We start from the raw sequence: 57671 nt of genomic DNA on the forward strand, positions 1-57671 counted from the left end.
TCCCGCGAATGCCGAACCACGCCATCAGCCGCCGCTGCGCATGCGTCGCACGCGAGCCGGTCAGCGTGACCAGCACCGCGAGCGGGCGCACCGCGACGAACAGCACGGCGGCCAGCGCGACGGCGCCCCACGTGAGCAGCGGGCCGGGCAGCGTCGCGAGCACGCTGCCGACCATCGTCATCACGATCGCCTCGGCGATCCGTTCGAGCTCGATCGTGAAGCCGAGCACCGATTCGGCCATGAACGCATGCGCTTTCTCCGGATGCTTTTCGGTCGCGACGACGTCTTCCGAATCGATCTGGCCGATCACTTCGCGCGGCGGGCGGTCGCCGCTCGCGCGATGCTCGACGCGCCGCATCGCGACGCCGGCCGCGAACGTCGCGATGAAGCCGAACGTATGCGCGAGCTGCGCGGCGCCGAACGACAGCACGATCAGCGCGAGCGCGAAGAAACCTTCGAGGCCGAGCGCCTGCGCGTGCCGCGTGCGCAGCCAGCCGATCGTCTTCGTCGTGACCCAGCCGAGTCCGCCGCCGATCGCGGCCGCGCCCGCGATGCCCCACAGCGCGACCAGCGCGAACGTGCCGGACAGCGGCGGGATACCGTGCGTCGCGCCCGGTGCGCCGCACAGCGCGAGCCCCGCGAGCGCGAACGGCAGCGCGATGCCGTCGTTCATCCCGCCTTCGCCGGACAGCGCGAAGCGCACCAGGTCGCGATCGCCCGGATCGTGCACCTGCACGTCGTGCGCGAGCACGGGGTCGGTCGGCGCGAGGATCGCCGCGAGCAGCAGCGCGGGGCCCCAGCCCAGGCCCAGCGCGAGCACCGCGCAGACGGCGAGCAGCGGCACGGTGACGACCATCGCGAGCAGCCCGAGACGGCACGGCACGAGCCACAGCTTGTCGGACAGCGGCACGCGCAACCGCAGCCCGATCGCGAACAGCGACACGAGCAGCGCGACTTCGACGATCTCGCGCAGCAGGCGCCCGTCGCGTTCGAGGTCGAGATGCAGCAGGTCGGCGCCGGTCGGACCGAGCGCGACGCCGAGCACCAGATAGATCATGGCCGAGCTGCAGGGCAGGTGGCGCAGCGTGGACGTCACGACGCCCATGCCAAGCAGCACCGCGCCGATGATCAGATACCAGAGCGTTTCATGCATGCGTGTGATCGCAGCAGGGGGAGAGAGGCGGCGCGCCAGCCGTCAGGGCTTGCGGCCGAATGCCTCGCGCAGCTTCCGCTTCGCGCGTTCGAGCGTCGCGCGGCGTGTTTTCGGCAGGTTGCGGCCCGCGCGGTTCACGTAGAAGTTCAGCATCGACATCGCCGACTGGAACGGCGACGCCTTGCGGCGGCGGCTGTGTTCGGCCGAGCGCTTCAGCGACGCGGCGATCGCGGCCGGATCGTCGGATTTGAAGATGTCGGGCTCGATGTCGAGTGCATCGCTTTTTTGCGTGACTTCGCCGGACCAGCGCTTGCGGTGGGTCGGGTCGGCGCTGCGCGCGCGGCCGGGTCGGCGCGTGTGGCGTTTGCCGTGCGACTTGACGTGCGCGTGGGAAGCAGAAGCGGAAGGCATAAGGCAAGGGGCTCCGTATGGAATCACAGGACGGTCGTGCGAACACGGCGGACGCAAACCGCGTGCCGGGTCGCGAACGTGCCGACGACGGCATGGGCCTTGCTGAAAGACCGGAGCAGGAATTTCCATCAAGCGATCACCCACAGGGAGAAAACGCCATGAAATCAGCATTCGAATCGAAGTGTGTCGCGCGGCACGTGCTGGCGTGCGCAGCCGTCGCGATCGTCGCGGCCGCGCCGGCCGCATGGGCGCAGAACTCGCAGCGCTCGGACGAGGGCACCGGCGCGCCGAATCCGTCGATGGACATGTCGACGCCGGGCACCAACGGCAATACGACCGCGCCGCCTCCGCCGGCCGGCACGCAGCGGCATGGCGCGAAGCACGGCATGCGTTCGCACAGCGGGTCGGCCGGCCATGTGAAGCCGGGCGGTGGCCCGAACGGTGCGGGCGAAGGCGGTAGCGGCGCCACCGGCGGCGGGGTCGGCGGCGGGTCGGGCGGGGCCGGCGGCTCGGGCGGCACCGGCGCCGGCAACGGCGGTTCGGCCGGCTCGACGGGCACGGGCGGCGGCGGGGCCGGCGGCACGGGCGGCGGTTCCAGCGGTTATTGACGGTGTCGTGCCGGCGCGGCCGGCATGGCGCGATGGCGGCGCGGTTTCCCCGGGGCGGGCGCGCCGCCGCCACGCAGGAGGACATCATGCAATCGAATTCCCGGATTTTTGTGGACAACGACGAGATCGACGGCGATGCGAGCGACACGGACGATCTCGACACGACGGTCCACGTGGACGTCGAAACGGGCAGGGTCATGTTCCATGCGGCGTGGGCGAACGCCGTCGAAGCGCCGCCCGAGGCGGCCCGCCATTCGGTCGTGCTCGCGCTCGAATGCTCGACGATGGAACGCTACGCGGATCTCGACGAAGGCGCGCGGATGCGTGTCCACGCGATGCTGCATGACGCCGTGCAGCAGACGCTGGAACAGTTGCCCGATACCGACGAGAACCTGACGCTGACGGTCGAGCTGACCGACGCGATGCTCGACGCCGTGCGTCATCTGCAGTAATCGCACGGGATCGGCGCACGGCGTCGCGTTACATCCCGTTGAAATCTTTGCAGTAGCACAGGGCCCGGCGGCCGGGCAGCCCGCCGATCGCATTCGATTGCGGGTCGTTCCCCGGTGGCCGGAACGCATGCATCCGCGCCGGCACGTCCGCGCCGGCGGCTGCAGTCTGCGCGGCCGGAACGGCGCTTGCTGGGCGACCGACACGGCACGACGCGTGCCTTGTTCCTATTCCTTTCCACGGACCTTTCCACGGAGGCATCCATGAGCGGCAGGCTGGATCATTGCAAGGTAGCGATTCTCGCGGTCGACGGTTTCGAGGAAGCCGAGCTCGTCGAACCGCAGCGCGCGCTCGCGGCCGAAGGCGCGCAGGTGGACGTGATCTCGCAGAAGCAGGGCGAGATCCAGGGTTTCCGGCACGTCGACAAGGGCGAGCGCGTGAAGGTCGACCGCACGTTCGACGACGCGCGTGAAGGCGACTACGACGCGGTCGTGCTGCCGGGCGGTGTCATCAACGGCGACGCGATCCGGATGGTGCCGGCCGCGCGCGAATTCGTGACGGCGGCCGTCGGCGCCGGCAAGCCGATCGCGGCGATCTGCCACGGCGGCTGGCTGCTCGTGTCGGCCGGGCTGGTGGAGGGCAAGACGATGACGAGCTGGCCGAGCCTGCAGGACGACATCCGTCATGCGGGCGGCAAGTGGGTGGACGAGGAAGTCGTGCGCGACGGCAACCTGATCACGAGCCGCAAGCCGGCCGACCTGCCCGCGTTCAACGGTGCGCTGGTCGAGCGCCTCGCGTCGCGGGGGGCATGAGTCGATGTCGTCCGATTCCCCGCGCCCCGTGACGCTGACCGACGAACCGCCGACCTTCGACGGCGCGGCGCTGCAGTTGCGCTTCGTCGTCGAGGCCGACGGGGTGCCGCACACCTGCGCGATCACGGTCGAGGCGCTGGAAGATCATTTCGGTGCGAAGTCCGCGCTGGAGGCCGATCTGCGCGACGCGTTCGAAAACGGCCGCGCGCGTATCGAAGCCGCGTGCGCCGACGTGCTGGCGAGCGGCAATCACGACGTGGTGCTGCACAGCGGGTATTTCCGTGCGCCGGCCGGGCGGGCGCGGGCCGGGTTGTTTCGCTCGCGGCGGACGTGAGCGGAGAGCGTTTTCCGACACGTTCCTCGCACCTGGCGCCGGCCGTCGCCCGCCCTTACATGCCGTTGAAAACTTTGCAGCGGTTCACCCGCACCCCACGGTGCCACATCGCGCGGCGCGCGCACCGTACGGACACCGGCCGCATGGCGTCCCTTGGCACGGTCCCTGCATGCTCATACCGTCGCCGGCGCACGATTCGCGCCGCATGCCGATGCGACGCCGGTGTCGCATCGCGCGCAGCCGCCAACGGGGAAACGAGCATGCTGACCGCCCATGAATTCGCCGCGCTGTTCCTGGCGCATCACGCACCCGAACAGATCCAGATCGACCGCGACGACGTTCTCGCGCTCGTCGAACAACACCTGATCGTGCTGCAGCACGACGACGCGTCGGGCGCGCACCGACCCGCGTTGACCGCCGACGGACTGTCGGTCCTGCGGTGCGTGCAACGTCACGACGCCGCCGAATCCCATGGGATCGGCGTAAGCGACGCGGCCGACGCGTGACGCGCCGGCCCGCGCGCGCCGCTTACCGCGCGATCGCGACGGATGCGTTGACCTGCACGACCGGCGGCTCGCCGTCGAACGGCGGCGCGTACAGGAAGCGGTCGATCACGCCGGCCTCGAACAGCAGGCAGTAGGTCGAGCCGCCGAACTGGAAATAGCCGATCTCGTCGCCCTTGTCGACGCGCTGGCCCGGCACGACCTCGATCACGCACGACGACACGTCGCCCATCCCGACGAACACGGCCGCGACCGTCCCGATGCCGGGATCGTCGCAGGCGATCGCGACCACCGCGCGCGCGGCGACCGCCGTCATGTAGCCCTGCGAGTCGTTGAGGCCGGCTGGGTCGGGGCCTTCCGCTTCGGCGACCGAATAGTAGGCGCCGTCGACCCGATACGCATGCGTGACGACGCCGCGCACCGGCGCATGCCAGCGGTGATAGTTGTACGCACTGAGGTAGGCCTGGTAGACGTCGCCGCCGACGAAGCGCTCGGCGAGCGACAGCCATGCGGGCGTGAAGAGGTCGCGCAGCGAGTACGGCTGCGCCTTGATCCAGAACGTGTCGCGCAGCTTCACGTTGGTTTCGGTGTGATAGGGCGCGGCCTCGCACGCGCTGACGATCACGTGCGGATCGTCGGGCGCCGCCACCGGCCGCGCGCCGTCGCGAAAGCGCCGCGTGAAGAAGTCGTTCCACGAATCGAAGCCCCAGTGCGGCTGGTCCTCGCGATACTGGAACTGCGACAGCCCCAGGCGCTTGCGTGCCGCGTCGCAGAACCAGCCGTCGGGCGCGGCCGTGTCGAGATGCGCGCGCGAATGCGGGCCGCCGAGGAAATCGCACCATACGTTCAGCACGCGCTTCAACTGCGCGTTGACGGCCGCGTCGCGAAACACCGCGTGGCCCGACGGCATGCACATCGGCCAGTCGAAGAACGCGTTCAGCGGACACACGATCAGGCTTTCCTCGCTGAACGGCGGCGTGTAGGTCATCAGATGGTCGAGCACGGTCATCAGCTCGCCGATCGACGCATAGCCGAGCCGGTATCCCGCTTCGCGCGCCTCGTCGATCGCGCGGGTCAGGTTCATGCGCAGCACGGCGTTGTCGTCGAACAGCTGCGCGAGTTCCTGCACGGCGGGCGTACGCAGCCGGTCGCCGGCCTGCGCGCGCGCTTCGCTCGCGATTTTTTCGCGGAACGCGGCCATGTGCGCTTCCTCGCTGGCCATCCATCCGCCGAGGCGGCGGCGTGTGGCGGGCGGCGTGTTGCGATTCGTCGGCATCGTCACCTCCGGAACGGTTTCGGTCGAATCGGTGTAGCAAGACGCTTGCCCGGCGCCCGGCACCGAAATTGCTGCATGCGGGCGACCGGTTACTTTCGATGACACAGGAGAAAAGCATGGCTACAGCTTCGAACGCACGACAGACGAACGACGCGGGATCGACGGACGAAGGCCGCCGCAGCGGCCAGCGAACCGTGACGCCGACGCGCACGCGGAAACGCCCGCAGGCTGCGGGGCCGCGCGACGACGCGCGGCGAGTTGGGCGCGGTGATGGTCGCGCGAGCGGAAACGGGCCGGTAACGCCGAGCCGCGGGGAAGAGGCGGGGAAACCGCTGTGGGAGGACGACCGCGGCGAGATGCCGCCGGAAGAGTGGTCGTGAGTTGCCGACGCCCATCGTCGGGTGGCGCGAAATCGCTTGCGAGCAGGTGTTTCGGTTGTAATTCGATTGCGCGTGCGCATAATCGATTTCAGTGACTCGGGGCTGGCACGCAACGGGCGTCGGCTTCAATGTCCAGTCCGCGCAGCAACGAGCACCGCAACAGGCAGCTCGGCCAGACAGCGATCGAGCGCCAGCGTGCCGCCCGGCGCATCGATTGCTTGCGCCGCATTCAATCCGTCCGTCCACGGTCCTGCCGCGCCGCGCGGCAGCACGACCGCCGTATCGCGCCATTGCGCGGGCTCCACGCGCGGCAACCCCGGCGCTTCCCCCAGCAACCGGCACGCGAGCCGGGTCGCGACCACCACCACGGTCGCCGCCTCATCACATCGCGCGAACGCGACCGCGTGTCGCGCGAGCGGGCCGCGCACCCGCAGCGGAACGTACGCGCCGTCCGCGAACGTCGCCGGCCAGCGCGCGCGCAGCGCCAGCATCCGCTCGATCAGCGCGCGCTTCACGCGCGCATCGGGCCACGTCGGCAGATACGACGCGACGGGGCCGTCGACCGGTTCGGCCGCCAGCGTCGCAAATGGCACGTCGCGCCGGTTGTCCGGATCGACGAGCGAGTGATCCCATCGCTCGGTACCTTGATACAGATCGGGCACGCCGGGCGACGCGTTGCGCAGCGCCGTCTGCGTGAGGCTGTTGACGACGCCGGCCGGCGCGATCCGCGCGACGAACGCATGCAGTCGATGCGGAAAATCGCCGGCGCCGCGCGGCGTCAGGATCGCGCGGACGAACGCTTCGCAGTTGCGCTCGTAATCCGGCTCGGGCGCGAGCCAGTCGGTGTCCTGCTTCGCTTCGCGCAGCGCCTTCGTCTGCCATTGCACGACGCGCGTCGCGAGCGCGTCGAGGCCTGCCGCATCGTCGGGCGCGAGCGTCGGTGGCCAGCAGCCGACCAGCGTCTGGTACAGCATCGCCTCGGCGGCCGGCCCGGGCGTCCACGCGAGGTCGCGGTGCGCGCCGCCGCGATGACGGAGATTCAGCGCCGACCAGTCGAGCGACACCGCGCGCCACGCATCCGGCACCTCGCTCAGCACCGCGAGCCGTGCACGCGCATCCTCGCCGCGCTTGTGATCGTGCGTGGCCGTCGCGACGAGCCCATGCGGGACGGTGCGCGCGCGGAGCCGGTTGCGCGCATGGAAGGCGCCGCGCGACAGGCTGAAGTCGCCGGCATCGGCGCCGACTTCGTTGCGCGACAGCAGCCGGCCGTAGCGATAGTTGGCGGTATCCTCGACGCCCTTCGCGGCCAGCGGCGCGGTGAGCTGTGCGAACGCGACGCGTGCCGCGACGAGCGCAGCGGCGTCCGCGCGCGGCACGCGCACGACCGGCAAGCCGAGCCACGCGGCGACGCGCTCGAGCGCGAACCGGTCGGTCGGATCGACCGCCGCGTATGCATCTTCATACGCGCGGGCGAGTACGCGCCGGTCTGCGTCGGCCGGCTCGTCGCCTGGCGCCGGATACATCCGGTACACCGGCAATCGCACCGCGAGTTCGCCGAGCACGCGCTGGATCGCGATCCGGCTCACGTCGCGCGTCGCGGGCGATGCTCGTGCGATCTCGTGCAGCAACCGCGCGACCCGCGCATGCTCGACGGCGAGCTGGCGCATCAGCACGCGCCGCTTGCCGTCGAGCGCTTCCTGCGCGAACGTGCGCGCCGAACCCGACACGGCCGCCCAGTGCGCGGCGAGCGGCTCGGCGCCGGCCGGGTCATGCAGCAGCGCGCCGACGTCGTTCATGAAGTCGTAGCCGGTCGTGCCGGCGACGGCCCAGTCGGCGCGCAGCGTCTCGCCCGGCGCGAGGATCTTCTCGACCACGACGTACGGCCGCGCGTCGCGCTGCGCGGCGAGCCGCGCATGCAGCCTGCGGCAATATGCGCGCGGATCGGCGAGGCCGTCGACGTGATCGACGCGCACGCCATCGACGAGCCCGGCGGCATGCAGGCGCAGCGGCAGCGCATGCACGGCGTCGAACACCGCGCCGTCTTCGACGCGCACGGCCGCGAGCGTCGCGATGTCGAAGAAGCGCCGCCAGTTCAGCTCGTCGGCGGCCGTGCGCCACCACGCGAGCCGGTAGTGCTGGCGTTCGAGCAACCGGTGCAGGCACGCGCGCGAGCGCGCGCGGCGCGGGTCGGCGCCGCGCAATACCGCGTCGAGCGCGTGCGGGCCGTGCGCGGCCGCATGATCGCGCAGCGCCGCATGGGCGGCGGCGAGCCGCGCGCTGTCGCGTGCCGGCGCGGCGTCGAAACGCTCGGCCAGCGCGTTCAGGTCCGCGCGGTTCGCGATGCGCAGGATCTCCGCGTAGGTGGCGACCGCGACCGGCAACCGCCGGCCGGGGCATGCGATGTAGAAGCGGCCGGCGGCCGGATCGGCGCGCAGCGTGATGTCGCCGGCCGCGAGCGCGTCGCCGTACGGCGCGCCGAGGCAGGGCAGCAGCACCTTGCCGTCGAGCGCGGGGTCGGGCGGATGCCAGTCGATGTCGAAATAGCGTGCGTACGGGCTCGCCGGCCCCCATTCGAGCACGTCGTTCCACCAGCCGTTCGACGACCCGCCGACGCCCATGTGGTTCGGTACGATGTCGACGATCACGCCGAGGCCGCGCGCGCGCAGCGCGTCGACGAGCCGCATGAAGCCGGCTTCGCCGCCGAGTGCCGCGCCGAGCGCGCCGTAGTCGACGGTGTCGTAGCCGTGCAGCGAACCCGGCTCGGCCGTCGAGACCGGCGACAGGTACAGGTGGCTGACGCCGAGCCGCGCGAAGTAGTCGGCGTGCGCGGCCGCGTCGTCGAACGTGAAGCCCGCATGCAGCTGCAGTCGCAGCGTCGCGCGCGGGATCATCGGCGGCGCCCCTGCGCGCGGCGCGCATGCACGACGGCGGCGATGCGCGTGCGCACGTCGGCGTCGAACAGCGCGTCGATCGTGCGCGGCAGCCGCTGCCGCCAGTTCGGATGGCCGCACGGCGGCCCCGGCAGGTTCGGCTGCGCGTCGAGCGCGAGCAGATCCTCGAGCGGCAGCAGCGCGAGCGGCGCCGGGCCGCTCGCGACGTAGCCGAGGATCGCGTTCACCGGCGGCATGTCGGCGGGCGGCGTCGCGGCGTCGGCCGGCACGCACCCGGCCTGCTGCAGCGCGTGCCACAGCGCGGCGCGCTCGGTCGCGCGTTCCGCGTGAGCGGCGAGCAGCTCGGGCGGCGACGCCGGCGGCGGCGTCGGATTGCCGGGTTCGGGGCGCTGCACGGTGTCGTGTCCGAACGCCATGCTTTGCACGATCTCATCCGAATCGTGCGCGCTCGCATCGTCCGGCGCCGGGGCGGCGACGTCGCGCGGTTGCGATTCGTCGCGTCGCTTCGCGGCTGCGGCGTCGGCCGCGACGCGCCGCCATCCGAGATCGACGCCGCGCCACCAGCCGGCCACGGTCGGCAAATCGTGCGTCGAGGTCGTCGCGATCGCGTCGCGATCCCACGCGGACGGCGGCCGGAACGCACCCTGCGCGTCGCGCTCGAACCACAGCACGCGCATGCCCGCGACACCCTGCGCGCCGAGCCGTTCGCGCAACCCGGCCGGCACGGTGCCGAGATCCTCGCCGATCGCGATCGCGCGATGGCGCGCCGCCTCGAGCGCGACGATCCGCACCAGATCGTCGAGCGGATAGCGCAGGTACGCGCCGCTGCGCGGCGAGCCGCCGTCCGGCACGATCCACATCCGCGCGAAGCCGAGCACGTGATCGATGCGGATGCCGCCCGCGTGCGCGAACGCGGCGCGCAGCAGCTCGATGAACGGCGCGAAGCCATCCGCGCGCAACGCGGCGGGCGTCCACGTCGTCACGCCCCACGCCTGGCCGGCGGCGTTGAACAGGTCGGGCGGCGCGCCGAGCGACACGCCGCGCAGCAAGGTCGTGCCGTGCGCCCACGCGTCGCTGCCGGCGCGATCCGAGCCGACCGCGAGATCGGCGATCAGCCCGGTCGCCATGCCCGCGCCGCGCGCCGCGTGCTGCGCGTCGCCGAGCGCGCGCGACGCGCACCATTGCAGGAACGTGTGGAACGCGATCGTGTCGGTATGCGCATGCGCGAACGCGTCGACTTCCGCCGATCCCGGCGTGCGCCACGGCGCCGGCCACTGCCGCCAGTCCGCGCCGATCCCGTGCTCGATGCAGAACGCCTGCAGCGCATCGAAGCGCGCATGCGCGTCGAGCGCCGCACCGCCCGCCGCGCGAAACCGCTGGTAGGTATCGCGCGACGGGTCGTCGCTCGCGCGCCACGCGTCGAAGCATGCGCGCAAACGGCGCAGCTTCATCGGCAGCACGCGAGGCCAGTCGATCAGCGCGGCGTCGGCCGTGGCGGCCGCCGCGGGATGCGACGCGGCGCCCGCGCCCGGCACCGCGTCGCCGTCGAGATACGCGACGTTGTGCCAGCGTCGCGACGACGGCGAATACGGGCTGTCGTGCGCGGGCAGCGCCGGATAGCCGGCATGCGTCGGGCTGATCGCCACCGCCTGCGCGCCGTGTCGCGCGGCCTGCGCGGCCAGCCGCGCGAGCGCCGTGTAGTCGCCCGCGCCGTCGTCGCCGGTGCGGCGCAGGCTGTAGAGCTGCGCCGCGATGCCCCAGCGGCGGCCCGCGTCATGGGTGCGGGCGAACGCGTCGAACGGGCGCGTGCGCGGCGGCGCGATCGCGAGCCCGATGCGCTGCTCGCCGATGTCGAGCGCGTGATAGCCGGGCATCGCGAGCGGCGGCAGCGTGCCGTGTTCGCCCGCGCCGCCCACGCGTCCGTCCACGTGCCCGCCGGTCTCGATCGAGATCCGGAAGCGCGCGCCCGGCGGCGCGACGGTCGCGGGCAGCGTCAATGGCAGGCCGGCGTCGCCCGTCACGACGCGCGGCGGCGACGCGTTCGCGTCCGCGAGCGCCGCCGCGCTGTCGACCCGCTGGATCGCGGTGCCGCACGGCCAGCCGAGCGCATCGACGAGCGCGACGAGCGCGTCGTCGTCCACCCGTTGCGCGACGCCGCCCGCGTCGGTCCAGTCGGGTTCGAGGCCGGCCGCGCGGGCGAGCGCCGCGATCGGGACGTCGGTCGTCATGACGGGCTCCGTCCGTTCGCGCGGTGATGCCGCGCATCCTGGTTGACCGCGCCGTCGCGCCACGCGAGGCACGCGCGCGGCGGCACGTGTCCGCCCGGCAGCCGGTCGCGCGCGCGCGGCGGCGTCTCGAACACGATCTTGCCGACCGGCAGATCGGGCAGCGTCGCGTCGTGCGAGCCGAGATTCAGCGCGATCGTCAGCGTGCTGCCGTCGCCGAGGCGCCAGCGCGCGACGAGCGCGGGCGGGTCGTCGTCGCCCGCGAGCAGTTCGACGCCGAGCGACTGCGCGCCGGCCAGGTGTGGCGTCACGAGCGCCGCGCGCACGGCCAGTGCGCTGCGATAGAAGCGCCGCCACGCGGCCGCGTCGGGCCACGATTCGTCGGGCGGATGGTGCGACGACGAGCGCACGAAGGTCGCGATGTCGTTCGGGTCGGGAATCGCGTCGCGATGCGCGGCGTCGGCGAACGCGGGAAACGCGGCGAATTCGCGACGCCGGCCGTCGCGCACCGCGTCGGCGAGCGCACCGCGATAGTCGGTGAAGAACTGGAACGGCTGCGTGCTGCCGTCTTCCTCGCCCATGAACAGCAGCGGGATCGACGGCGCGAGCAGCATCAGCGCGGTGGCCGCGCGCACCGCGTCGTCGTTCGCGAGCGCGCGCAGCCGCTCGCCGAACGCGCGGTTGCCGATCTGGTCGTGGTTCTGCAGGAACGCGACGAACGCGGTCGGCGGCAGGTGCGCGCTCGGCTCGCCGCGCGCGGCACCGTCGTGCAGCGGCGACGGTTCGCCCTGGTACGCGAAGCCTTCGCCGAGCGTGCGCGCGAAATGGCGCAGCGGCGCGTCGGCGTACGCGCGGTAGTAGCCGTCGCGCTCGCCGGTCAGCAGGACGTGCGCGCTGTTGTGGAAGTCGTCGTTCCATTGCGCATCGAAACCGCCCGGGCCCAGCAGGCTCGCGGTATTGCGTTCGTTCTCCAGCACGAGATGAACGTGGCGCGCGTCGCCCGCATGCGCGCGCACGCGACGCGCGAGTTCGCGCAGCCACGCATCGTCGTCGATCGCGTGCGCGGCGTCGATGCGCAGCCCGTCGAAACGGTATTCGTCGAGCCAGTACAGCGCGTTGTCGATGAAGAACGTACTCGTCTGCGGGCGCGAGAAATCGATCGCCGGCCCCCACGCGGTCTGCCGGTCCGCGCGGAAGAACTCGGGCGCGTAGCGCGGCAGCAGGTTGCCTTCGGGGCCGAAGTGGTTGTACACGACGTCGAGGAACACCTGCAGCCCGAGCCCGTGCGCGGTATCGACCAGCGATTTCAGCTCCTCGGGCCGCCCGTACGACGCGTCGGGCGCGAACGGCAGCACGCCGTCGTAGCCCCAGTTGCGCGCGCCGGGGAACGCATTGACCGGCATCAGTTCGACCGCGGTCACGCCCAGTTCGGCGATCGCCGGCAGCCGCCGCTCGACGGCCGCGTAGCCACCGCAGGCGCCGACATGCAGCTCGTACAGCACCGTCTCGTGCCACGGGCGGCCGCGCCATGCGTCGTGGCGCCAGCGGTACGCGGCCGGATCGACGACCTGGCTCGGGCCGTGCACGTCGTACGGCTGGAAGCGCGACGCGGGATCGGGCACCGCGAGCGCGTCGTCGAGCAGGTAGCGGTACAGCGTGCCGGGGCCGCACGGCGCGACCGTCTCGAACCAGCCGTCGCCGGCCGGCGTCATCGGCAGCGCGCGACCGCCTTCGTCCTGCAGCTCGACGGCGGCGGTGCGGCTCGCGGGCGCCCATAGCCGGAAGCGTGTGTGCTCGGCATCGATGCAGGTCGCGCCGAACGACGCTTCGAATGCATGCGTGCCGGTGGGGCGGGCGGAACGGGAAGTCATGGTGGTCCTCAGGAAGACTGGTCGGGCGGCACGGCGGCGACCGCGATTACGGCTGCATGGGCGGCGACGTCGAGCCCCGCTTCCGGCCACGAGCGCGGGCCCGAGTCGGGCGTCGCGGTGTCGAGCAGGATGCGGTAATCGAGCACGGGTGCGGGCGGCATGAACGTGATGGTGTCGGCCGATGCGTTCAGCATCACGAGCAACGCCTCGGTGCGTCCGGTGCGGCCGGTGCCGACGCGCCGCATGGTCAGCGCGCGGCGTTCGCCGTCCTCCCAGGCGGGCACGGTGAGCGCGTCGCCGCGTTCGTCGAACCAGTCGATCTCGCGCATGCCCGGCGCGCCGTCGCGGTCGCCCGACGGGTAGCGCGGTGCCGACATCACCGGATACATGCGCCGCAGCGCGGCGAGCCGCGACACGAAGCGCGTCATCTGCACGCCGTCCTCGCTGTGCGCCAGGTCCCAGTCGAGCCACGACAGTTCGTTATCCTGGCAATACGCGTTGTTGTTGCCGTGCTGCGTGCGGCCGAATTCGTCGCCCGCCACGATCATCGGCGTGCCGAGCGCGGTAAACAGCGTCGCGAGCATCGAGCGCGCGACGCGCTGGCGCACGTCGCGGATCGCCGCGTCGTCGGTCGGCCCTTCGGTGCCCCAGTTCGCGCTGCAGTTGTCGTCGCGGCCGTCGCGGTTGTCCTCGCCGTTCGCGTCGTTGTGCTTGCCCGCATACGACACGAGGTCGGCGAGCGTGAAGCCGTCGTGCGCGGTGACGAAATTGACCGATGCCCACGTGCGGCGGCGCCCGTGATTGAACAGGTCGGCCGAGCCCGACAGCCGCGCGGCCAGTTCCGGGCGCTGCCCCGCGTCGCCACGCCAGAAGCGCCGCACGGTATCGCGAAACCGGTCGTTCCATTCGGCGAAGCCGGGCGGGTGGCGGCCGAGCTGATAGCCGCCGGGGCCGAGATCCCACGGCTCGGTGATCAGCTTGCGCTGCGCGAGCACCGGGTCCTGCCGCAGCGCATCGAAGAATCCGGCGCCGGGCTCGAAGCCGTGATCCTCGCGGCCGAGCGTCACGCCGAGATCGAAGCGAAAGCCGTCGATGTTGAACGCGGTCGCCCAGTAGCGCAGCGAATCCATCACCATCTGCACGACGCGCGGATGCGACAGGTTCAGCGTGTTGCCGCAGCCGGTTTCGTCGACGTGGTAGCGCGGATCGTCGGGCCGCAGCCGGTAATAGCTCGCGTTGTCGAGGCCGCGCCACGACAGCGTGGGCCCGAGCTGGTTGCCTTCGCACGTGTGGTTGTAGACCACGTCGAGCACGACCTCGATGCCGGCCGCATGCAGCTGGCGGACCGCGATGCGCATTTCGTCGAGCCGTCGCGTCGTGAGATACGACGGCTCTGGTGCGAAGAACGCGGCCGTGTCGTAGCCCCAGTAGTTGCGCAGTCCACGTTTCACGAGCTCGCGCTGCTGCAGGAACGCGTGGATCGGCAGCAGCTCGACCGTCGTCACGCCGATCGACAGCAGGTGATCGATGAACGCCGGATGCGCGAGCGACGCGAACGTGCCGCGCTCCGGCGGGCGCAGCCCCGCGCGGCGCATCGACGCGCCGCGCACGTGGGTCTCGTAGATCACGGTGCTGCGCCACGGCACGTTCGGGCGGCGGTCGTTGCTCCAGTCGAATGCTTCGTCGACGACCACGGCCTTCGGCATCGCGGGCGCCGAATCGCGGCGGTCCATCGACAGGTCGGCCCGGTTCGAATGCACGCGATAGCCGAACAGCGCGTCCGACCAGCGGAACTGGCCCACCAGCTTGCGCGCGTACGGGTCGAGCAGCAGCTTGGTCGGGTTGAAGCGATGGCCGTGCTGCGGCTGGTACGGGCCGTCTGCACGGAACCCGTACACGGTGCCCGGATGCGCGTTGGGCAGGTAGCCGTGCCACACCTCGTCGGTGCATTCGGGCAGGTCGAGGCGCGCGAGTTCCTTGCGGCCGGTCGGATCGAACACGCACAGCTGGATGCGATGCGCGTGCGCGGAAAACACCGCGAAGTTGGTCCCGAGGCCGTCCCAGGTCGCGCCGAGCGGATAGCTGCGGCCGGATTCGAGACGGGTGGGCAGGGCGGTCGGCATGGGGCGGATCTCCGTGTCGAGGGCGCGAGGAGTCAAGCGGGCGTCAACCACAGTGTCGCGAGCGGTGGCAGGCGCAAGGTCGCCGACCACGCCTCGCCGTGCGCGGGCACGGCTTCGGCCCACACGGCGCCGTCGTTGCCGGCGTTGGTGCCGCCGTACGACGCGGCATCGGTGTTCATCAGTTCGCGCCACTGGCCGGGCGCGGGCAGCCCGAGGCGGTAGCCACTGCGCGGCACGGGCGTGAAGTTGCAGACGGCGACGACCAGGCGCCCAGCATCGTCGCGGCGCGCGAACGCGAACACGCTGTTGTCGCGATCGTCGCCGATCAGCCAGGAGAAGCCGGCCGCGTGACAGTCGAGCGCATGCAGCGCCGGCTCGGCCGCGTACGCGCGGTTGAGATCGCGCACGAGCCGCTGCACGCCGCGATGCGCGGGCGCGTCGAGCAAGTCCCAGTGCGGCGTCGCATCGTGCGCGAACTCGCTCCACTGCGCGAATTCGCTGCCCATGAACAGCAGCTTCTTGCCGGGGTGGGCCCACATGAAGCCGAAATACGCGCGCAGCGTCGCGAGCCGCTGCCACGCGTCGCCCGGCATCTTCGCGACGAGCGAGCCCTTGCCGTGCACGACCTCGTCGTGCGACAGCGGCAGCACGAAGCGTTCGGAGAACGCGTACACGAGCCCGAACGTCATCCGGTCGTGGTGGTAGCGGCGATGGATCGGGTCTTCGTGCAGGTACGTGAGCGTGTCGTGCATCCAGCCCATGTTCCACTTGAAGTCGAAGCCGAGCCCGCCGTCGCCGGTCGACGCGGTGACGCCCGGCCACGCGGTCGATTCCTCCGCGACGGTGACGACGCCGGCCGGCGCGGCGTCACCGTGCAGCGTGTCGTTCAGCCGGCGCAGGAACGCGACCGATTCGAGGTTCTCGCGGCCGCCGTACACGTTCGGCACCCATTCGCCTTCCTTGCGCGAATAGTCGCGATACAGCATCGACGCGACCGCATCGACGCGGATGCCGTCGACGTGATAGCGGCGCGCCCACGCGAGCGCGGAGGCGACGAGAAACGCGCTGACCTCGGTGCGCCCGACGTTGAACACGCAGGTGTTCCAGTCGGGATGCATGCCCTCGCGCGGATCGGCGTGCTCGTACAGCGCGCTGCCGTCGAATTGCGCGAGCCCGTGCGCGTCGTTCGGAAAATGCGCGGGCACCCAGTCGACGAGCACGCCGATGCCGGCCGCGTGCGCGCGGTCGACGAACCGCGCGAAGCCGTCGACCGGCCCGAAGCGCGCGGACGGCGCGAACTGCGCGAGCGGCTGGTAGCCCCACGAGCCGCCGAACGGGTATTCCGCGATCGGCATGAACTCGACGTGCGTGAAGCCCATCCCCTTCACGTACGGAATCAGCCGCTCGGCGAGTTCGTCCCACGTCGCGCTGCGGTCCATCTGCTCGGGAATGCGCTGCCACGACTCCGGATGGACCTCGTAGATCGACCACGGCACGCGGCAGCGGTCGACGCGCGGCCGCGCATGCATCCAGCCGTCGTCGTGCCAGGCGAACGCGTGAAGCGCCGCGACGTCGGCGACCACCGACGCCGTGCGCGGCGGCGCCTCGGTCGCCCGTGCGCACGGATCGGCCTTGTGCGGCAGCACGCGCCCGTCGGCCGCGCACAGCTCGTACTTGTAGCGCTCGCCCGCGCCGATACCCGGCACGAACAGCTCCCACACGCCGGACGGCCGCCGCAGCCGCATCGGATGGCGGCGGCCGTCCCATGCGTTGAAATCGCCGACCACCGACACGCGCTGCGCGTTCGGCGCCCACACCGCGAACCGCACGCCGTCGGTATCGTCGATGCGCACCGGCGTCGCGCCGAGGCAGTCGAGCACGGCTTCGGGATCGCCGGCCGAAAAACGCGCCAGCGCTGCTTCGTCGAGCAGCGTGCCGAACGCGTACGCATCGTCGGTCACCTGATGCGCATCCGGCCAGTCGATCGAGAGCAGATAGTGCGGCGTGCCGCCATTGTGCGCAATGGTTCCCGCGAAGCAGCCGGCGCGATCGACGCACGCGAGCGTGCCGAGTTCGGCGCCGTCCGGCGACAGCGCGCGCACGCGCTCGGCGCCGGGCAGCAGCGCCCGCACGACGATCCGGTCATCCTGTTCGTGCGGGCCGAGGCACGCGAACGGGTCGGGATGGCGGCCGGCGAGCAGCGCGTCGATGTCGGCGCGCGCGAACAGCGTGTCGGTCATGGGTTTCCTCCGTCGTCGGGCAGCACGCCCTCGCCGAGCAGGCGGTCGACCAGCGCCGCGAGCCCGCCGACCGGCACGCTCAGCCAGTCGGGCCGGTTCGCGGCTTCGTAGCACAGCTCGTACGACGCCTTGTCGATCAGGAACAGCGCGAGCAGGCGGTCCGCATAGTGCGGATCGACGAAGCGCGCGGGCGCGAGGTCGGCCGCCGCGCGATAGCATTCGACGAAGCGGTCGGCGGCTGCCTGCCCGAAGCGGTCGAACAGCGCGCGCTTGCGGCCGGCGGCCTGCGGCGGCGCTTTTTCGATCGCGAACTGCGCGGTCGCGCTCACGTACGACAGCGAGCGCAGCAAGCCGGCCACGTCGCGCAGCGGATGCGATTTCGCGCGCCGCCGCTCGAGCGGGCGCGCCGGTTCGCCTTCGAAGTCGATCAGCAGCGCGTCGCCCTGCACGTCGAGCACCTGGCCCAGATGAAAATCGCCGTGAATCCGTGTGCATTGCGCATCGAGCGTGCGCGGCACGAGTTCACCGAGCGCCTGGACGGCCGCGTCGCGCGACGCGAGCAGCGCATCGGCCGACGCGCGGGTGGTCGGATCGAGCGCGTCGAGCCGCGTGCGCAGCACGTCGAGCGCGCGCTCGAACGACGCGATCGCATCGACGCACCAGCTGTCGACGTGTTCGGGCGTCGCGCGCTCCGGCGCGAACGCGGGATCGTCGGACGGCTGCGCGAGCGCGACGTGCAACTGGCCGAGCCGCGTACCGATGATGCCCGCGAACGCCGCATAGCCGAGCAGCGCATCGGGTTCCTCGCCCGTTTCGGCCGCCTCGCCTTCGTCCGCAGCGGGCAGCGCCAGTTCGTCGATCGCGCGCCGCAGGAAATCGAACGAACGCGTCCATGCGTCGCCCTGGTTGTCGACATAGCGCTGCAGGATCGCGACCGTGTGCGGCGTGCCGTCCGGATCGACGTGCACGACCTCGCCGGCCAGCGTCGCGGTGTTCGCATAGCCGATGCGCGTCAGGTGCCGGCTCATTTCCGCTTCCGGGTGAATGCCGTGCGCGACCTTGCGCACCAGTTTCAGCACGATCGTGTCGCCGATCACGAGCGAGCTGTTGCTCTGCTCGGCCGCGAGCCAGCGCACTTCCGCGTCGTCGCCCGGGTCGAGCCCGGCGAGCGCGTCTTCCGGCAGAAAGGTGAGCCGGCCGCCGTCGGACGTGAGCACCGTCGCGCCGACGCGCAGCTTGCGCAGCATCCCGCGCGCGAACGCCGGCAGCGCGAACGCGTCGGTCAGGTAGCCGACCGTATGGCCGCGCCGCACGCGTGCCAGCGCGAGCTGCGTGAACAGCGGATTGGACGTCTCGCCGCCCCACGCGGCCGCGAGCGGCACGACGTAGCGTTCTGCGCCGCCGTCGCTCGCCGACACCCACGCCTCCGCGTACTGGAACGGCTCGTCCGGAATCGGCGTGACGACGTTCAGCCACGCGTCGCCGATCTTGCGATCCTTCGACGCGAACCAGCGCCGCCGCGCGAGCCACGACGCGAGCGCGTCGTGCGCGAGCGCGTGCAGCTGCGAGACGTCCGGCCGCGTATCGCCGCGTCGCATCACCAGCGTCACGTATTCGGGCAGCGGCTCCGCATGCGGCTGCCGCCACGACGGCTCGCGGCCGTGCTCGGCGAGCACGAACCACAGGAACCCGTACGGCGGGAAGGTGAGGAGATACGGGAGCTGGCCGATCGGCGGAAACGGCGAATCGGACGTCATCTCGATCGGCACGCGGCCCGCGAATTCGGACAGGTCGAGTTCCACCGCCTGCGACGCGCGCGACAGGTTCGCGACGCACAGCACCGGCTCGTGGCCGTCGAGTTCGCGCAGGTACGCGAGTACCTTGCGGTTTTCCGGGCGCAGGAAGCGGATCGTGCCGCGCCCGAACGCCTGCGACGCGCGGCGCGTCGCGAGAATGCGGCGCGTCCAGTTCAGCAGCGAATGCGGATCGCGCGTCTGCGCCTCGACGTTGATCGCGTCATAGCCGTACAGCGAGCCCATCACCGGCGGCAGCACGAGCAGTTCGGGGTCGGCGCGCGAGAAGCCGCCGTTGCGGTCCGACGACCACTGCATCGGCGTGCGCACGCCGTCGCGGTCGCCGAGGTGGATGTTGTCGCCCATCCCGAGCTCGTCGCCGTAATAGATCACCGGCGTGCCCGGCATCGACAGCAGCAGCGAATTGATCAGCTCGATGCGGCGCCGGTCGCGCTCCATCAGCGGCGCGAGCCGGCGCCGGATCCCGAGGTTCAGCCGCGCGCGCCGGTCGCTCGCGTAGGTCTGCCACAGCAGGTCGCGCTCCGAATCGGTGACCATCTCGAGCGTCAGCTCGTCGTGATTGCGCAGGAACACGGCCCACTGGTTGCTCGGCGCGAGCGCCGGGGTCTGCCGCATGATGTCGACGATCGGGAAGCGATCCTCGCTCGCGATCGACATGTAGATGCGCGGCATCAGCGGGAAGTGGAACGCCATGTGGCATTCGTCCTCGTTGCCGAAGTATTCCTGCACGTCTTCCGGCCACTGGTTCGCCTCCGCGAGCAGCATCCGGTTCGGGTACTCGGCGTCGATCGTCGCGCGGATCCGCTTCAGGATCGCGTGCGTCTCCGGCAGGTTCTCGTTGTTGGTGCCTTCGCGCTCGACCAGGTACGGCACCGCGTCGAGCCGCAGCCCGTCGATGCCGAGGTCGAGCCAGAAGCGCATCACCTGGATCACTTCGCGCACGACGGCCGGGTTGTCGAAGTTCAGGTCGGGCTGGTGCGAATAGAAGCGGTGCCAGTAATACTGGCCGGCCACCGGGTCGTGGGTCCAGTTCGACGTTTCGGTATCCAGAAAGATGATCCGCGTGCCCGCGTATTTCGTGTCGGTGTCGGACCACACGTAGTAGTCGCGATGCGTGGAGCCCGGCTTCGCGCGGCGCGCGCGCTGGAACCACGGATGCTGGTCCGACGTGTGGTTGATCACGAGTTCGGCGATCACGCGGATGCCGCGCGCATGCGCTTCGCGGATGAAGCGCCGCACGTCGGCCAGCGTGCCGTAGTCGGGATGCACGTCGCGATAGTCGGCGATGTCGTAGCCGTCGTCGCGGCGCGGCGACGGATAGAACGGCAGCAGCCAGATCGTGTCGACGCCGAGTTCCGCGATGTAGTCGAGTTTCGCGATCAGGCCGGGGAAATCGCCGATGCCGTCGTTGTTCGAGTCGTAGAACGACTTCACGTGCACCTGGTAGATGATCGCGTCCTTGTACCACAGCGGATCGTCCGCACAGAGCGCGGGTTCGCGGCGGCGCGCGCGGCGCCGGCGCGGCGTGCCGGCCGGCGCGAGCGACGGAAACTGCGCGCGCCGCACGTCGTCGAGGGAATCTTCGCGTTTCATCATGCATGCGCTCCCGAAGGGCCGCGGGCGGGATCCGGTTCGGGCGTCGCCGCCCGCGCGGCGCCCGGAGACGGCGCGAGCCGCCAGATTGCGTACGGCCGCACGTGCGGATCGAGCGAGACGTACTGGCGATGGCCGCGCCAGGTTTCCGCGTGCGCGGCGTCCTGTTCGAGCGCATCGAGCGGTTCGCCGTCGACCAGCCCGAGGCCGCGCCACAGCGCCGCGTCGAGCGTGAAGTTCGCGGCCTGCGGATGCCACGGGTCGAGGCTGATCGCGACGACCACCACGCTGTCGAACGCGGGCGTCGCCTTCATGAACACGAGCACCGAATCGTTGTCCGCCTCGACGAACGTGAGCCCGAGATGCGTCTGCAGCGCCGGGTGATCGCGCCGCGCGCGGTTCAGCCGCGCGATTTCCGCGCCGATGTGCGCGGCCTTGCTCCAGTCGCGCGCGCGCAGCTCGTATTTCTCGGCATCCGCGTATTCCTCGCTGTCCGGCAGCGGCGCCGATTCGCCGAGCTCGAAACCCGAGTACAGGCCCCACGAGCCGGCCAGCGTCGCCGCGAGCGCCGCGCGGATCACGAACTGCGAGCGCGGCGCGTTCTGCAGGTGGCGCGGATTGATGTCGGGCGTGTTGACGAAGAAGTTCGGCCGGAAGAATTCGCGTGGCGGGCCGGCCGTCAGCTCGGTCAGGTAGTCGATGAAGTCGCGTTTCGACTCGCGCCACGTGAAGTACGTGTACGACTGCGAGAAGCCGACTTTCGCGAGGCGATACATCATCGCCGGCCGCGTAAACGCCTCGGACAGGAACACGACGTCCGGATGCCGGCCGCGCACGTCGGCGATCATCCACGCCCAGAACGGCAGCGGCTTCGTGTGCGGGTTGTCGACGCGGAAGATCCGCACGCCGGCGTCGACCCAGAACAGCACCGCGTCGCGCAGCGCGAGCCACAGGTCGGGCAGCGCGTCCGGCGCGTAGAAATCGGGGTTCACGATGTCCTGGTAGCGCTTCGGCGGATTCTCCGCGAAGCGCAGCGAGCCATCGGGCCGCCACGCGAACCAGCCCGGATGCGCGGCGAGCCACGGATGGTCGGGCGAGCACTGGATCGCGAAATCGAGCGCGATCTCGAGCCCGTGCCCGCGCGCGGCGTCGACCAGCGCGCGGAACGACTCGAGCGTGCCGAGCTGCGGATGCACGGCCGTGTGGCCGCCGTCGGGTGAGCCGATCGCGTACGGGCTGCCGACATCGTCGGGGCCGGCGGTCAGGCTGTTGTTGCGGCCCTTGCGCGCGGACGTGCCGATCGGGTGGATCGGCGGGAAATACAGCACGTCGAAACCCATGTCGCGGATGCGCGGCAAATGCGCGATCACGTCGTCGAACGTGCCGTGCCGGTGCGGATCGTCGCTCGCCGAGCGCGGAAACATCTCGTACCAGCTCGAGAAGCGCGCCTTGCGGCGCTCGACGTCGACCGGGTAGGTCGTCGCGTCGTGCGTGACGAACGGGCGGTAGCGCAGCGCCGCGAACGCGTCGGCGAGTGCGGGCGCGCCGATCAGCGCGAGGCGGTCGTCGGGCGACGCGTCCTTGAGCTCGGCGGCGAGCCGCTCCATCTGCTTGAGCGCGCGCGGATCGGCGGGATCGGCGAGCTTCAGCGCGGTCGCGAGCAGCAGTTGCGCTTCGCGCACCTCCAGCGTCACGTCCTGGCCGGCCGCGCGCTTTTTCGCGATGTCGGTGACGAGCGACGCCCAGTCGTCGCGCCATGCGATCACGCGGAATTCATGGCGGCCGAGCTGGTCGAGCATGACGCGCGCGTGCCAGCGATCGTTCGGCTCGGCTTCGAACGGCACTTCGCGCCAGGTGTCGTCGCCGTCGCCGCGCCACTGGAGCACGGCTGCCAGGTGCGCGTGCCCGTCTGTGAAGATCGAGGCGCTCACGACGAGCGGCTCGCCGATCACGCGCTTGATCGCGAAACGGCCGCCGTCGACCGATGGCTCGACGCGCTCGATCGCGATCCGGTCGGCCGCGAGCGCCGCGGACAGCACGGTGCGCTCGCGTGCAGCGTCCGCGCGCGTCATGACGGGCGGCGCCCGCCATGCGTGCAGCAGCGCATACGCGCCGGGCGCGAGCGTGAACGGCTCGAGCGCGGCCGGCGGATGCGTGTGCGCGCCGTCCTGCGTGACGACGCGCGTGAAGCCGCCCGGCACGCCGGGCAGGATCGTCGCGGGGTCGACGGTCGCCGGCGCGTCGAGATCGGGATTCAACGCGATCAGCAACGCCGCGTCGTCGTGGTCGAGCAACGGCCCGGTGCCGCGCAGCAGCGCGGTTGCCGGCGCGCCGGGCGCGCTCAGTTGCACGATTTCGCCGCGTGCCGCCGCGACGGGCGTGGCGCGGCGCCATGCGTTCGCATCGGCGAGCGCGCCCGACAGATCGAAACGGGCGTGCTCGAATGCGGCGCGGTAGCGCGCGGCATCCGCGTCGCGCGCCATCAGCGGGACCGTCACGCCGCGCTCGAAGCCCATCGGCACGAGCCAGCCGGTGCCGACGGCCGCGGCCGTCCACAGCGCGCGGCGATACGCGCGGGCGACGGTGTCGTCCGGCGCGTCGGGCCAGTCGTCGGCCAGACGCGGGCCGTCGGGCGCATCGGGAAACGCGATCGGCGCGCCGATGCGCCGCAGCAGCCGGTGCTCGTCCGCGAACCACGGCGCGCGCAGGTCCCACCAGCGCACCGATGAAAACACCGCGTCGAATCCGGCGGCTTCGAGCTGCGCGAGCGCGTCGCGCGCATGGCCGGGCACCCCGGCGAGCACCGCGACGTCCGGGCGCGCACGGCGCAGCGCCGCGCGCCAGCCCGGCCACCAGTCGGCCGGCAGATGATGCGGTGCGTCGATCAGGAAGCCGGCCGCGCCCGCATCGGCGAACGTCGCGAGATGCGTGCACCACCACGCGGACAGCGCGTCGCGCACCGCTTCGTCGCCGGCGTTTGCATGCGCGATGTCCAGCGCGTGCGCGGTGCCGCGCGGATCGATCAGCGCGTCGTCGTGCGTGCGCTCGACGTACCAGTCAGGATGCTCGGCGCGCAGCGGGTTGTCGCGCGCGATGCGATCGGGCACGACTTCGAGCAGCAGGCGCAGCCCGTGGCCTTTCGCGAGCTGCGCGAGCCGCGAGAAGGTTTCGAGCGCGCTTGCGCGCGTGTCGAACGACTGGGCCGGCCGCCGGAAATCGGCCACGTGGCGCGGGAAGCCGGCGACGCTCGCGGCCCAGAACGCGCCGACCAGCACGTGATCGAAGCCCATCCCGGCGATATGCGCGAAGGTTTGCGGCCATGCGTCGAGCGGCCCGACGAGGCGGGCGTCGCAGAAGTAGAGGTGCGGAGCGAACGGTGGTGTGGAGTCCATGGCGTGGCGCGGGCGGGTGGCGGCGAGCGGTAACCGTCGGTGCGTCGCAACGTACGTGCCTGCTGCGGCCCATCCGTTGCGGCAAGCCCCTGTTGGTGCTTTCGACGGCTCCGGGCTGTCGTTTTTGCATGCCGAATGAACGGTCGCGGCGTTTTTACGCGTATGTGCGTGGCGGCAGCGTGGCCCGGCCTTGTGAAATTTTTGCCAATGACGCAGAGCCGCGGATGAAAACTCGGCATCCGGGCCGGACGAGGTATTTGTTGCAGAACGCCCGATGCGCAAAGACCGCACCCGTCGAAAGTTCGTGTCGATATTCGCGGCAAAATCATACGAGTCCTATGGTGGCATTGGGTTCCGAACGGTTAGGATCGCTCGCGATATTCCAATAACATTCGACGGGGGCGCATTGAGCACGAGCACGACCATTTCCGATACACCCGCGCGTGCGGGCATCAACATCCACCCGTTCTATAGCCTCGATATCAAGGGAGCGCCTTCAGCCGCACTCGCGGACGTGTACGAGTTCGAAGGCACACGCGGAATCGGCGAGCCGACCCGGTACACGATCCAGTTCACGCATCCTCGCCGTGACCTGTCGCGTAGCGAATTCCTGATGCGGATGGGCGCGTTCGTCATTCAGCCGCCGGCGCAAGACCGATGGAGTCAGCCGGAAGCAGCGCGGCGCGTGCAGGGTGTAGTGACGGGCTTTGCGCTGAAGACTACGAACCGCGACCAGTCGTTGTACGAAATCGTGCTGGAGTCGCGACTGGCGCTGCTGCGCAATGCGCCGAAGTGCCGGTTCTTCCTCGACGCGAGCATTCCGGAGATCATCGAGCGGATTCTGCGGGAGCACGATTTCAACAAGATCTTCGCCGATTTCGAATTCACGTTGAATCGGGCCTACCGCAAGCGCCGTTTCGTGATGCAATGGAACGAGGACGATCTGGCGTTCGTCACGCGACTGTGCCGACGCTCGGGTATCTGGTTCGTGTGCGACGAAGGGCAGCGGTGCGAGCGTGTGTGCTTCCGCGACGACTATGCGCACTACCGCCGCGATCCCGAGCGCCTGATGGTCGCATACCGGCCGCACAGCGGGCTGGATCCCAACGGCATCGAGTCGGTCAGCGCGCTCGAAATGCGTGCGACGACCGTGCCTGCGGCCTATGCGGTCCGTACGTTCGACACGGAAGCGGCAATATCGGATCCGATCGAGGCGGTCAGCCCGATCCACGACGACCGCACGACGTACGGCGAAGCCTATGCGTGGGGAACGCCGAGTCAGAACGAGGACGAGACGAAGGAGGAGGCGCAACTGCGCCGCGAGGTAGCGCTGGCCGGGCAGGTCGAATATCGCGGCGAGTGCGACATGCTGGACCTCACCCCTGGCTCGGTGCTGAAACTGTCGAACCGGGAATTGCCCGACGCGAAGCACGGGCTCGTCGTCGTGCGCGTGACGTGCGGCGCGAGCCGGCGAAACGCATATCGCGTGATATTCGATGCGATTCCATCGGATCGCCAGTATCGAATGCCATTGAAGGAAGAAACCTGGCCCAGGATCGACGCGGTCATTACCGGGACGATCACGTCGTCCGGCTGCTGGAAAGATCCCTATCTCGATAGTCAGGGCGAATACATCGTCGATCTTCATCTGGATCGCGATACGCGCACGCCCGGTCTGCAAAGCTGCCCGATGCGGCTCGCGAAACCGTTCGCGGGGCCAGACCAAACCGGTTTCCACTTCGGGCTCGTCGAGGGCACGGTGGTCGGCGTGAGCTTCCTGTGGGGCTGCGTGGATTTGCCGTTCATCAGCCACGTGCTGCATACCGCCCAACACACGGACCCGATCGTCGCAGGTGTTCCCTGGGGCACGCGCAATACGATCCGGACCCGCTCGAACAATACGCTCGAGATGGACGACCGGGGCGGGCGCGAGCATATCAAGATCGCGACCGAACACGGCAAGTCGCAACTCAATCTTGGGCACATGGTGGACCGCGGCCAGAGTGAGCGAGGGAGCGGCGCCGAGTTGCGATCGGATGGCCCTGCCGCGCTGCGTGGCGGCGGGGGTGTCCTGGTGTCGGCCTATGCGCGAAACGGTGCGTCGGGCAAGCAACTCGACATGCAGGAGACCGTTGCGCAGCTCGAGGACGCGTTGGCACTGGCGAAGGCGCTGGCGTCATCCGCACAGACGTCGAAGGCGGAAGCGGCGGATATCGGCAGTCAGCGAGCCGCGAACGAGGCGCTCGACCAGCTTCGGCAGTCTGGTGTGCTGGTGACCGCGCCTGCATCGGCAGGTGTGGTGGCCGACAAGAACGTACAAGTCGTCGCCGGCGAAAACATCGTCGGCGTCGCCAAGGGCGATGCGAGCTGGAGCGTATGGAAACGCTTTACGGTGGCCGCGCACGACGTGGTGTCGCTGTTCACGCAGAAAGGCATGAGCCTGATTGCGGCTGCGGGTGCGGTCGTCGTGCAGGCACAGCGCGGCCGCATGCAGCTTGCGTCGCAGGACGACATGACCGTCGAGACGGTGAACGGCGTGCTCCACGTCAAGTCGGCCAAGGAAATCGTGATGAACGTCGGCGGCTCGTATTTCCGCATGACGCCGGGCGAGATCGAAATGGGTACGCGCGGCGGCGTGCTGTTCAAGACGAGCACGCTGAAAAAGACCGGTCCCGCGCAGATGGACTTGGGCGGCGCGGCATTTGCGCCGGCATTCGTGCCGTATGTGACGCAATGCGAGGTGTGGCGTACCAACCCGGGGTTTGTTCCGCAGCAGGTGCCAGCGGCTGATGTGGTCGCGCCGGTTCCCGATATAGGTGACGTCGCGCCGTCGCCGCTTGGCGATTTCTTTTCGCGACTTTCCGGCGGCGATGTCCAGTCGGGGGCGTCGGCCTTTTCCCCGTTTGATGGCAAACCGTCGAACGTGGATGACGACATTCCCAAAGCCACGGTCACGCTGAACCATCCTGACGATCAGCACCAAACCCTGGTGACGCCCGATCCGATCAAGCTGGCGAATGCGGTGCCTTGCGACTGGAAAATATCGGACCTGAAGGTCGACGTAAGGGCACGTATTGAATCCCTTTCGTATTGGGGCGTGCTGAACGACCGGACGCCGTGGAAAGATTCGGAGACGGGAGAACGGTACAGGGGTGGCGGTTCGAGAGACTCATATTTTGAATTTGCGTACAGCGAAAAGGAAAAGGCGATCACCTGCACGGTTCGCGTCATGCTGGTTCCGATGGATCTTTTTCCGGTGAATCTGAAAGGCGAACGTGATATGTCGGTGCCGACTGAGGAACAGACGATTCCTTATGAGTATTCCGTTCACTCGACAATGACGCCCGGTTCTACGCGCAAGGGTGTCAAGATGGATTATCGCGATGCAGTCGGGTCCGATTTCGACGTCCATACACTAATCGGTCGTATCGAGGCCGTGCTGAATCAAGGGGACTACAAGCTGATCCTTGATGGGTGCTCCAAGCGGGCGGCCTGCGGATGCCGGGTGAAGGTCCATTTCAAAGTTGATCTTCGCGTGTCGATTAAAGGCGCGCCCATTAAGGGATTCGAGCCGCACGTCACGCTCAAGCTGTTTCCGGAGGTCTTTCGGGCAGACACGGGTTCTTGGGGGGAGAGGCATAAATGGAAGGACGAGTTAAAAATAAAGCACGATTACCCGGGCGCAAATGTCGAAGCGCATGAGTGCGGACATTTTTTCAATTTCCCCGACGAGTATTACGATCAAGGCGGCTGGATTCATCATTCATACATCAAGGGTGAGCAGATAGATTTTTCACTTGTTGATGCGAAAGCAGGAGCCATGTTTTGGCAGGGATATTCAAGTTTCAATGTGATGGGGAGTGGTGCGAATTCGCCAGTGCAGTCAGGGCGTATTACCGCAGGCATCAAGCCCTATTATCTAGAATATGTGCGGCGTCAGTTTTCGATTGCGACAAACAAACTGTGGAGGGTGGGTTATGAGGTGTAGTTCGTGGATTTTCTATCTGTGCAACATGGCCCTTTGCCTGTTTTTAATTGGAGAGAGTGTTCAGGCTCAGAGTATGAGCCCGGTGAATCAAACGATGCAATTCAACTACACGACAAACGGTGGGGCGGATGGTGCCATCAACGCCTACGGGAATAACTCGGTCTCGGTATCCGGAGACGTACTGCGGGTTCAGATCGGCGATTCGGATGGAGACCGCAATATCAATGGCGTCGGTATCTACGAAATGAGGTTGAACGGTAAGAACCTCGAAGCGGCCAAGAAGATGGCGGAACTACTGTGCTCCTCGAAAGAAGCAGGAAGTGGCACGATAATTCCGATTCTCTATATCGCGCGATGTGGAGGCGCGGTTCATCATGGTTATTTAAGTGATCTCGGTCGCGATATTCGGATAAAAATATCCGATCTCGCAGAAGAACTTACTAATATGGGGGTGCAGTCTGGACGTAGAATTGTTAAATTGGACGTTTCTCTTGTTTCGATTGACCGTGCTGCTGACGGTTTTCTAGTGTCGCTGAAATTCGACAACAGTGGAAGCTATCCGATTCAATTCGAGACGCCGGACAGATGGGAGGGGAAGATGGGGAAGTATATGGATATATTGGCTGTTACGGATTCGCAAGGAAGGGCGTCGCCAAAAATCGGTTTTGCATTGGCGGGTGAGCCTCTTGCTGACCCGACTCAATTTGCTGGCGGTAAGGTAATTATTGAGCCGCATAGTGCCGTAGTTGTAAAAATGAAAACTTCGAAGGTTATAAGGTTCACTGCAGGCACCTACGATTTATATGCAGGCGCGTTTATGAACATTAAGGTCGTAGGAATCGAGTCCAGTCTGTTGCGTGTCGATTTCCATTCCGACTACACGAAGCCGACCCGAATTACCTTCGACCGCGACTACCCCTCCACTCCGCAGGAGCGTGAGCAGTGGGAGGCATACCAGCGGACTCGCCTGTCCTATTTCCCGGTGAAACCCGGCCAGACGTTCAAGGAAGACGGCCTTTACCGGGCCATACGCACTGACTCCACCGCTCACCGCAGCCTGCAGCTCGTTCCGTTCAAGGCCGGGGACGTTGCGACGACCGAACGGGTGAAGATGCTGATGGAGGGAGGCGACGGCATCAGTCTCGACGGCCCGGTGGAGTGGCTGTGGGAAGGCAGTGCGCCGACGCCGGTCAAGACGTATTCATTCGACACCATCGAAGAAACGCGACAATTCAGCCCATCGGGCGTGCCATGCCCGCGTAGCGGCCGATGGCTTCCGCGTGTGCGTGAGGGATGGAATTCCACTCGCTACGATCCGACGGGTATCGTCACTCTCCGATATGGGCAGACGATGCCAGCGCTGAAAGCCACCGGCGATGACACCGATTGGGAATGGATCGGCGTCTGACATGACCGGCCGAGCCTGCATCTTCCAGCGCGACCGGACCACTGCGAATGGCGTCGTGCTCGACGGTCTCGACGACATCGGTCTCGGCGACCGAAGGTTGAGCTACCTGGGTGCGCGGGTTGGATGTCCCGCGTGCAACACCGTCGGCCATATCGAACCCGATGGCTCGACCCCACGTGCTGACGACCTCAGCGGTAAACAGCATGCGCTGGAGGGAGACCTTTGCCGATGCGTGTGCAATCCTCCGCCACGACTCATCGCGTCGCAGCGCGACTGGACTGTCGAATAACGGTAACGTGCTCTTCATGGAGGCACGATGAAATTTCGCTGGACCCCGCCTGCTCACGGCGAATGGTCGGCGGGCGAACCTCCGCCCGTCTGGTTATATGTCGCGCTGTTTGTTCTGATCGAATGCGCGTTTCTGGCCGGCACGGTAGTGACATGGCCGCACGACAAATCCATGGCCTCGGAGGACTTCACGCGAACCGCGCTCGCCGCTCCGTTCGCCCTCTGGATAGCGGTCAGCTCCGTGCTTTATGCATCGCTGTATGACAATCGCGCCTTTGAAGCGGCGGTGAAAAATACGGCCCGCTGGCATTTGCTCATGAGATGGCAACGCGGGGTCCGTTCGGGCGTGGCAGTGCTCGACACAGTGATTTTCGCGCCGGAGCCGGATCTTGCGGAGCGCATGTTGAAGCTCGATGGGAGTCCGCCGGAAAATCCCGGCAGAGTGATGCGGCTCAATGGCATCGAAAGTACCGACGGCGCGCCCCGAGAGCGAATGGTGATCGAAGCGCTTCTGGCGCCGCTCGCCGCGAAGCTTGCCCGCGCGGCGCGCAGTGATTCGTTCGACATCGTGATGCAGTGCGAGCGTGCCGAATCCTATGTCGACGTGCTGGCAGTGTGGACGAAACTGAAATTACCCGGGAAACCGCGCATCAGATGGTTGAGCAACGATCGCAATCCGGGGTTTGCGAACGTCTGGTTCGAGGGCGATACCGACACGGCTTACGCGGCTTCATCCGAATCGGGCAGAAACCCGAAATATCGACTGGTGCTGGCCTGGCACCTCAACGGCACCGGGGCCGACGTTCGGCCGGCCGCGTCCGAGGCGGCGGTGGCATTGCTACTCGGTTCACCTGCGCTCATGCAGGAAAGGCCGCAATTGAAATGTCATGCGTGGCTGTTACGCCAGATCGTCGCGGATGCCGACGAAGTAGAAAAGGCGCTTGCGCGGCTGCTCGCTGCCGAACAGGTGCCACGCGAACGGATCCGTCATTTCTGGTATAGCCGCCTGAAGGGGTTGGCCTTGCACGCGACGCTTGGCGCCGTGAAGGATACGGAGCTGAAGGTGGAGCAACACGCACTCGATTCAGCAACGGGGCCGCAGGCGCCGGTCGCACGGTGGCTTCTTCAGGCGCTGGCGGCGAAGATGGCGCATTTCGGTCAAGGGGCGCAACTCGTCGCACTGCCCAGGCCGGATGGGGTCGTGCTGAATATCGTCGTCAAGGATAAGCCGGCGGTCGACGTACCCTGGAAGTCCGAATACGAGTACGCACTGCTTCCGTGGGCCGATCTGAGCGGTTGCATGGCTCTGTGGGCATTTTTGATGCTGATGTCGCCCTATGAGACGTGGCACACCTTCGAGGTGGTGATGACGGTGGTGATTGGCTTGGTCGTCGTGTTGAGTTGTGCGTGGCGCATTTTTTGGGGCCCACGGATCTACACAGATGACGTTTGGCGCGCGTACGGTTGATCCCCCCGCCGGACGCGGCGGTTATTACATGGATGCAGTGCAGTAGTGGCAATTCGAGCGCTACCATAGGGCCGACGCGTGCACTACATGCGCGGTATCGACCGAATATCCGAACTGTCGCCCGTCGCGGCATCGTCGTCCGTCGTCGGGATCGGCACACCCGGGTCATACCGGACCACCGCGCCATGTTCGATCCGGTGCGGGAACGGCGGTGGAGCGTCCACCTCGTCGCCGAAGCGCGCACGCACGAACGCGCGCAGCAGCGCCACGCGCGCATCGCGGCCATGCGCGCCGCACGTCGACGGGCCGTCGACGAAGGTCGCGTCGCATTCGACGTCGTTCCCATGGCGGGCGATCCGCAGATCGGTCACGCGATCGAGCACCGCGCCCGCATCGGCCCACGACGCCGAAGGCGCGAACGGCGCATCGAGATGCCGGAACGCGTCGCACGCGGCCGTCACGATGACGGTCGGCGCGACCGCCGTGAAGCGCAGCGTGTCTTCGTCATCGGCGCACAACGCGCGGGCGCACCAGTAATCGAGATCCTTTCCGTCGAGGGCATCGGTTCGCATGGGCTGGCTCCGTCGGATCGAAAAACGCCTCACCGCGCAAGCGCCGTGCCCGTCGCGGGCGTCGCGCGCATCCGGGCCACCAGCGGATAGTGGTCCGACGCGTGCCGCGCCCGCGCGCTGCGGTGCACGACCACGTCGACCAGCAGCTCGCCCGGATGGATCCAGATCCGGTCCAGCGAGAACACCGGGCACACGGTCGGGAACGTGCGCGGCGCCGGCGCGCGCCGGAATCGCGTGACGAGCGCCTGCAGCGCGCGGCCGCGCACGAACCACTCATTGATGTCGCCGAGCAGGATCACCGGCATCGCGCCGGTGTCGAACGCCGCGAGCAGCCGCTGCACCTGCGCGCTGCGTTCGCTGGCGGACAGCCCGAGATGGGTCGCGACCACGCGGATCGTGCCCGCGCCGCAGTCGATGTCGGCGTCGAGCGCGCCACGCGGCTCGCGCGGGTGGAACGACAGGTCGAGTGTGCGCGCCGCGCGGATCGGGCAGCGCGACAGCACCGCGTTGCCGTAGCGGCGCTCCGGCGTGTCGATCGTCGGGCCGGCCACCGCGTGCATGCCGGTCGCGTCGCGCAAATGCGCGAGCACGTCGGGCGCGCGCGTGCCGCCGAGGGGCACTTCCTGCAGCGCGATCACGTCCGCGTCCAGTTCGTCGATCACGGCCGCGATCCGGTCGACCGCGCGCGCCGGCCACGCACCGTAGCCGCCGTGGATGTTGTAGGTCGCGATCCGCAGGTCGCGCCCGCCCGGCGCGGCGGCGGGCGCCGCGTCGGCGGTGACGACGTGCGGTGGCGGGGCCGCGTGTTCGCTCAGCGCCATCGTCGCAGCATCCTCACGAGCAGGATCGACACGCCGACCAGCACGAGGCCGATCGCCGCGAGCCATGCGAACGCGCCGGGCCCCGGATGGCTGAGCGCGGCGGTCAGCTGGTGCGCGAACGTGACGGTCAGCACGATGCCCGGCAGCATCCCGAGCGCGGTGCCGATCAGGAAGTCGCGCAGCCCGATGTGCGACGCGCCGGCGACGAGGTTCACGACGGTGAATGGCGCGATCGGCAGCAGCCGCAGCACGGCCATCGCGACCACGCCGCGCCGGCCGATGCGCTCGCTCAGCCGGTTCGCGCGCGGGCCGGCGAGCCGGCGCACCGCGTCGCGCCCGAGCCAGCGGCCGAGCGCGTAGGTCGCGGCGGCCGCTGCCATCGAGCCGATGCCCGCATACGCAAAACCCGGCCACGCGCCGAACACGAGCCCCGTCGCGGCGATCAGCAGCGTGATCGGCACCGCGCAGGTCGCCGCGATCACGTAGGCCGCGAGCAGGAGCACCGGCGCGGCCGGCAGCCGCGCGATGCCGGCCACCGCGTGCGACAGCGATGCGACGTTCAGGTGCGCACCCAGCGGCGTGAAACGCCACGCGAGCGCCAGCGCGGCGATCGCGAGCACGATCGCACCGAGCACGAAAAAGCGTGCGGTGAGCGTGCGATGCTGTTCGTGCGGCACGAATTCGCGGATGAACCGGTCTGGTTCGATCGGCTGTTCCGGGTCGAGCCGCGCGCTGACCGGCACCAGCGCTTCGAATTGCGGCGACACGGCCGGATCGAGCGTGCGCAGCGTGCGGCCGGGTTTCGCGCGCAGCCGGTCGAGCACGACGTTCGGCCGTTCCCCGCACGCGAACGCGTCGGCCACCGCCGCGGGCGTCGTACCGAGATGCTCGGCCAGCAGCCGCTCGCGCATGGCGGCGATCGCGGCGCGAATGCGGGGATCGCCGGCCGCGACGAGCGCGATGCAGCATTCGGTGTCGAGCAGCATCGAGCGGTTGTTCAGGTTCGCGCTGCCGATCACGATGCATTCGTCGTCGACGATCGCGACCTTGCTGTGCACGTTCACGCACCCGTCGCCGAGCCCGTCGACGTGCGGATACAGCAGCCGGTAGCGGTCGAAGCGGTCGGCCGACGCGAGCGTCGCGTGCAGCCGCGCGCGCAGCACGCCCATCGTCGCTTCCTGCAGCCAGCCGCTCTGCACGCGCGGCGCGACGACCGTCACGTCCGGCCCGTGCGTGTCGGCGAGGCGCGCGGACAACGCTTCGCGCACCACCGCGGCGGTGAAATACTGGTTTTCGACATACAGGTGCCGCCGCGCGGCGCGGATCGCGTCCTCGACGAGCGCGCGCACCTGCCGCACCGGCTCGCGGCCGCCGTGACGCGGCGCCGTATAAGCGATGCCGAGCTGCACGTCGCGCACGTCGACGCGCGCATCGGGCGGCCACGGATCGTCGTCGTCCGCGCGGTCGAGATGCCGCTGCGCGCGGATCGCGATCGGGCGCCCGCACGCCTGCAGCCAGCGCGCTCGCGCCTGCTCGCCGATCGCGGCGGCGGCGTCGCCGTCGAACATCGCGTGCACGTCGTGGAACGGCCCGTACGGCATGCCGTGCTCGTCGCGGCGGCGCGGATCGTCGGCCGCATGCGCGGGCGTGTCCCAGCGGGCGCGCGTCAGGTCGAGCCCGCCGACGAACGCGAGCCGGTCGTCGATCACGACGAGCTTCTGGTGATGCGACGCGCCGCGCGGATGCGCATCGTCGAGCCGGAACCGGATGCCGCGATGCGCGCGCCAGCCGGCCCGATACACGGGCGGCCAGTCGCGCTCCAGCGCGTAGATCATCGCGAAGTCCCACGCGAGCACGTAGATGCGCAGATTGTGGCGGGCGGACGCGAGCGCGTGCAGGAAGGCCGCGAGCGTGTCGGGCAGCGTGTCGTCGGCGCCGCCGGGCGCGAGCCGCATCCGGCTGTCCACGTCCCAGCCGACGATGAACACCGTGTGGCGCGCGCGCAGCAGCGCGGTGCGCAGCGTCGAGAAGTACGCATCGCCGTCGACCAGCATCGCGAAGCGGTCCGCGCCGCGGATCGTGTCGCAGTTGCGCCCGCGTTCGAGCAGGCCGTGCCGCGGCGGGCCGGCCGCCGGCGCGGCGTCGAGCCGGCCGTCGTCGGCGCGGGTCGCGCGATCCGGCACGATCATCGGGCGCCGACGTCCCGGCCGCCGTCGATCCGCTGCAGCAGCGCGTCGCAGCGCGCGCGCAGCGCCTGCAGTTCCGGCGAATGCGCGTCGAGCCGCACGCGTTCGCCGCTGTGCGGATCGCCGTGCGCGATCGCGATCTCGTAGATCTCCTGTGCGATCGTCGCCGACGCGTGTGCGATCCTGATCCGGTCGAGCCAGTCGCATTCGGCGTGCTGGCACGCGAGCCACGCGCGCAACGCGCCGACCAGCTGGCTGGTCGTGAGCCAGGCGCCGCTGCGCATGCGCGCGGCCAGCTGGCTCGTCACGAGATAGGAGAGCAGGTCGGTCTGGGTCACACGAGGCTCCTTGACGAGGTGTCGGGTTGACAGGTCCGTACGCACGCGATGCGTTGCAGCGTTTCGCAGATCGCCGCAAATTCCGGCCCGCTCGTGCGCGAGAACGAGACGGAGATGTCGTCGGTATCCGGATCGTCGTCCGACTGCTGGACGATGAACCGCTTCACGCGCACGCGGCCGGGGCCGAGCGCCTCGTGCAGCGTGCCGAGCGTCAGGCCGCCGCGCTCGGCCACGAGCAGCAGCGTGCGCTGCTGGCGCTGCGCGATGAAGCGGCGCTCGAGCGGCTTCACGCCGGCGAGGATCACGAGCATGATCGCCGTCGCGCCGATCGACGCGACCACCATCCCGCCGCCCGCGGCGAGCCCGACGCCGGCCACGGCCCACAGGCTCGCGGCCGTCGTCAGCCCGCGCACCACTTCGCCGCGCAACAGGATCGAGCCCGCGCCGAGAAAGCCGATGCCGGACACCACCTGCGCGGCGACCCGCGACGGATCGAGCACGACGCCGTTTTGCCCGCGCACGTCCTCGAAGCCGAACGTCGACACCAGCATCACGAGCGCGGAGCCGACGCACACGAGCATGTGCGTGCGCAGCCCGGCGGCCCAGTTCAGGCGCTCGCGTTCGAGCCCGATCACGCTGCCGAGCAGCGCGGCCAGCAGCAGGCGTCCGAGTAGTTCGATGTGGCTGATCATGATGTGCATCCCTTCCGGCGCCGCGTGGTGCGGCGCGGTAGCGGTTCGATGCGGAAATGGGACGCAAGCCCCGTGCCGGCCGGGCACGGCGCGTGCGCGCAAGGCCGGCGGCGTGTGCGCCGTGCATGCGGCGCGCATTTTTTGCATCGCCATCGCAGATAAGACAGGAGGCCACCGTGCCACATCAACAGGACGCACAGGTTCGGGACCCGTATCGCGGGTACGAGATTCTCGTCTGGGCGCGACCCAACGAGCGGGGCGCATGGCGCGACGAGGTGCAGGTGTACGTCGACGGCGCGCGCATCGAGTTGTATGTGCCGGAGGCAGCCGGCCCCGAATGGTTGACCGAGGTCGAGGCGCTGCGCGCGGGCGTCGAGCGCGGCCGCTATCTGATCGACAAGCGCGTGGACGACGACTGACCGGCATGGCGCTTGCGGCGCCGTGTGCCGCGACAGCACTTGCGCAGCACCCCGTGAACCCATGCCGGCCCGCGCCGGGAGGAATCGATGAGCGATCCGCGCACCCTGCATATCTACCGCTACGACCCCGATCGCGACACGGCGCCTTACATGCAGCGCTTCGAGATCGACGTGAACCCGGACGACCGCATGCTGCTCGACGTGCTCGGCCGCGTGAAACGCGACGACGAGACGCTGTCGTACCGGCGCTCCTGCCGTGAAGGCATCTGCGGGTCGGATGCGATGAACATCAACGGCAAGAACGGCCTCGCGTGCCTGACCAACATGCAGACGCTGCCGCGCGAGATCGTGCTGCGGCCGTTGCCGGGGCTGCCGGTGGTGCGCGACCTGATCGTCGACATGACCGACTTCTTCAACCAGTACCACTCGATCCGGCCATACCTGATCAACGACACGACGCCGCCCGAGCGCGAACGGCTGCAATCGCCGGACGAGCGCGACCAGCTCGACGGGCTGTACGAATGCATCCTGTGCGCGTGTTGTTCGACGTCGTGTCCGAGCTACTGGTGGAACCCGGACAAGTTCGTCGGCCCCGCCGGGCTGCTGCAGGCGTACCGCTTCATCGCCGATTCGCGCGATCTCGCGACGGCCGAGCGGCTCGACAATCTCGAGGATCCGTACCGGCTGTTCCGCTGCCGAACGATCATGAACTGCACGGACGTGTGCCCGAAGGGGCTGAATCCGACCAAGGCGATTTCGGAGATCCGGACGATGCTGGTCAGGCGGACGGTGTAGCGCCTACGGCCGCGCCGCCACCTCGTCCAGATGCCACAGCAGGTCCGCCGGATCGTCGTACACGCGCAGCGCGCCGGCGCGCTCCAGTTCGTCGCTGCCATACCCGCCCGCCAGCAGCCCGACGCCGAGCGCGCGGCAGCGGCTCGCCGCGAGCATGTCCCAGATACTGTCGCCGACCACCACCGTATGCTCGATCGGCACGTTCAGCTTCGCGGCGGCGGTCAGGAACAGGTCCGGGTCCGGCTTCGCGTACTTCACCTGATCGCGCGTGACGACGACGTTCTTCGCCGGATCGACGCCGAGCGCCTCGAGATTGATGGCGGCCGTTTCCATCCGCCCGCTGGTCGCGATCGCCCAGCGGATGCCGGCATTCGACAGCGCGGCCAGCAGTTCGCGCGCGCCGGGCAGCGGCCGGACCTGCGCGCGCAGCCGCTGATACGCGGCCGCATGCAGCCGCGCGAGCCGCTCGACGCGTTCGGCATCGATGTCGCCGGCCGTCTCGCGCAGCAGCTGATTCAGGAACAGGCCGCCGCTCATCCCGATCTTGCGGTGGATGCGCCACACGGACAGTTCGATACCTTCGGCATCGAGTGCTTCCTTCCACGCGAGCACGTGCTGATAGACGCTGTCGACGAGCGTGCCGTCGAGATCGAACAGAAATGACGTTTCAATGCGCATGTAATCCTCCTGGCCCGATGATGGTCGGGCAAATTGCCCGCAAGCATGCCCTGTCGACACATTATCGGCGCTGAGCCGTGTCATCGCCATGTCCCGTTGCCGCGCCGGGCGGTGGCGTGCCATTCGCCGCTGGTACAATCGCGGCGATGTGCCGGGCGGGGCCGGGCTTTCCGCGCCACGCCGCGCCCGCGCCGTACGCGCCCCCAACCCTCGTCTCGTCGAATCCACGCATGGCAACACCGGACGCCGTCAGTTCCAGGCAATCGTGGTGGGGCGTCCTGGCCCTGGCCCTCACTGCCTTCATCTTCAACACCACCGAATTCGTGCCCGTCGCGCTGTTGAGCGCGATCGGCGACAGCCTGCAGATGCAGCCGACCGCGGTCGGCCTGATGCTGACGATCTACGCGTGGGCCGTCGCGGTCGTGTCGTTGCCGCTGACGTTCGTCACGCGGCACGTCGAGCGCCGCAAGTTGTTGAGCGTCGCGCTGCTGGTGTTCGTCGGCAGCCACGTCGTGACCGGCGTCGCGTGGAATTTCACGGTGCTGATGATCGGCCGGCTCGGCATCGCGTGCGCGCATGCGGTGTTCTGGTCGATTTCGGTCCCGCTCGCCGTGCGGCTTGCGCCGAGCGACCGCAAAAGCCGCGCGCTCAGCCTGCTCGCGATGGGCTCGGCGATCGCGATGGTGGCCGGGATTCCGCTCGGCCGCGTGATCGGCGAGGCGTTCGGCTGGCGCGTCACGTTCCTGATCATCGCGGGCGCGGCGGGCGTCGCGCTGCTGTTGCTGCGTGCCACGCTGCCGTCGCTGCCGAGCCAGGGCGCGGGCTCGCTGAGCAGCATCGGCGTGTTCCTGCGCAAGCCGGCGCTGGTCGCGCTGTACGCGATCACCGTGCTCGTCGTGTCCGCGCACTTCACGTCGTACACGTACATCGAACCGTTCGTGCAGAGCGTCAACCACGCGAGCAGCAGCCGGATCACCTACGTGCTGATCCTGTTCGGCGTCGCCGGCCTGCCGGCCGCGGTCTGCTTCAATCGCGTCTATCCGCACCGGCCCGACGATTTCCTGCTGGCGTCGATCGTCGCGCTGTCGGGCTGCCTGCTGATCCTGTTCCCGTGCGCGCTGAACATCGTCACGCTGTCCGTGCACACGCTGGTGTGGGGCGGCGCGATCGTCTGTTTCGGGCTCGCGATGCAGGCGTGGGTGCTGAAGCTGGCGCCGGAGGCGACCGACCTGGCCGTGTCGATCTACTCCGGGCTGTACAACGTCGGGATCGGCGCCGGCGCGCTGCTCGGCAACCATATCGCGGGCGATTTCGGGCTGCCGTGGATCGGCACTTTCGGCGGCGCGGTCGCGATCTTCGCGGCCGGGATCGCGTGGGCCGCGTTGCGGCTGCACGCGAAACGGGAAGCCGCGGTCGCGGCCCCCGCGCCCTGAAGCCGCTGCGCGGCTCGCGCCCGATGGATCACGCGACCGAGTAGCCGCCGTCGGCCACCAGCGCGTGCCCCGACACATAGCTGGAATCGTCCGACGCGAGGAACGCGACGACCGTCGCCATCTCGTCGGCCGACGCCCAGCGGCCGGCCGGCGTCGATTCGGCGAAGGCGAGCCGTGCGTCCTCCGACGGCCAGATGCCGCGATGATGGAACGGCGTATCGACCAGCCCCGGGCACAGCGCGTTGACGCGCACGCCCCGTTTGAACCATTCGATCGACGCCGTCTTCGTCATCCCGATCACCGCGTGCTTGCTCGCGATATACACCGACGCGTTCTCGAAGCCGATGACGCCGCCCATCGACGCATTGTTGATGATGCTGCCCTTGCCCTGACGCAGCATGATTTCAGCGGCGAACTTCATTGAATTGAAGACCCCGCGCACGTTCGGCTCGAATACGCGGTCGTAGCTTTCCGCGTCCTGCTCGAGCATCGGTGCGAACACGCCTTCCGTGCCCGCATTGTTGAACGCGATGTCGAGGCGTCCGTGGGTCGACTCCGTGAAATCGAACAACTGGCGGAGCTCGGCTTCGTTCGCGACATCCGCGGCAAAGGCTGTTGCGTTGCCGCCGGCGGTCGCGATCTCGTCGACCAGCCGATCGAGCTCGGCCTTGCGTCGTGCACTGACGACGACCTTCGCGCCGCGGCGCGCGAGTTCGAGCGCCGACGCGCGGCCGATGCCGGAACTGGCGCCCGTCACCAGCGCGATGCGGCCTTCAAGTGGGGCAGCGTGCTTGCTTGCGTTCATGATGCGTTTCTCCGTGGTGGTTGACCCGTTGCGTCGAAGCGACGTCTGATGCGCATTGTGGTCGCTCGGCGGCGACAAAAAAATGGAACAATGGCGCATTTAGAATTCCTTCTTGAGGAATTAAAATCGCTTTTTCGCGAGCATCATAAAGGCTTCCCATGCTCAATCGCCTCGACATCCTGAAGATCTTTGCCGCGGCTGCCACCGCGCCGACGTTTCGCGAGGCGGCCGCGCGGCTCGGCGTGTCGCCGCAGGTCGTCACGCGCGCGGTGCGCGAGCTGGAGGAAATGCTCGGCGAAACGCTGTTTCACCGGACGACCCGCAGCATCCGGATCACCGCGTTCGGGCAGTCGTTCGCGCGCGAGGTGCAGGGCGCGCTGGCCGTCGTCGACGGGCTGTTCGGGCCGGCGACCGGTCAGCGCGACGAACCGGTCGGCGTCGTCCGGATCACCGCGCCGTCGGGCATGGGGCGGCACTACGTGCAGCCGATCCTCACCGGCCTCATGCAGCGGTATCCGGGGCTCGTGCCCGATCTGCGGCTGTCGGACGTGCCGTCGCCGGTGGTCGACGAGCAGATCGACATCGGCGTGCGCGTCGGCGCGATCGGCGACAACCGCTTCGTCGCGCGCATGGTCGGGCCGTTGCCGATGTGGGTGGTGGCCGCGCCGGCGCTGATCCGGCGGCTGGGCGAGCCGAAAAACCGCAAGGCGCTCGAAGCGATGCCGGTGACCTGCCTGATCGACCGCGCGAGCGGGCGCCCGTGGCCGTGGATGTTTCGCGGCGAGCAGCAGTTCGTGCCGCCTTCGCCGGCTTACCTGACCGACGACACCGAGGTGGAGATCGAGGCCGTGTGCGCGGGCGTCGGGGTCGGCCAGTGCGCGGAGTATCTGGTGCGGCCGTACGTCAGGAAGGGGCGCCTCGTGCGGGTGTTGCCGAGCCTCGAACCCGAGCCGTGGAAGCTGCACGTCTATCGGCCGCGGCGCGGCCCGATGCCCAGGCGTATCCGGGTGGTGTACGACGAACTGGTGGCGAAGCTCGCGGACGCGACGTGGCGGGAGTAGGCGTCGTCGCCGCCGTGCTGTCGGCCGACACGCCGCGGCAGCGTCCTGGTGCCGACGCACCCGCATTCAGTGATCGCGGTCGGCGAGTTCGGGCGACCGTGGATCGGCTCCTTCGGCGGCGTGGTCGGTGCGTTGTCGGCCGGGCGCGCGCGGCCAGCTTTGCAGTTGCATGAGCGGCTGGCGTGGCTTGGCGCCATCGCCAGCCACACGGCCCGCTATCGCGAACCGTCAATGCGACCCGTCGTACCCGATTCCCGCCGCATCGAGCTGCCTGAGCTTCGCATACAGTGTCGTGCGGGAAATGCCGAGCTGCCGCGCGGCCGCCGACACGTTGCCGTCGTGCTCGGCGAGCGTCCGCCGGATCGCGTCGAGCGACTGTTCGTGCAGGCTCGCCTGAGGGCCCGCGGCCGATGCGGTGTGGCACACGTCGGCGGCGTCTTCCAGCACGTCGGCGTGGCGCGCCGTCGTCGCCCGGTCGAGCGGTGCACGCACGGTGCGCACCCATACATGGCTACCATCGTCGCGTGCGATCCGCTGCGGCGTGCGCGCCGGTGTCAGCAAGCGGCGCTGCTGCGCGGGCGTCGCGCCGGGAAACAGTTGCCGAAGATCGTACGGGGCCACCGGGCCGGCCGGCGCGAGGTCGAGCATCTGGCGCGCCAGGCGGCTCACCGCGCGCACGCGGCCCGCTTCGTCGAGCGCGATGACGCCGGCGAGCGGCGTGCCGAGCCAGCGCGCGTCATGCTGGACCTGCAGCAGATGGCAGTCACGCAACATCGCGTAGAGCCGCTGCTCGGCGGACAGCGCCGCGTGCCGGAACTGTTCGCGCAGCTGCACGACGTTGCGCCGGCCGACGCCGGTGATGTCGAGCGCGCCGATCACTTCACCGTCGAAACCCACCAGCGGCACCGCGAGGCAGAACACCCGCGACAACTCGTGGAGATAATGCTGCGCGCCCGCGACGATGGCCTCGGCGCCGTCGTGGATCACGCAGCTCGGCGCGGTCGTGCCGACGTTCGGCTCGACGATCCGGCGTCCGGCGACGATCGGTGTCAGCAGCGCGTCGTCGCATTGCGGGCTGCGCCGCGCATGGACGATCGTGCCGTGCGGATTGACGCACATGATCGTCCATTCGGTGCCGCCGAATGCGGCCCACAGCGGCTCGATCTCCTGCGCGACGCAGCGGGCGAGCCGCCGGTCCGCGCGCGATTCGTCGCGCTCGCGCTGCATTTCATAGCGGGCGGTTTGCCAGGGCCGCAGCCCGGCGTCGCGCGAGCGCAGCCACGAGCGTGCGACGCTGGCCGGCAACGCCGTTTCCGGCAGCGGCTCGCCCGCGGCGAAGCGGGCGCGGAGCCGGTCGAGGTCGACCGGCCGTGCAGGGGGGTCAGGGGCCATGTTCACGCTGCGCTCCATGTGAGGTCGAATGGTCGGGCCGGGCGTGCCGGCCCGGCGTGTCGCGCGAATGCGTAATATAGCCCGCTGCCCGAAGCCGGGCATTTTCGTGCCCGGCAAGGTCGCCCGCCGCGTGGCGCCGCCCGGCATCGGCGGACGGCCCGCGACGCCCCGCGCCTAGTGCGGCAACCGCAGGATCGGCTTGAGCGTGATGCCTTTGCTGCTGTCCTCGGCGGCCTGGTTGATCTGCTCGAGCGAATAGAACTTCACCAGCCGGTCGAACGGAAACCGGCCTTGCAGGTGCAGTTGGACGAGCTGCGGAATGAACGTCTGCGGCACGCTGTCGCCTTCGACGATGCCGCGGATCGTGTGGCCGCCGAGCAGCAGGCTGTTCACGTCGAATTCGGCCCTGGTGCCGAGCTTCGGCGCGCCGACCACGCCCATCGTCCCGCGCGAGCCCAGCGCGTCGATTCCTTGCGACAGCACGGCCGGCAGCCCGGTCGATTCGAGCGCGTAGTCGACGCCGCCGCCGGTGATCTCGCGGATCGCGTCGACGACGTCGACTTCCCGGCTGTTGAGCGCGTGCGTCGCGCCGAGTTCGAGCGCCAGCGCGAGCCGCGACGGCACGATGTCGACGGCGATGATCGTGGTGGCGCCCGCGATGCGCGCGGCCATCACGGCGCTCATGCCGACCGCGCCCGCGCCGAAGCTCGCGAAGCTGCTGCCGGTGCGCACCGCGAGCGAATTGATCACCGCGCCCGCGCCGGTCTGGATCCCGCAGCCGAGCGGGCCGAGCAGCTCGAGCGGTGCTTCCTTCGGCACCTTGATCGCGTTGTTCTCGCGGGCGAGCGCGTAGCTCGCGAACGACGACTGCGCGAAGAAATGATCGTGCAGCGGTTGGCCGGATGCGTCACGAAGCGCGGTTTGCCCGTCGGCGTCGGCGCCGCCGAAGTTCAGCGCGAAGAACTGCCGGCAATACGCGCCGTGACCGCCGACGCACGACGTGCAGTGACCGCACGCGCCGTAGGTCAGCACGACGTGGTCGCCCGCGGCGAGCGTCTTCACGTTCGGGCCGACCGCCTCGACCACGCCGGCGCCTTCGTGACCGAGCACGGCCGGCAGCGGCACCGGATAGTACTGGTCGCGCACGATCAGGTCGGTATGGCACAAGCCGGTCGCGACGACGCGCACCAGTACTTCGTCGCCGCGCGGCGCGCGGATGCGGGCCGCCTCGATCGAGAAGGGTGCGCCGGCGGCGCGGGCGACGGCCGCGGTGACGGCGCGTGTATCGTTGTCGGTGTACATGTCGGTCTCCTCGTCAAATCGGATACAGCGGCGCTTCGCCCTTGATCGTCAGCCACTGCCACTGCGTGAATTCCTCCCAGTTTGCCGCACCGCCGATGCTCGAGCCATTGCCCGATGCGCCGACGCCGCCGAACGGGTTGATCACTTCGTCGTTGACCGTCTGGTCGTTGATGTGCAGCAGCCCCGTGTTCAAGCGCTCGCCGATCCGCAGCGCGCGGCCGACGTCGGCGGACAGGATCGCCATCGACAGCCCGTATTCGGTCCGGTTCGCGAGCGCGATCGCGTCCTCGTCGGCATCGAACGGCACGACGATCGCGACCGGCCCGAAGATTTCCTCGTCGAACGCCGGATTGCCCGGCGCGACGCCGCTCAGCACGGTCGGCTCGAAGAACAGGTCGCGATGATTGCCGCCCGTCTCGACGCGCGCGCCCGCGCGTCGGGCCGCGTCGACCACGCTCGCCGCATGGTCGCGTTGCGCGGCGTTGATCAGCGGGCCGAGGCCGACGTCGCCGGTGGCCGGGTCGCCGACGCGCAGGCTGCGCGCCTTCTCGACGAGCTTCGCGACGAAGCGGTCGTGAATCGCGCGCTGCACGAGCACGCGGCCGGTCGCCATGCAGATCTGGCCTTGATGCAGATACGCGCCCCATGCGGTGTTCGCGACCGCGCGGTCGAGGTCGGCATCGTCGAGCACGATCAGCGAATTCTTGCCGCCGAGTTCGAGCGACACCTTCTTCAGATGGCGGCCCGCCGCTTCGCCGACCTTGCGCCCGGCCGCGGTGGAGCCGGTGAACTGGATCATCGCGACGTGTGGATCGGCGACCAGTGCCGCGCCGGCCGCGCCGTCCCCGGGCAGCATGTGCAGCACGCCTTCGGGCAAGCCGGCAAGCTCGAACACGCGCGCGATCGCGACGCCACCGCACACGGCGGTGCGCGGATCGGGCTTCAGCACGACCGCGTTGCCGAGCGCGAGCGCCGGCGCGACCGCGCGCATCGCGAGGTACAGCGGGAAGTTGAACGGCGAGATCACGCCGACCACGCCGCGCGGACGGCGGCGCGCGAGCGACAGGCGGCCGGCCGCGGACGGGAGCACTTCGCCGGCTGCGCGTGATGGCAGGCTGGCGGCTTCGTGCAGTGCCTTGATGGTGATGGAGGTTTCGAAGGACGCTTTTGCGCGGGTCGAGCCGCTTTCGCGCACGAGCCAGTCGACGATCGCGTCGGCGTGCGTTTCGGCGATGGCTGCGGCGCGGCGCAGGACGGCTGCGCGTTCGTCGTAGGGGAGGGCGAACCACGCGGGCTGGGCGCGGTGGGCGGTGGCTGATGCTTCGCCGATGGCTGCGGCGTCGGCGACGCCGATGCGGCCGAGCGCGTTGCCGGTCGCCGGTTCGATTACGTCGGCCGCGTGCGGGCTCGCGTGCCAGCTTCCGTTGAAGATCTTGCCGCGCCAGATGTCGGTGTCGAACAGTGCGGGGGTGTTGCTATCCATTTGCGCTCCTGGGGAAATTCGGATCGGCCGGATCGGCGTTGGTTGGCGTCGATCGGCATGCGCGCGAGGGTAGGCGGGGGCGGGGAAGCGGAGGTATCCGGGTTTCTTCCCATGTGGGGGAGGCGCGTGGATTGGGGGCCGTTTGTGATTCGGTGTGCGGAAATTGGACAGTTGGGGGGCGGTTTTTTGCGGCATGCGATCTGATGACGCGACAAGACCTGCGCTCACGCTTCTTCCGAGTGGCAGTTACCGACCCAGAGTCGCCTTTCACCGCATCGGACGTGCAACGTCGGTTTGTCGATCTTCGGCGGTCGCTCGATGAATACTTCCGGTCGTCGCGATGCTGCACACGCAGTTTCCACGCGGAACCACACGTTTGGTAATACAACGATGGCTGACTGCTACACGCTATAGCTATCCAAGGCATCCGTAGGCACATGCAATTTGCTATCCGCCGTTAGCGCTTCCAGCAGATGTTTGACGGTAACTTGCACTCGTGGCGCGACAAGCGCCCGGTGTGGATACTGCATCACCATCTCATAGCTTCCGGGATGGTGAAACCTGTGGAGAACGACCTTCAGCGCACCGGAACGCAACCGATCCCACGCAAGATGCACGCCGACCTCCGCGATGCCAACGCTATTGCACGCCGCCTGCACCAGCGATTCCGGTGCGGATAGTGTCAGCATTGCCTTGCCGGAGGGGGCGATCGTCGTGATGCTTTTGTCGTCGCCCGTGAAGTTCCACGGCGCGACCTGGCCGCTCAGGAATCGCCGTGCAATGAGCCGGTGCGCGTGCAACGCATCCGGCGTTTCGGGCACGCCATGGTTCGCCAGATAGTCGGGAGACGCTACCAGTACTGTATTCAAGCGACAAATGGGGCGAGTCACGAGCGCGGAATCCGGGATGTTGCCGCCTCTTACCGCAATGTCGTAGCCGTCCCGGACAATATCGATGACCCGATCGTCGAAATCGACCTCGACCGACAGCGCCGGGTAGCGAGCGAGCAGCGCGGGCAGCGCCGGAAGCACGTGGTTATGCCCGAAGGCGGCACTCGTCGAAATCCGCACGCGCCCGGCCGGCACGGCCCGCTGGGCGGAAACCGTATCGATCGCGGCATCCAGTGTTTCAAGTGCGATGCGCGCGTGGCGCAAAAACGCCTCGCCTTCCTCTGTGAGTTTGAGTGTGCGGGTCGTCCGGTTCATCAGCCGCACACCCAATGCTTTTTCGAGGCCCGCCACGTTCTTGCTCACGGCAGCCGACGTGACGCCCAATTGTCGGGCCGCTGCCGCAAAGCTTCCCGCATCCACGGCCTGGACGAGAGAAACGATGGCTCGAACACGCTGCGAAGAATCCACATTTCCTCCATGACTGACATCGCGCCGACCTGTCGTCGCGCCGCCGGATTCTAAACTTTCAGTTGAGGGTGGTTCAACCCTGTCAGAACTTCTCGTAATGAGTGTCGCTGGTGACAATGGCGGACATCGCCCCTCCGTCCGAAGCTTGCGAGTCTTCAATGCTCATCACGATCCTCTATGACAGTGGCTATGGCCACACCGCGAAACAGGCCCAAGCCGTTGCAGACGGCGTTCGTCGCGTGCCGGGTGCCGAAGCGCAGTTGATCGCCGTTGCAGATGGCGATACGCCCTGGGAAAAACTCGCCGCGAGCGACGCGATCATCTTCGGTTCGCCGACCTACAACGGCACCGTCAGCGCGAGGCTCAAAAAGGTGATGGAGGACTCGACGCGGCCCGCGTGGATTCCCCAGTCGTGGCGGAACAAGATTGCCGCAGGCTTCACGAATTCGGGCGCCATGCACGGCGACAAGCTGAATTCCCTCGTCACGATGGCGCTGTTTGCCGCCCAGCACGGGATGATCTGGGTCGGACTCGATATCTTCCCGGGCAAGTCGCCGCAGGAGAAGAATCGTGTCGGCGGATGGCTGGGCGCGATGGCGCAATCGGATGATGCATCACCGGACATCACCCCCATCGAGAGCGATATCGATACCGCTGCGTATCTGGGCGAGCGCGTCGCTCACGTGACCAGCCAGTTCATGTCAGGAGCCGCACGATGAAATTGCTTTGTCTCGACGTCCCGCTGCCGGGGGCCAGCCCGGACGCCTATCAGCCCCATCTTCTCGAAGAAGTGCGCCATGCGTGGCATCTGTATAAAACGGGCTTCGTGCGCGAAATCTCGTTCCGTCAGGACCGCCCGGGCGTCGCCATCATTGCCGAAAGCGATTCGGTCGATGCCGCGAGACAGGCGCTCGCCGAGTTTCCGCTGGCCAAGGTTGGCCTGATCGACTGGGAGATCATTCCGCTCGGCCCGTTCGTCGGCTGGGAGTCGCTGTTCGCGTCGCGCGACGCTTGACTGCTGCGGCAGCGTCTATCGCGGTGTCGGTCCGTGGTTGTCGTGTAGCGCTGACGCGGGATAAATCGTCAACCACGGGCCTGCCGCAGTCTGCTTATCGGCGTTGTGTGACCGTAGACCTTTGAAGGTGAACATGGAATATGTCAATCTGGGCCGAACGGGCCTGAAAGTATCTCGTCTTTGCCTGGGATGCATGAGCTATGGGGAGCCTGCCCGCCTGCCCCAACCTTGGTCCCTCGATGAAGCAGCCTCCCGCCCGTTTATTCGGCAAGCGCTCGAGGCGGGCATCAACTTCTTCGACACTGCCAATATCTATTCGGGCGGAAGCTCCGAGGAGATCACGGGCCGAGCGCTCAACGACATGGCGCGGCGCGAAGAGGTCGTCGTCGCCACCAAGGCGTTCTTTCCGTGGCGCAATTCACCCAATACCGGGTTTCTCTCGCGGAAAGCGCTGCTTCAGTCGATCGACGACAGTCTGACCCGCCTCGGCATGGATTACGTCGACCTCTACCAGATCCACCGTTTCGACCACGGCACGCCTGTGGAGGAAACGATGGAGGCGCTGCACGACATAGTGAAGTCAGGCAAAGCCCGCTACATCGGTGCATCGTCGATGGAGGCATGGCGCTTCGCGAAAATGCAGCACGTCGCGGAACGCAACGGCTGGACACGCTTCATCTCCATGCAACCGCAGTACAACCTGCTCTATCGGGAGGAGGAACGCGAAATGTTGCCTCTTTGCGCCGACCAGGGCGTCGGGGTCATTCCATGGAGCCCGATGGCGCGCGGCAGGCTGACGCGCGACTGGAGCGAAACCACGCGCCGCACGCAGAACGATGCCTTTGCGCTGCAAATGTATCGGAACGCTGAAATCCAGGACCAGAAGGTGGTTGACGTCGTCGCGCGTATCGCCGAGGCGCACCATGTGCCGCGCGCGCACGTCGCACTGGCGTGGCTGTTGACGAAGCCGGCGATCACCGCGCCGATCATCGGGGCAACGAAGCCCGAGCATCTGGCAACCGCCATCGGCGCGCTCGATTTCTCGCTGACGCAGGACGAAATCGCCGCGCTCGAAGCGCCGTATGTCCCCCATCCGGTGGATGGCATCGTGCCACCGCTTCCGGAACATCCGCCGACGATTTCAATGCCGCGGAACTGAATGTCGCGAGCGGCGGTACGTTCAATGGCGGCAGCTTGCGAACTCGCCGCCGCGGTCGAACGTACCGCCGCTGGACGAACACCGAATGCGAAAATAGATATGAAGGGGCCGTTCATCGAGTGCCGACGTCTTATCCTCTTCGCGCTCGTTGTGATGTGTGCGGTACTGCCGTTGGGGCAGCACGGTAACGTCCATGCGCAGGAGCCAAAAATGTTAGTCCGTATCTCCGAAATCGAGATATTCAATCAGCATCTCGAAGCATATCGGCGCATCTTGAACGAGGAGGCTGAGGCGTCGATGCGCGTCGAGCCGGGGGTAGTGTGCATTTTCCCGATGGCTCAAAAGGATAGCCCGACGCACATCAAGATTGTGGAAATCTATGCGAGCCACGATGCGTACGACGCACATATCCAGTCGCCGCATTTCAAGAAGTACAAGCGTTCGACGCTGGACATGGTGAAGTCTCTGCGACTGGTTGACATGGACGGGCTGGATGCTGAAGCAATGCCGCTCATCTTCAGGAAATTGAGGGGGCGGTCGTAACAAACACCGGCCAGATGGGAAGAATGGATCGCCATGAAAGCGTGCGTGTCCGTTGTCGGAACTCGACCTGCCTACCGGATGTCTGGTTGCTGTTGTTGGTCCACGACCTGTTTTGGCCGATAGTGGCCGTCAGCGTCTGTTGGACGACGAGTATCGACAACAACGTCAATCTCCGTCTGCCCGCCTCCTTTCGATCGTTCGCAGAGACCGCTCCTGAAGGCCGGACGTCCAGCTCCACCGTTTTCCCCTCAGGAAAACCCTGATCCGACTCCGTAGGGCACCGGTTTTCAGCCGATTTTCCCACTGCCGCAAGCAGCCTCGATAGGCTCCCGCCCAACCGCTCCCCACCCCCGCGCAACCCCGTTCCATCAACCCTCCGAGCCCGCCTACCTAACCAAAACAGGTATGGCGCACCGCAATATTTCGCGCCCACGGCCGGATTTCAATACCCACCAGGTATCAAAAATCCTGCCCAAAAGTATTGGACGCCCCATTTCCCCGCCGCGTATAAATCCGTTCCATGAACAGCCCCCACGCAGCGCGCCCCATGTCCTCCGCCACCATCGAACGCATCGAAACCCGTCTCGTCGACTTGCCGACGATCCGCCCGCACAAGCTGTCGGTGGCCACGATGCACGGCCAGACGCTGATGCTCGTGAAGGTGTTCTGCAGCGACGGCGTGACCGGTATCGGCGAAGGCACGACGATCGCCGGCATGGCCTACGGCCCGGAAAGCCCGGAAGCGATGAAGCTCGCGATCGACGCGTATCTCGCACCGGCGATCGTCGGCCGTGACGCCACGCGTGTCCAGACGCTGATGGCATTCGTCGGCAAGCTTGCGAAGGTCAACCACTTCGCGAAGAGCGCGCTCGAAACCGCGCTGCTCGACGCGCACGGCAAGCGGCTCGGCGTGCCGGTCAGCGAACTGCTCGGCGGCCGCCGCCGCGATCGCCTGCCGGTCGCGTGGACGCTCGCGTCGGGCGACACGGCCACCGACATCGCCGAAGCCGAACGCATGCTCGACGCGCGCCGCCACAACGTATTCAAGCTGAAGATCGGCGCGAAAGCGCCGGAAACGGATATCCGGCACGTGGCCGAGATCAAGAAGGCGGTCGGCGATCGCGCGTCGGTGCGCGTCGACGTGAACATGGCGTGGAGCGAAACGCAGGCCGCGCGCGCGATTCCGGCGCTCGCCGATGCGGGCTGCGAACTGGTCGAGCAGCCGGTCGCATCGGCCGCGGCGCTGGCGCGCCTGATGCGCCGCTTCCCCGTCGCGCTGATGGCCGATGAAATCCTGCAGGGCCCCGACAGCGCATTCGACATCGCGAAGCAGCACGGCGCGGACGTGTTCGCGATCAAGATCGAACAGAGCGGCGGCCTGTTCGCCGCGCAGCGCGTGGCCGCGATCGCGGATGCGGCCGGCATCGAGCTGTACGGCGGCACGATGCTCGAAGGCGCGTTCAGCACGGTGGCATCCGCGCACCTGTTCGCGAGTATCGCGAACCTGCAGTGGGGCACCGAACTGTTCGGGCCGCTGCTGATCACCGAAGAAATCCTGACGCAGCCGCTGGATTACAGCGACTTCGAACTGACCGTGCCGGACGGCCCCGGTCTCGGCATCGCGCTCGACGAGGACAAGGTCAGGCGCTTCACCCGCGACGGGCTGACGAAAGTCGTGCGGTAAGTCGAGTCAGGCAACGACCGTCATCCCCCAAATACACGTGGAGACAGCATCATGAGCGTCAAAGTTTTCGATACCCGGGAAGTGCAGGACCTGCTGAAGGCCGCGTCGAACGCGGGCGGAAGCGGCACCGGCGGCAATGCACGCACGCAGCAGATCGTGCTGCGCCTGCTCGGCGACCTGTTCAAGGCGATCGACGATCTCGACATCACGCCCGACGAAGTATGGGCGGGCGTCAACTACCTGAACAAGCTCGGTCAGGATGGCGAAGCAGCGCTGCTCGCGGCCGGCCTCGGTCTCGAGAAGTATCTCGACATCCGGATGGACGCCGAGGACGAGGCGATCGGGCTCGACGGCGGCACGCCGCGCACGATCGAGGGGCCGCTGTACGTGGCCGGCGCACCGGTGCGCGACGGCGTCGCGAAGATCGACCTCGACGCGGACGACGGCGCGGGCCCACTCGTGATCCACGGCACGGTCACCGGTCTCGACGGCAAGCCGATCGCCGGCGCGGTGGTCGAATGCTGGCACGCGAATTCGAAGGGCTTCTATTCGCACTTCGACCCGACCGGCAAGCAGAGCGATTTCAACCTGCGCGGCGCGGTGAAAACGGGCGTCGACGGCAAGTACGAATTCCGCACACTGATGCCGGTCGGCTACGGCTGCCCGCCGCAGGGCGCGACGCAGCAGTTGCTGAACCGCCTCGGCCGCCACGGCAACCGTCCCGCGCACGTGCACTTCTTCGTGACGAGCGACGATCACCGCAAGCTGACGACACAGTTCAACATCGACGGCGATCCGCTGATCTGGGACGACTTCGCGTATGCGACGCGCGAGGAATTGATTCCGCCCGTGACCGAAAAAACCGGCGGCACGGCGCTCGGCATGAAGGCCGATGCGTACCAGGACATCGAGTTCGACTTCGTGCTGACGCCGCGCGTGCAGGGCAAGGACAACCAGATCGTCGAACGCCTGCGCGCGTCCGCCGCGGCATAACTACCGGCGGCACGGCGGCGCGCGTGCGCCGCCGCTGCCGGCCGGTCCCCCGAGATTCAACCGATACCGATGCGAGCGTGCTTGCAGGACGCGGCACGCGCATGGAAGGAGCCATCATGTCCGTCACCATCGACGCTACGAACGACCTGGATCACCTGCTGGAAACCGCCGTGCAGGATGACAAGGCGGCCGGCGTCTTCCGTTGCCGCCGCGACATCTTCACGAACGCGGCGCTGTACGAGCTCGAGATGAAGCACATCTTCGAGGGCAACTGGGTGTATCTGGCGCACGAAAGCCAGATTCCCGACAACAACGATTACTACACGACGTGGATCGGCCGCCAGCCGATCGTCATCACGCGCGACAAGACCGGCGAGCTGCATGCGGTCATCAATGCGTGTGCGCACAAGGGCGCGATGCTGTGCCGCCGCAAGCACGGCAACAAGGGCAGCTTCACGTGCCCGTTCCACGGCTGGACCTTCTCGAACACCGGCAAGCTGCTGAAGGTGAAGGACGAGAAGACGACCGAATACCCGGTGCAGTTCAACACGCACGGCTCGCACGACCTGAAGAAGGTCGCGCGCTTCGCGAACTATCGCGGCTTCCTGTTCGGCAGCCTCAACGCGGACGTGCTGCCGCTCGAGGACTACCTCGGCGAAGCGCGCGTGATCATCGACCAGATCGTCGACCAGGCGCCGAACGGGCTCGAAGTGCTGCGCGGCAACTCGTCCTACATCTACGAAGGCAACTGGAAGATGCAGATGGAGAACGGTTGCGACGGCTATCACGTCAGCACCGTGCACTGGAACTATGCGGCGACGATGGGCCGCCGCAAGGCGGACGGCACCAAGGCGGTCGACGCGAACAGCTGGAGCAAGTCGGTCGCGGGCGTGTACGGCTTCGACCACGGCCACATCCTGCTGTGGACGCAGACGATGAACCCGGAGGTGCGGCCCGTGTATCAGCACCGCGACGAGATCCGGGCGCGCGTCGGCGACGTGCAGGCCGACTTCATCGTGAACCAGACGCGCAACCTGTGCGTGTATCCGAACGTGTTCCTGATGGACCAGTTCAGCACGCAGATCCGCGTGGTGCGACCGCTCGGCGTCGACAGGACCGAAGTCACGATCTTCTGCTTCGCGCCGAAAGGCGAGAGCGAGGCCGATCGCACGACGCGGATTCGCCAGTACGAGGATTTCTTCAACGTGACCGGCATGGGCACGGCCGACGATCTCGAGGAGTTCCGCGCGTGCCAGGCCGGCTATGCGGGCATCACGGCGATGTGGAACGACCTGTCGCGCGGCGCGCCGCTGTGGGTCGACGGGCCGGACGAGAACGCAAGAAAGATGGGGCTGAACCCGCGCATTTCCGGCGAGCGCAGCGAGGACGAAGGGCTGTTCGTGTGCCAGCACGAACACTGGGTGCACGTGATGCGCGATGCGCTGAAGAAGGAACGCGGGGAGGTGGCGGCATGAGCTTCGATTACCGGACGATTTGCGCGGCGCTGTATCGCGAAGCGCGCCTGCTTGACGATCGCGAGTGGGACGCGTGGCTGACCTGCTACACGGAGGACGTCACGTACTGGATGCCCGCATGGGACGACGACGATCGGCCGACCGACGATCCGCAGAGCCAGATCTCGCTGATGTATTACGCGGACCGCGGCGGCCTCGAGGATCGCGTGTTCCGGATCAAGACCGAGCGCAGCGGCGCATCGACGCCCGAGCCGCGTACCAGCCACAACGTGACGAACGTCGAGGTGCTGGCCGAACGCGACGACGAGGTCGACGTGCGCTACAACTTTCACACGCTGAACCACCGTTATCGCGTGACAGATCACTTTTTCGGCACGATGTTCGTCACGTTGCGACGCACGGGCGACGCGCTGCTGATTTCACGCAAGAAGATCGTGCTGAAGAACGATTACATCCGGCAGGTGCTCGACGTCTATCACGTCTGACGCCCGTCGTTTCGTCATGAAAGGAAGTGGAGGTGACGCCATGTCCAGCTACAGGATTGCACTGAATTTCGAGGACGGGGTAACCCGCTTCATCGACTGCAAGGCCGGCGAGAAGGTGCTCGATGCAGCCTTCCGCGCGAAGATCAACCTGCCGATGGATTGCTCCGACGGCGTGTGCGGCACTTGCAAGTGCCGCGCCGAAAGCGGCCGCTACGATCTCGGCGATGACTACATCGACGATGCGCTGACCGAGGACGAGAAGGACGGCGGCCTCGTGCTGACGTGCCAGATGGTGCCGCAAAGCGATTGCGTGATCGCGGTGCCGACGTCGTCGGTCGCCTGCAAGACCGGGCAGAGTGCCTTTGCCGCGACGGTCACGAAGGTCGAGCAGCACAACGATGCGGCCGTCGTGCTCGAACTCGACGTCGGCGCCAGCGCGCCGGTGTTCCTGCCGGGCCAGTACGTGAACATCGACGTGCCGGGCAGCGGCCAGCATCGCTCGTATTCGTTCTCGTCGGCGCCGGGCGACGCGAAGGTCGGCTTCCTGATCAAGAAGATTCCAGGCGGCGTGATGAGCACGTGGCTCGAATCGGCGCAGCCCGGCGACACGCTCGAACTGCACGGGCCGCTCGGCAGCTTCTACCTGCGCGACGTGCAGCGGCCGCTGCTGTTCCTCGCCGGCGGTACGGGCCTCGCGCCGTTCCTGTCGATGCTCGAACTGCTCGCGCGCAGCGGCTCGCGGCAGAAGGTGCACCTGGTCTACGGCGTGACGCGCGATCTCGATCTCGTGCTGGTCGACGCGCTCGAGGCGGTGGCGGCGAAGCTGCCGAACTTCAGCTTCGCGACGGTCGTCGCGGACGCCGCGTCGAGCCATCCGCGCAAGGGCTGGGTCACGCAGCACATCCCGGCCGACGCGCTGAACGACGGCGACGTCGACGTGTATCTGTGCGGGCCGCCGCCGATGGTCGACGCGGTGCGCCAGTACTTCGACGACGCAGGCGTGAAGCCGAACAGCTTCCACTACGAGAAGTTCACCCCCAACGTCACGGCAAAGGCGGCATGACCATGCAACGATTCTCCGGCAAGGTCGTCGTCGTCACCGGCGCGGCGCAGGGCATCGGCCGCGGTGTCGCGCTGCGCGCGGCGGCCGAGGGCGGCAAGGTGCTGTTCGTCGATCGTGCAGATTTCGTGGCCGAGGTGGCCGCGGAAGCGCCGGGCGGCGATACGGCCGGCTTCGTCGCCGATCTTGAGACGTACGAAGGCGCGCATGCCGCGATGGCGCACGCGGTGCGGACGTTCGGCGGCATCGACATCCTGATCAATGGCGTCGGCGGCGCGATTCGGATGCGGCCGTTCGCCGAGTTCGAGCCGGCGCAGATCGATGCGGAAATCCGCCGCTCGCTGATGCCGACGCTCTATGCGTGTCATGCCGTGCTGCCGCACCTGCTCGCGCGCGGCGGCGGCACGATCGTCAACATCTCGTCGAACGCGACGCGCGGCATCCGGCGCGTGCCGTATTCGGCGGCGAAGGGCGGCGTCAACGCGCTGACGTCGGCGCTCGCGATGGAATATGCGGAACACAACATCCGCGTCGTCGCCACCGCGCCGGGCGGGACCAGCGCGCCGCCGCGCCGCGTGCCGCGCAATGCGGCCGGCGATACCGAGCAGGAACAGGCGTGGATGGGCGAGGCCGTGCGGCAGGTGACGGAATCGACGTACTTCAAGCGCTACGGCAGCCTCGACGAGCAGATCGCGCCGATCCTGTTCCTCGCGTCGGACGAGGCGAGCTACATCACGGGCACGGTGCTGCCGGTGGCGGGTGGCGATACGGGTTGAAGGGCGTATCGCTGGCCATTGTTTCATCGACAACCGCAGACGGCCGGCGCGACGATGCCGGCCACGGAGACAATCATGCATGAACGCAAAGCCATCGTTCCGGCGGGAATGGAAGCGGTGTACGAGAAGATCGGCTACGCGCCGGGACTGAAGGTCGGCGATACGCTTTACGTATCCGGCCAGATCGGCCGCGACGCGGCGATGCAGCTGGTCGAGGATCGCGAAGCGCAGATCGTGCAGGCGTTCGAGAACCTGAAGCAGGTGCTGGAGGCGGCCGGCGCATCGTTCGACGATGTGGTCGACCTCACGACGTTTCACACCGACATGCGCGACCTGCCGCTGTTCATGCAGGTGCGAGACCGCTATTTCGATGCGCATCCGCGGCCCGCGTGGACGGCCGTCGGCGCGCACATGCTCGGCGGCGCGCCGGGTTATGTCGTCGAGATCAAGGCGGTGGCGGTGCTGGCGCGCTGATCCGGTGCGTCGATGAAGTCAGGCTCCGTGTGGATGAACACCCGAGATCGAATCGTCGGCGATCGCTGAACGGTTTCGATGCGCGTGCGACGACACCGACACGCTACTTGTGTATCGCTCCCCGCAACCGCCGCACCTCCTGCTCCGACACCGGCGCGGCCCGATTCCCCCACGCGCCGCGCACGTAGCTGACCACCGCCGCGATTTCGCGGCTCGTCAGCGCGCCGCGCATCGCCGGCATACGTTGCACCGGCCCCGGTTTGCCCGGCGTGGGCCGCGCCCCTTCGACCACGATCCGGATCGTGCTGGTCGGATCGGCCGCGAGCACGATCGAACTGCCCGCGAGCGCCGGCCCGTGATCGGGTACGCCTCGACCGTCCGCACCGTGGCAACGCGCACAGAACCCCGCATACACGCCGGCCCCCGGCGCCTGCTGGCCGCCTTCCGGACGCGGGCCGGCGGCCGTCAGCCGCGGCACGCCGACGCCCAGCGGATTCGTCGCGGCAGTCGGTTGCGCCGGCAACGACTTCAGGTACACGGCGATCGCATGGCGGTCGGCATCGGTCAGCAACGCGGTGCTTTCGCCGACGACCGGCGCCATCGCGCCGAACACCGCGCCGCGCGCCGCATGGCCGCTGCGCAGGAACGCGGCGATGTCGTCGGCGGACCAGCGGCCGAGGCCGTCCGGGCTCGCGCCGGTCAGGTTCGGCGCGAACCAGTGATCGTTGATGCCGCCGGTCAGGAACGCGGGGCTGCGCTCGTCGTAGCCGCGTTCGTTGTAGGCCGGCCCGCGCGGCGTATGGCACGCGCCGCAATGGCCGAGCCCCTGCACGAGATACGCGCCGCGATTCCATTCGGCCGACTGCGACGGCTGCGGCGTGAACCGGTCGCGGTTCGCGAACACGAGGCTCCACAGCCCCAGCGCCCAGCGCTGGTTGAACGGAAACGGCAGTTGCGTGAGTTTGGCCGCGTTCGCGGACGGCGCGACGCCGCGCATGAAATACGCATACAGCGCGCGCACGTCGTCGTCGGTCAGGTGGGCGAGCGACGGGTACGGCATCGCCGGATACAGCCGGCTGCCGTCCGCGCGCACGCCGCGCCGCAGCGCATCGTCGAACTGGCGCAGCGTGTAGTGGCCGATCCCGTGCGTCGGGTCCGGCGTGATGTTCGGCGCGTAGATCGGCCCGAACGGCGAATTCACCGGCTGGCCGCCCGCGTACGGCGTATGGTCGGCCGCGTCGTGGCACGCGGCGCAATCGCCGGCGAGCGCGAGGTAGCGGCCGCGCGCGAGCGTCGCGGCGTCGGCGCTCGCGGCGGCCGCGGCGATCACCGGGCGGCGGGCGGTCGACGTGGAGGCCGCCTCGGGCGGCGGGGGGGACGCCGCGGACGATGGCGCATCGGCCACCGACGCGTCCCGGTCGCGTGACAGCCGCCGGTCGTCCTT

General features: G+C 68.3%; 46 protein-coding genes (2 of these 46 running past the window's edge). 24 read left to right on the plus strand and 22 right to left on the minus strand.

Annotated features, from left to right (window positions below; translation table 11 throughout):
- Together DFS13_RS22405 and DFS13_RS22410 are read right to left on the minus strand one after the other, a co-directional pair.
- Positions 1-1153 carry the 5' portion of a sodium:proton antiporter gene (locus DFS13_RS22405; protein WP_109343093.1) on the minus strand. It extends 170 nt beyond the left edge of the window, so only the first 1153 of its 1323 coding nucleotides appear in the window; the start codon lies at positions 1151-1153; its stop codon lies off the left edge, out of view.
- Positions 1154-1195: 42 nt separating this feature from the next.
- Positions 1196-1564: a DUF3175 domain-containing protein gene (locus DFS13_RS22410; protein ID WP_006498326.1), complete on the minus strand. Its 369-nt coding sequence runs from the start codon at positions 1562-1564 to the stop codon at positions 1196-1198.
- A 158-nt stretch (positions 1565-1722) separates the two neighbouring features.
- Between DFS13_RS22410 and DFS13_RS22415 the strand changes: the two genes are divergently transcribed.
- The 5 genes from DFS13_RS22415 to DFS13_RS22435 all read left to right on the plus strand — a co-directional run bounded on the left by DFS13_RS22415 (position 1723) and on the right by DFS13_RS22435 (position 4274).
- Positions 1723-2172: a hypothetical protein gene (locus tag DFS13_RS22415; RefSeq protein WP_034203626.1), complete on the plus strand. Its 450-nt coding sequence runs from the start codon at positions 1723-1725 to the stop codon at positions 2170-2172.
- Positions 2173-2258: 86 nt separating this feature from the next.
- Positions 2259-2624: a DUF3022 domain-containing protein gene (locus tag DFS13_RS22420; RefSeq protein ID WP_006498323.1), complete on the plus strand. Its 366-nt coding sequence runs from the start codon at positions 2259-2261 to the stop codon at positions 2622-2624.
- A gap of 261 nt (positions 2625-2885) precedes the next feature.
- Positions 2886-3434 (plus strand): type 1 glutamine amidotransferase domain-containing protein, encoded by a 549-nt coding sequence (locus tag DFS13_RS22425; protein ID WP_034203625.1) that lies wholly within the window; start codon positions 2886-2888, stop codon positions 3432-3434.
- Positions 3435-3438: 4 nt separating this feature from the next.
- Positions 3439-3768: a DUF1488 domain-containing protein gene (locus DFS13_RS22430; RefSeq protein ID WP_111442141.1), complete on the plus strand. Its 330-nt coding sequence runs from the start codon at positions 3439-3441 to the stop codon at positions 3766-3768.
- Positions 3769-4028: 260 nt separating this feature from the next.
- Positions 4029-4274: a hypothetical protein gene (locus tag DFS13_RS22435; protein ID WP_006498320.1), complete on the plus strand. Its 246-nt coding sequence runs from the start codon at positions 4029-4031 to the stop codon at positions 4272-4274.
- A gap of 22 nt (positions 4275-4296) precedes the next feature.
- On the opposite strand, the gene DFS13_RS22440 is transcribed toward DFS13_RS22435, so the two are convergent.
- The 8 genes from DFS13_RS22440 to DFS13_RS22480 form a co-directional block, all read right to left on the minus strand.
- Positions 4297-5547 carry a phosphatidylserine decarboxylase family protein gene (locus DFS13_RS22440; RefSeq protein ID WP_058903961.1) on the minus strand — a complete coding sequence of 417 codons (1251 nt, stop codon included), beginning with the start codon at positions 5545-5547 and terminating at the stop codon, positions 4297-4299.
- Positions 5548-6052: 505 nt separating this feature from the next.
- Entirely contained in the window at positions 6053-8818 is a 2766-nt protein-coding gene (gene treY / locus DFS13_RS22450) for a malto-oligosyltrehalose synthase (protein ID WP_111442142.1), read from the minus strand.
- Positions 8815-11046: a 4-alpha-glucanotransferase gene (gene malQ / locus DFS13_RS22455; RefSeq protein ID WP_111442143.1), complete on the minus strand. Its 2232-nt coding sequence runs from the start codon at positions 11044-11046 to the stop codon at positions 8815-8817. The genes treY and malQ overlap by 4 nt, the downstream gene beginning before the upstream one ends.
- A complete protein-coding gene (treZ, locus tag DFS13_RS22460; protein WP_006498315.1) occupies positions 11043-12914 on the minus strand; it encodes a malto-oligosyltrehalose trehalohydrolase in 1872 nt (623 codons plus the stop codon). Before treZ ends, malQ begins: the two co-directional genes overlap by 4 nt.
- Positions 12915-12922: 8 nt before the next feature.
- Complete coding sequence (glgX, locus tag DFS13_RS22465) at positions 12923-15037, minus strand: glycogen debranching protein GlgX (protein WP_034203621.1); 2115 nt, start codon at positions 15035-15037, stop codon at positions 12923-12925.
- A gap of 32 nt (positions 15038-15069) precedes the next feature.
- Entirely contained in the window at positions 15070-17277 is a 2208-nt protein-coding gene (gene glgB, locus DFS13_RS22470) for a 1,4-alpha-glucan branching protein GlgB (protein ID WP_111442144.1), read from the minus strand.
- Positions 17274-20684, minus strand: a complete 3411-nt coding sequence (gene treS / locus DFS13_RS22475) for a maltose alpha-D-glucosyltransferase (RefSeq protein WP_060214524.1) — start codon at positions 20682-20684, stop codon at positions 17274-17276. Before treS ends, glgB begins: the two co-directional genes overlap by 4 nt.
- On the minus strand, positions 20684-24076 hold the full coding sequence (locus DFS13_RS22480; RefSeq protein WP_111442145.1) for a maltotransferase domain-containing protein: 3393 nt from the start codon (positions 24074-24076) through the stop codon (positions 20684-20686). Before DFS13_RS22480 ends, treS begins: the two co-directional genes overlap by 1 nt.
- Positions 24077-24482: 406 nt before the next feature.
- Between DFS13_RS22480 and DFS13_RS22485 the strand changes: the two genes are divergently transcribed.
- From DFS13_RS22485 to DFS13_RS22500, 4 genes are all read left to right on the plus strand, one after another.
- On the plus strand, positions 24483-28064 hold the full coding sequence (locus DFS13_RS22485; protein ID WP_111442146.1) for a type VI secretion system Vgr family protein: 3582 nt from the start codon (positions 24483-24485) through the stop codon (positions 28062-28064).
- A gap of 94 nt (positions 28065-28158) precedes the next feature.
- The gene (locus DFS13_RS22490; protein WP_231883185.1) at positions 28159-29472 is read left to right on the plus strand and encodes a hypothetical protein; all 1314 of its coding nucleotides are present in this window, start codon (positions 28159-28161) and stop codon (positions 29470-29472) included.
- 1 nt (position 29473) lies between these two features.
- Complete coding sequence (locus DFS13_RS22495; protein WP_080353669.1) at positions 29474-29761, plus strand: PAAR domain-containing protein; 288 nt, start codon at positions 29474-29476, stop codon at positions 29759-29761.
- Positions 29762-29788: 27 nt separating this feature from the next.
- Positions 29789-31228: a hypothetical protein gene (locus DFS13_RS22500; protein ID WP_059722891.1), complete on the plus strand. Its 1440-nt coding sequence runs from the start codon at positions 29789-29791 to the stop codon at positions 31226-31228.
- A gap of 83 nt (positions 31229-31311) precedes the next feature.
- Here the strand turns inward: DFS13_RS22500 and DFS13_RS22505 are convergent, their stop codons facing one another.
- From DFS13_RS22505 to DFS13_RS22525, 5 genes are read right to left on the minus strand one after another with little or no spacing between them, the layout of a single operon-like run.
- Positions 31312-31800, minus strand: coding sequence for a phage protein NinX family protein (locus tag DFS13_RS22505; RefSeq protein WP_111442147.1), 489 nt, complete (start codon positions 31798-31800; stop codon positions 31312-31314).
- 29 nt (positions 31801-31829) lie between these two features.
- Entirely contained in the window at positions 31830-32621 is a 792-nt protein-coding gene (locus tag DFS13_RS22510; protein ID WP_006498305.1) for an endonuclease/exonuclease/phosphatase family protein, read from the minus strand.
- Positions 32612-34810 (minus strand): VTT domain-containing protein, encoded by a 2199-nt coding sequence (locus DFS13_RS22515; RefSeq protein WP_111442148.1) that lies wholly within the window; start codon positions 34808-34810, stop codon positions 32612-32614. The genes DFS13_RS22510 and DFS13_RS22515 overlap by 10 nt, the downstream gene beginning before the upstream one ends.
- Positions 34807-35145, minus strand: coding sequence for a hypothetical protein (locus DFS13_RS22520; protein ID WP_006498303.1), 339 nt, complete (start codon positions 35143-35145; stop codon positions 34807-34809). Before DFS13_RS22520 ends, DFS13_RS22515 begins: the two co-directional genes overlap by 4 nt.
- Positions 35142-35837: an MgtC/SapB family protein gene (locus tag DFS13_RS22525; RefSeq protein ID WP_034204034.1), complete on the minus strand. Its 696-nt coding sequence runs from the start codon at positions 35835-35837 to the stop codon at positions 35142-35144. Before DFS13_RS22525 ends, DFS13_RS22520 begins: the two co-directional genes overlap by 4 nt.
- 176 nt (positions 35838-36013) lie before the next feature.
- Between DFS13_RS22525 and DFS13_RS22530 the strand changes: the two genes are divergently transcribed.
- Both DFS13_RS22530 and DFS13_RS22535 read left to right on the plus strand, forming a co-directional pair.
- A complete protein-coding gene (locus tag DFS13_RS22530) occupies positions 36014-36256 on the plus strand; it encodes a DUF6566 family protein (protein ID WP_006498301.1) in 243 nt (80 codons plus the stop codon).
- A gap of 87 nt (positions 36257-36343) precedes the next feature.
- Complete coding sequence (locus tag DFS13_RS22535; protein WP_006498300.1) at positions 36344-37051, plus strand: succinate dehydrogenase/fumarate reductase iron-sulfur subunit; 708 nt, start codon at positions 36344-36346, stop codon at positions 37049-37051.
- A 3-nt stretch (positions 37052-37054) separates the two neighbouring features.
- Here DFS13_RS22535 and DFS13_RS22540 read toward each other — a convergent pair whose 3' ends face one another.
- Positions 37055-37729: an HAD family hydrolase gene (locus DFS13_RS22540; protein WP_006498299.1), complete on the minus strand. Its 675-nt coding sequence runs from the start codon at positions 37727-37729 to the stop codon at positions 37055-37057.
- 230 nt (positions 37730-37959) lie between these two features.
- Here DFS13_RS22540 and DFS13_RS22545 point away from each other — a divergent pair, with 230 nt between their 5' ends.
- On the plus strand, positions 37960-39162 hold the full coding sequence (locus tag DFS13_RS22545) for a sugar transporter (RefSeq protein ID WP_048987155.1): 1203 nt from the start codon (positions 37960-37962) through the stop codon (positions 39160-39162).
- Between the two features lie 28 nt (positions 39163-39190).
- Here DFS13_RS22545 and DFS13_RS22550 read toward each other — a convergent pair whose 3' ends face one another.
- Positions 39191-39967 carry an SDR family NAD(P)-dependent oxidoreductase gene (locus DFS13_RS22550; RefSeq protein ID WP_111442149.1) on the minus strand — a complete coding sequence of 259 codons (777 nt, stop codon included), beginning with the start codon at positions 39965-39967 and terminating at the stop codon, positions 39191-39193.
- Positions 39968-40125: 158 nt separating this feature from the next.
- Between DFS13_RS22550 and DFS13_RS22555 the strand changes: the two genes are divergently transcribed.
- Positions 40126-41028 carry a LysR family transcriptional regulator gene (locus tag DFS13_RS22555; protein WP_048987154.1) on the plus strand — a complete coding sequence of 301 codons (903 nt, stop codon included), beginning with the start codon at positions 40126-40128 and terminating at the stop codon, positions 41026-41028.
- Between the two features lie 228 nt (positions 41029-41256).
- Here DFS13_RS22555 and DFS13_RS22560 read toward each other — a convergent pair whose 3' ends face one another.
- The 4 genes from DFS13_RS22560 to DFS13_RS22575 form a co-directional block, all read right to left on the minus strand.
- On the minus strand, positions 41257-42537 hold the full coding sequence (locus DFS13_RS22560; protein WP_241308533.1) for a helix-turn-helix domain-containing protein: 1281 nt from the start codon (positions 42535-42537) through the stop codon (positions 41257-41259).
- Positions 42538-42594: 57 nt separating this feature from the next.
- The gene (locus tag DFS13_RS22565) at positions 42595-43722 is read right to left on the minus strand and encodes an NAD(P)-dependent alcohol dehydrogenase (protein WP_048987152.1); all 1128 of its coding nucleotides are present in this window, start codon (positions 43720-43722) and stop codon (positions 42595-42597) included.
- Between the two features lie 13 nt (positions 43723-43735).
- Positions 43736-45205, minus strand: coding sequence for a benzaldehyde dehydrogenase (locus DFS13_RS22570; protein ID WP_111442151.1), 1470 nt, complete (start codon positions 45203-45205; stop codon positions 43736-43738).
- 401 nt (positions 45206-45606) lie between these two features.
- Positions 45607-46563: a LysR family transcriptional regulator gene (locus DFS13_RS22575; protein WP_111442152.1), complete on the minus strand. Its 957-nt coding sequence runs from the start codon at positions 46561-46563 to the stop codon at positions 45607-45609.
- Positions 46564-46721: 158 nt separating this feature from the next.
- Here DFS13_RS22575 and DFS13_RS22580 point away from each other — a divergent pair, with 158 nt between their 5' ends.
- The 11 genes from DFS13_RS22580 to DFS13_RS22630 all read left to right on the plus strand — a co-directional run bounded on the left by DFS13_RS22580 (position 46722) and on the right by DFS13_RS22630 (position 56227).
- Positions 46722-47282, plus strand: a complete 561-nt coding sequence (locus tag DFS13_RS22580; RefSeq protein ID WP_006485396.1) for a flavodoxin family protein — start codon at positions 46722-46724, stop codon at positions 47280-47282.
- A complete protein-coding gene (locus DFS13_RS22585) occupies positions 47279-47578 on the plus strand; it encodes a hypothetical protein (RefSeq protein WP_006498287.1) in 300 nt (99 codons plus the stop codon). Before DFS13_RS22580 ends, DFS13_RS22585 begins: the two co-directional genes overlap by 4 nt.
- A 133-nt stretch (positions 47579-47711) precedes the next feature.
- On the plus strand, positions 47712-48737 hold the full coding sequence (locus tag DFS13_RS22590; RefSeq protein WP_048987342.1) for an aldo/keto reductase: 1026 nt from the start codon (positions 47712-47714) through the stop codon (positions 48735-48737).
- A gap of 24 nt (positions 48738-48761) precedes the next feature.
- A complete protein-coding gene (locus tag DFS13_RS40880) occupies positions 48762-49280 on the plus strand; it encodes a putative quinol monooxygenase (protein ID WP_241308532.1) in 519 nt (172 codons plus the stop codon).
- Between the two features lie 547 nt (positions 49281-49827).
- Positions 49828-50964, plus strand: a complete 1137-nt coding sequence (locus DFS13_RS22600) for a muconate/chloromuconate family cycloisomerase (protein ID WP_084752650.1) — start codon at positions 49828-49830, stop codon at positions 50962-50964.
- A gap of 51 nt (positions 50965-51015) precedes the next feature.
- Positions 51016-51957, plus strand: coding sequence for a catechol 1,2-dioxygenase (catA, locus tag DFS13_RS22605; protein ID WP_111442153.1), 942 nt, complete (start codon positions 51016-51018; stop codon positions 51955-51957).
- Between the two features lie 116 nt (positions 51958-52073).
- Positions 52074-53432, plus strand: a complete 1359-nt coding sequence (locus DFS13_RS22610; protein ID WP_058903658.1) for a Rieske 2Fe-2S domain-containing protein — start codon at positions 52074-52076, stop codon at positions 53430-53432.
- The gene (gene benB / locus DFS13_RS22615; RefSeq protein WP_006485355.1) at positions 53429-53917 is read left to right on the plus strand and encodes a benzoate 1,2-dioxygenase small subunit; all 489 of its coding nucleotides are present in this window, start codon (positions 53429-53431) and stop codon (positions 53915-53917) included. The genes DFS13_RS22610 and benB overlap by 4 nt, the downstream gene beginning before the upstream one ends.
- Positions 53918-53957: 40 nt before the next feature.
- Positions 53958-54980 (plus strand): benzoate 1,2-dioxygenase electron transfer component BenC, encoded by a 1023-nt coding sequence (benC, locus tag DFS13_RS22620; protein WP_111442154.1) that lies wholly within the window; start codon positions 53958-53960, stop codon positions 54978-54980.
- Positions 54977-55753, plus strand: a complete 777-nt coding sequence (benD, locus tag DFS13_RS22625) for a benzoate diol dehydrogenase BenD (protein WP_043205917.1) — start codon at positions 54977-54979, stop codon at positions 55751-55753. The genes benC and benD overlap by 4 nt, the downstream gene beginning before the upstream one ends.
- A 75-nt stretch (positions 55754-55828) precedes the next feature.
- On the plus strand, positions 55829-56227 hold the full coding sequence (locus DFS13_RS22630) for a RidA family protein (RefSeq protein ID WP_006485395.1): 399 nt from the start codon (positions 55829-55831) through the stop codon (positions 56225-56227).
- 103 nt (positions 56228-56330) lie between these two features.
- Here DFS13_RS22630 and DFS13_RS22635 read toward each other — a convergent pair whose 3' ends face one another.
- On the minus strand, positions 56331-57671 hold the 3' portion of the coding sequence (locus DFS13_RS22635; protein ID WP_111442155.1) for a cytochrome c. The gene runs 243 nt beyond the window's last position; only the last 1341 of its 1584 coding nucleotides appear in the window; its start codon lies off the right edge, out of view — the gene reads right to left on this strand; its stop codon occupies positions 56331-56333.

Source organism: Burkholderia sp. 28_3, assembly GCF_003253915.1.
Classification (GTDB): domain Bacteria; phylum Pseudomonadota; class Gammaproteobacteria; order Burkholderiales; family Burkholderiaceae; genus Burkholderia; species Burkholderia cenocepacia.

Excerpts from the sequence above, each read along its gene's own strand:
- DFS13_RS22410 (WP_006498326.1), bottom strand. The coding sequence starts at position 1,564 with ATGCCTTCCGCTTCTGCTTCCCACGCGCACGTCAAGTCGCACGGCAAA.
- DFS13_RS22415 (WP_034203626.1), top strand. The coding sequence starts at position 1,723 with ATGAAATCAGCATTCGAATCGAAGTGTGTCGCGCGGCACGTGCTGGCG.
- DFS13_RS22420 (WP_006498323.1), top strand. The coding sequence starts at position 2,259 with ATGCAATCGAATTCCCGGATTTTTGTGGACAACGACGAGATCGACGGC.
- DFS13_RS22425 (WP_034203625.1), top strand. The coding sequence starts at position 2,886 with ATGAGCGGCAGGCTGGATCATTGCAAGGTAGCGATTCTCGCGGTCGAC.
- DFS13_RS22430 (WP_111442141.1), top strand. The coding sequence starts at position 3,439 with ATGTCGTCCGATTCCCCGCGCCCCGTGACGCTGACCGACGAACCGCCG.
- DFS13_RS22435 (WP_006498320.1), top strand. The coding sequence starts at position 4,029 with ATGCTGACCGCCCATGAATTCGCCGCGCTGTTCCTGGCGCATCACGCA.
- DFS13_RS22440 (WP_058903961.1), bottom strand. The coding sequence starts at position 5,547 with ATGCCGACGAATCGCAACACGCCGCCCGCCACACGCCGCCGCCTCGGC.
- treY (WP_111442142.1), bottom strand. The coding sequence starts at position 8,818 with ATGATCCCGCGCGCGACGCTGCGACTGCAGCTGCATGCGGGCTTCACG.
- malQ (WP_111442143.1), bottom strand. The coding sequence starts at position 11,046 with ATGACGACCGACGTCCCGATCGCGGCGCTCGCCCGCGCGGCCGGCCTC.
- treZ (WP_006498315.1), bottom strand. The coding sequence starts at position 12,914 with ATGACTTCCCGTTCCGCCCGCCCCACCGGCACGCATGCATTCGAAGCG.
- glgX (WP_034203621.1), bottom strand. The coding sequence starts at position 15,037 with ATGCCGACCGCCCTGCCCACCCGTCTCGAATCCGGCCGCAGCTATCCG.
- glgB (WP_111442144.1), bottom strand. The coding sequence starts at position 17,277 with ATGACCGACACGCTGTTCGCGCGCGCCGACATCGACGCGCTGCTCGCC.
- treS (WP_060214524.1), bottom strand. The coding sequence starts at position 20,684 with ATGAAACGCGAAGATTCCCTCGACGACGTGCGGCGCGCGCAGTTTCCG.
- DFS13_RS22480 (WP_111442145.1), bottom strand. The coding sequence starts at position 24,076 with ATGGACTCCACACCACCGTTCGCTCCGCACCTCTACTTCTGCGACGCC.
- DFS13_RS22490 (WP_231883185.1), top strand. The coding sequence starts at position 28,159 with ATGCAATTCAACTACACGACAAACGGTGGGGCGGATGGTGCCATCAAC.
- DFS13_RS22495 (WP_080353669.1), top strand. The coding sequence starts at position 29,474 with ATGACCGGCCGAGCCTGCATCTTCCAGCGCGACCGGACCACTGCGAAT.
- DFS13_RS22500 (WP_059722891.1), top strand. The coding sequence starts at position 29,789 with ATGAAATTTCGCTGGACCCCGCCTGCTCACGGCGAATGGTCGGCGGGC.
- DFS13_RS22505 (WP_111442147.1), bottom strand. The coding sequence starts at position 31,800 with ATGCGAACCGATGCCCTCGACGGAAAGGATCTCGATTACTGGTGCGCC.
- DFS13_RS22510 (WP_006498305.1), bottom strand. The coding sequence starts at position 32,621 with ATGGCGCTGAGCGAACACGCGGCCCCGCCACCGCACGTCGTCACCGCC.
- DFS13_RS22515 (WP_111442148.1), bottom strand. The coding sequence starts at position 34,810 with ATGATCGTGCCGGATCGCGCGACCCGCGCCGACGACGGCCGGCTCGAC.
- DFS13_RS22525 (WP_034204034.1), bottom strand. The coding sequence starts at position 35,837 with ATGATCAGCCACATCGAACTACTCGGACGCCTGCTGCTGGCCGCGCTG.
- DFS13_RS22535 (WP_006498300.1), top strand. The coding sequence starts at position 36,344 with ATGAGCGATCCGCGCACCCTGCATATCTACCGCTACGACCCCGATCGC.
- DFS13_RS22540 (WP_006498299.1), bottom strand. The coding sequence starts at position 37,729 with ATGCGCATTGAAACGTCATTTCTGTTCGATCTCGACGGCACGCTCGTC.
- DFS13_RS22545 (WP_048987155.1), top strand. The coding sequence starts at position 37,960 with ATGGCAACACCGGACGCCGTCAGTTCCAGGCAATCGTGGTGGGGCGTC.
- DFS13_RS22550 (WP_111442149.1), bottom strand. The coding sequence starts at position 39,967 with ATGAACGCAAGCAAGCACGCTGCCCCACTTGAAGGCCGCATCGCGCTG.
- DFS13_RS22555 (WP_048987154.1), top strand. The coding sequence starts at position 40,126 with ATGCTCAATCGCCTCGACATCCTGAAGATCTTTGCCGCGGCTGCCACC.
- DFS13_RS22565 (WP_048987152.1), bottom strand. The coding sequence starts at position 43,722 with ATGTACACCGACAACGATACACGCGCCGTCACCGCGGCCGTCGCCCGC.
- DFS13_RS22570 (WP_111442151.1), bottom strand. The coding sequence starts at position 45,205 with ATGGATAGCAACACCCCCGCACTGTTCGACACCGACATCTGGCGCGGC.
- DFS13_RS22580 (WP_006485396.1), top strand. The coding sequence starts at position 46,722 with ATGCTCATCACGATCCTCTATGACAGTGGCTATGGCCACACCGCGAAA.
- DFS13_RS22585 (WP_006498287.1), top strand. The coding sequence starts at position 47,279 with ATGAAATTGCTTTGTCTCGACGTCCCGCTGCCGGGGGCCAGCCCGGAC.
- DFS13_RS22590 (WP_048987342.1), top strand. The coding sequence starts at position 47,712 with ATGGAATATGTCAATCTGGGCCGAACGGGCCTGAAAGTATCTCGTCTT.
- DFS13_RS40880 (WP_241308532.1), top strand. The coding sequence starts at position 48,762 with ATGGCGGCAGCTTGCGAACTCGCCGCCGCGGTCGAACGTACCGCCGCT.
- DFS13_RS22600 (WP_084752650.1), top strand. The coding sequence starts at position 49,828 with ATGTCCTCCGCCACCATCGAACGCATCGAAACCCGTCTCGTCGACTTG.
- catA (WP_111442153.1), top strand. The coding sequence starts at position 51,016 with ATGAGCGTCAAAGTTTTCGATACCCGGGAAGTGCAGGACCTGCTGAAG.
- DFS13_RS22610 (WP_058903658.1), top strand. The coding sequence starts at position 52,074 with ATGTCCGTCACCATCGACGCTACGAACGACCTGGATCACCTGCTGGAA.
- benB (WP_006485355.1), top strand. The coding sequence starts at position 53,429 with ATGAGCTTCGATTACCGGACGATTTGCGCGGCGCTGTATCGCGAAGCG.
- benC (WP_111442154.1), top strand. The coding sequence starts at position 53,958 with ATGTCCAGCTACAGGATTGCACTGAATTTCGAGGACGGGGTAACCCGC.
- benD (WP_043205917.1), top strand. The coding sequence starts at position 54,977 with ATGACCATGCAACGATTCTCCGGCAAGGTCGTCGTCGTCACCGGCGCG.
- DFS13_RS22630 (WP_006485395.1), top strand. The coding sequence starts at position 55,829 with ATGCATGAACGCAAAGCCATCGTTCCGGCGGGAATGGAAGCGGTGTAC.